This is a genomic window from Glutamicibacter sp. BW77 (assembly GCF_002332285.1).
GTDB lineage: Bacteria > Actinomycetota > Actinomycetes > Actinomycetales > Micrococcaceae > Glutamicibacter > Glutamicibacter bergerei.
Genome location: NZ_NRGT01000060.1, coordinates 1 through 54003 on the forward strand (window position 1 = coordinate 1; position 54003 = coordinate 54003).

General features: G+C 56.3%; 67 protein-coding genes and 1 riboswitch (1 of these 68 only partly in view). Of the genes, 38 read left to right on the forward strand and 29 right to left on the reverse strand.

Annotated features, from left to right (window positions below):
- Positions 1-727: 727 nt before the first annotated feature.
- Entirely contained in the window at positions 728-1519 is a 792-nt protein-coding gene (locus tag CIK74_RS18760) for an alpha/beta hydrolase (RefSeq protein ID WP_205738268.1), read from the forward strand.
- 263 nt (positions 1520-1782) lie between these two features.
- Positions 1783-2175: a VOC family protein gene (locus tag CIK74_RS09440; RefSeq protein ID WP_096255885.1), complete on the forward strand. Its 393-nt coding sequence runs from the start codon at positions 1783-1785 to the stop codon at positions 2173-2175.
- 532 nt (positions 2176-2707) lie between these two features.
- On the opposite strand, the gene CIK74_RS09445 is transcribed toward CIK74_RS09440, so the two are convergent.
- Entirely contained in the window at positions 2708-3403 is a 696-nt protein-coding gene (locus CIK74_RS09445; RefSeq protein ID WP_170947822.1) for an SDR family NAD(P)-dependent oxidoreductase, read from the reverse strand.
- Between the two features lie 447 nt (positions 3404-3850).
- Between CIK74_RS09445 and CIK74_RS09450 the strand changes: the two genes are divergently transcribed.
- Together CIK74_RS09450 and CIK74_RS09455 are read left to right on the forward strand one after the other, a co-directional pair.
- Positions 3851-4210: a hypothetical protein gene (locus CIK74_RS09450; protein ID WP_141392915.1), complete on the forward strand. Its 360-nt coding sequence runs from the start codon at positions 3851-3853 to the stop codon at positions 4208-4210.
- 43 nt (positions 4211-4253) lie between these two features.
- Entirely contained in the window at positions 4254-4781 is a 528-nt protein-coding gene (locus tag CIK74_RS09455) for a peptide-methionine (S)-S-oxide reductase (RefSeq protein ID WP_240520510.1), read from the forward strand.
- 191 nt (positions 4782-4972) lie between these two features.
- Here CIK74_RS09455 and CIK74_RS09460 read toward each other — a convergent pair whose 3' ends face one another.
- The 4 genes from CIK74_RS09460 to CIK74_RS09475 form a co-directional block, all read right to left on the reverse strand.
- Positions 4973-5359: a hypothetical protein gene (locus CIK74_RS09460; RefSeq protein ID WP_096255889.1), complete on the reverse strand. Its 387-nt coding sequence runs from the start codon at positions 5357-5359 to the stop codon at positions 4973-4975.
- Between the two features lie 211 nt (positions 5360-5570).
- Positions 5571-6338: an SCO1664 family protein gene (locus CIK74_RS09465; protein ID WP_096256032.1), complete on the reverse strand. Its 768-nt coding sequence runs from the start codon at positions 6336-6338 to the stop codon at positions 5571-5573.
- Complete coding sequence (locus CIK74_RS09470) at positions 6338-6871, reverse strand: DUF3090 domain-containing protein (RefSeq protein WP_096255891.1); 534 nt, start codon at positions 6869-6871, stop codon at positions 6338-6340. Before CIK74_RS09470 ends, CIK74_RS09465 begins: the two co-directional genes overlap by 1 nt.
- Positions 6872-6880: 9 nt before the next feature.
- Positions 6881-7588 carry a histidine phosphatase family protein gene (locus CIK74_RS09475; RefSeq protein ID WP_096255893.1) on the reverse strand — a complete coding sequence of 236 codons (708 nt, stop codon included), beginning with the start codon at positions 7586-7588 and terminating at the stop codon, positions 6881-6883.
- Positions 7589-7831: 243 nt separating this feature from the next.
- Here CIK74_RS09475 and CIK74_RS09485 point away from each other — a divergent pair, with 243 nt between their 5' ends.
- Positions 7832-8074, forward strand: coding sequence for a HigA family addiction module antitoxin (locus CIK74_RS09485; protein WP_240520517.1), 243 nt, complete (start codon positions 7832-7834; stop codon positions 8072-8074).
- A gap of 25 nt (positions 8075-8099) precedes the next feature.
- Here CIK74_RS09485 and CIK74_RS09490 read toward each other — a convergent pair whose 3' ends face one another.
- Complete coding sequence (locus CIK74_RS09490; protein WP_096255897.1) at positions 8100-9179, reverse strand: hypothetical protein; 1080 nt, start codon at positions 9177-9179, stop codon at positions 8100-8102.
- The gene (locus CIK74_RS09495) at positions 9176-9553 is read right to left on the reverse strand and encodes a PadR family transcriptional regulator (RefSeq protein WP_096255899.1); all 378 of its coding nucleotides are present in this window, start codon (positions 9551-9553) and stop codon (positions 9176-9178) included. Before CIK74_RS09495 ends, CIK74_RS09490 begins: the two co-directional genes overlap by 4 nt.
- Positions 9554-9902: 349 nt before the next feature.
- Between CIK74_RS09495 and CIK74_RS09500 the strand changes: the two genes are divergently transcribed.
- Positions 9903-10421: a GNAT family protein gene (locus tag CIK74_RS09500; protein ID WP_170947823.1), complete on the forward strand. Its 519-nt coding sequence runs from the start codon at positions 9903-9905 to the stop codon at positions 10419-10421.
- A gap of 110 nt (positions 10422-10531) precedes the next feature.
- Positions 10532-10903 (forward strand): DUF6176 family protein, encoded by a 372-nt coding sequence (locus tag CIK74_RS09505; RefSeq protein WP_096255903.1) that lies wholly within the window; start codon positions 10532-10534, stop codon positions 10901-10903.
- 88 nt (positions 10904-10991) lie between these two features.
- Here CIK74_RS09505 and CIK74_RS09510 read toward each other — a convergent pair whose 3' ends face one another.
- The gene (locus CIK74_RS09510; RefSeq protein ID WP_096255905.1) at positions 10992-11273 is read right to left on the reverse strand and encodes an AraC family ligand binding domain-containing protein; all 282 of its coding nucleotides are present in this window, start codon (positions 11271-11273) and stop codon (positions 10992-10994) included.
- 28 nt (positions 11274-11301) lie between these two features.
- Positions 11302-11529, reverse strand: a complete 228-nt coding sequence (locus CIK74_RS18765; RefSeq protein WP_096255907.1) for a hypothetical protein — start codon at positions 11527-11529, stop codon at positions 11302-11304.
- A 106-nt stretch (positions 11530-11635) separates the two neighbouring features.
- On the opposite strand from CIK74_RS18765, the gene CIK74_RS09520 reads away from it, so the two are divergent.
- The 3 genes from CIK74_RS09520 to CIK74_RS09530 are packed head-to-tail and all read left to right on the forward strand — an operon-like array spanning position 11636 to position 13625.
- Positions 11636-12187, forward strand: coding sequence for a DUF6512 family protein (locus CIK74_RS09520; RefSeq protein WP_096256034.1), 552 nt, complete (start codon positions 11636-11638; stop codon positions 12185-12187).
- Between the two features lie 29 nt (positions 12188-12216).
- Positions 12217-12756: a 2'-5' RNA ligase family protein gene (locus CIK74_RS09525; protein ID WP_096255909.1), complete on the forward strand. Its 540-nt coding sequence runs from the start codon at positions 12217-12219 to the stop codon at positions 12754-12756.
- Between the two features lie 23 nt (positions 12757-12779).
- Entirely contained in the window at positions 12780-13625 is an 846-nt protein-coding gene (locus CIK74_RS09530; protein ID WP_096255911.1) for an MBL fold metallo-hydrolase, read from the forward strand.
- A 124-nt stretch (positions 13626-13749) separates the two neighbouring features.
- On the opposite strand, the gene CIK74_RS09535 is transcribed toward CIK74_RS09530, so the two are convergent.
- Positions 13750-14766, reverse strand: coding sequence for a macrolide 2'-phosphotransferase (locus CIK74_RS09535; RefSeq protein ID WP_240520511.1), 1017 nt, complete (start codon positions 14764-14766; stop codon positions 13750-13752).
- Between the two features lie 41 nt (positions 14767-14807).
- Between CIK74_RS09535 and CIK74_RS09540 the strand changes: the two genes are divergently transcribed.
- Positions 14808-15392 (forward strand): DapH/DapD/GlmU-related protein, encoded by a 585-nt coding sequence (locus CIK74_RS09540; protein WP_096255913.1) that lies wholly within the window; start codon positions 14808-14810, stop codon positions 15390-15392.
- Positions 15393-15400: 8 nt separating this feature from the next.
- On the opposite strand, the gene CIK74_RS09545 is transcribed toward CIK74_RS09540, so the two are convergent.
- Positions 15401-15979: a CDP-alcohol phosphatidyltransferase family protein gene (locus tag CIK74_RS09545; protein WP_096255915.1), complete on the reverse strand. Its 579-nt coding sequence runs from the start codon at positions 15977-15979 to the stop codon at positions 15401-15403.
- A gap of 131 nt (positions 15980-16110) precedes the next feature.
- Between CIK74_RS09545 and CIK74_RS09550 the strand changes: the two genes are divergently transcribed.
- Entirely contained in the window at positions 16111-16878 is a 768-nt protein-coding gene (locus CIK74_RS09550) for an isocitrate lyase/phosphoenolpyruvate mutase family protein (protein WP_096255916.1), read from the forward strand.
- Positions 16879-16904: 26 nt separating this feature from the next.
- Here the strand turns inward: CIK74_RS09550 and CIK74_RS09555 are convergent, their stop codons facing one another.
- The 4 genes from CIK74_RS09555 to CIK74_RS09570 form a co-directional block, all read right to left on the reverse strand.
- Positions 16905-17402 (reverse strand): DinB family protein, encoded by a 498-nt coding sequence (locus CIK74_RS09555; protein ID WP_096255918.1) that lies wholly within the window; start codon positions 17400-17402, stop codon positions 16905-16907.
- A gap of 45 nt (positions 17403-17447) precedes the next feature.
- A complete protein-coding gene (locus CIK74_RS09560; RefSeq protein ID WP_096255920.1) occupies positions 17448-18560 on the reverse strand; it encodes a DNA alkylation repair protein in 1113 nt (370 codons plus the stop codon).
- A gap of 105 nt (positions 18561-18665) precedes the next feature.
- Positions 18666-18962: a Fe-S cluster assembly protein HesB gene (locus CIK74_RS09565; RefSeq protein ID WP_096255922.1), complete on the reverse strand. Its 297-nt coding sequence runs from the start codon at positions 18960-18962 to the stop codon at positions 18666-18668.
- A gap of 226 nt (positions 18963-19188) precedes the next feature.
- Positions 19189-19956 carry a hypothetical protein gene (locus CIK74_RS09570; RefSeq protein ID WP_096255924.1) on the reverse strand — a complete coding sequence of 256 codons (768 nt, stop codon included), beginning with the start codon at positions 19954-19956 and terminating at the stop codon, positions 19189-19191.
- A gap of 100 nt (positions 19957-20056) precedes the next feature.
- Between CIK74_RS09570 and CIK74_RS18520 the strand changes: the two genes are divergently transcribed.
- The 6 genes from CIK74_RS18520 to CIK74_RS09595 all read left to right on the forward strand — a co-directional run bounded on the left by CIK74_RS18520 (position 20057) and on the right by CIK74_RS09595 (position 24072).
- On the forward strand, positions 20057-20269 hold the full coding sequence (locus CIK74_RS18520; protein WP_141392917.1) for a hypothetical protein: 213 nt from the start codon (positions 20057-20059) through the stop codon (positions 20267-20269).
- A gap of 46 nt (positions 20270-20315) precedes the next feature.
- Entirely contained in the window at positions 20316-20930 is a 615-nt protein-coding gene (locus tag CIK74_RS09575; RefSeq protein WP_170947824.1) for an NAD(P)-binding oxidoreductase, read from the forward strand.
- Positions 20931-21012: 82 nt separating this feature from the next.
- A complete protein-coding gene (locus tag CIK74_RS09580; RefSeq protein WP_096255927.1) occupies positions 21013-21744 on the forward strand; it encodes a VOC family protein in 732 nt (243 codons plus the stop codon).
- Complete coding sequence (locus CIK74_RS09585) at positions 21734-22483, forward strand: class I SAM-dependent methyltransferase (RefSeq protein ID WP_205738269.1); 750 nt, start codon at positions 21734-21736, stop codon at positions 22481-22483. The genes CIK74_RS09580 and CIK74_RS09585 overlap by 11 nt, the downstream gene beginning before the upstream one ends.
- A gap of 51 nt (positions 22484-22534) precedes the next feature.
- Positions 22535-23233 carry a lysoplasmalogenase gene (locus tag CIK74_RS09590; RefSeq protein WP_096255929.1) on the forward strand — a complete coding sequence of 233 codons (699 nt, stop codon included), beginning with the start codon at positions 22535-22537 and terminating at the stop codon, positions 23231-23233.
- Positions 23230-24072 carry an alpha/beta hydrolase gene (locus CIK74_RS09595; protein WP_096255931.1) on the forward strand — a complete coding sequence of 281 codons (843 nt, stop codon included), beginning with the start codon at positions 23230-23232 and terminating at the stop codon, positions 24070-24072. The genes CIK74_RS09590 and CIK74_RS09595 overlap by 4 nt, the downstream gene beginning before the upstream one ends.
- Before the next feature lie 4 nt (positions 24073-24076).
- Here CIK74_RS09595 and CIK74_RS09600 read toward each other — a convergent pair whose 3' ends face one another.
- The 3 genes from CIK74_RS09600 to CIK74_RS09610 are packed head-to-tail and all read right to left on the reverse strand — an operon-like array spanning position 24077 to position 28034.
- A complete protein-coding gene (locus tag CIK74_RS09600; protein WP_096255933.1) occupies positions 24077-25276 on the reverse strand; it encodes an acyl-CoA dehydrogenase family protein in 1200 nt (399 codons plus the stop codon).
- Positions 25273-26850, reverse strand: coding sequence for a fatty acyl-CoA synthetase (locus CIK74_RS09605; RefSeq protein WP_240520512.1), 1578 nt, complete (start codon positions 26848-26850; stop codon positions 25273-25275). The genes CIK74_RS09600 and CIK74_RS09605 overlap by 4 nt, the downstream gene beginning before the upstream one ends.
- A 35-nt stretch (positions 26851-26885) precedes the next feature.
- Positions 26886-28034, reverse strand: coding sequence for an acetyl-CoA C-acetyltransferase (locus CIK74_RS09610; protein ID WP_096255934.1), 1149 nt, complete (start codon positions 28032-28034; stop codon positions 26886-26888).
- Positions 28035-28585: 551 nt separating this feature from the next.
- On the opposite strand from CIK74_RS09610, the gene CIK74_RS09615 reads away from it, so the two are divergent.
- The 3 genes from CIK74_RS09615 (at position 28586) to CIK74_RS09625 (ending at position 31135) form a co-directional block, all read left to right on the forward strand.
- Positions 28586-29089: a GNAT family N-acetyltransferase gene (locus CIK74_RS09615; protein WP_141392918.1), complete on the forward strand. Its 504-nt coding sequence runs from the start codon at positions 28586-28588 to the stop codon at positions 29087-29089.
- Positions 29090-29093: 4 nt separating this feature from the next.
- Positions 29094-29537, forward strand: coding sequence for an OsmC family protein (locus CIK74_RS09620; protein WP_096255938.1), 444 nt, complete (start codon positions 29094-29096; stop codon positions 29535-29537).
- A gap of 320 nt (positions 29538-29857) precedes the next feature.
- On the forward strand, positions 29858-31135 hold the full coding sequence (locus tag CIK74_RS09625; RefSeq protein WP_096255940.1) for a mechanosensitive ion channel: 1278 nt from the start codon (positions 29858-29860) through the stop codon (positions 31133-31135).
- Positions 31136-31260: 125 nt separating this feature from the next.
- On the opposite strand, the gene CIK74_RS09630 is transcribed toward CIK74_RS09625, so the two are convergent.
- Positions 31261-32211, reverse strand: coding sequence for a GNAT family N-acetyltransferase (locus CIK74_RS09630; RefSeq protein WP_096255942.1), 951 nt, complete (start codon positions 32209-32211; stop codon positions 31261-31263).
- A 79-nt stretch (positions 32212-32290) separates the two neighbouring features.
- Positions 32291-32390, forward strand: a riboswitch (TPP riboswitch).
- On the opposite strand from CIK74_RS09630, the gene thiO reads away from it, so the two are divergent.
- The 7 genes from thiO (at position 32386) to CIK74_RS09665 (ending at position 38732) form a co-directional block, all read left to right on the forward strand.
- A complete protein-coding gene (gene thiO, locus CIK74_RS09635; protein WP_096255944.1) occupies positions 32386-33504 on the forward strand; it encodes a glycine oxidase ThiO in 1119 nt (372 codons plus the stop codon). It overlaps the preceding riboswitch by 5 nt.
- An 11-nt stretch (positions 33505-33515) precedes the next feature.
- Positions 33516-33761: a sulfur carrier protein ThiS gene (gene thiS / locus CIK74_RS09640; protein ID WP_096255946.1), complete on the forward strand. Its 246-nt coding sequence runs from the start codon at positions 33516-33518 to the stop codon at positions 33759-33761.
- A gap of 2 nt (positions 33762-33763) precedes the next feature.
- Entirely contained in the window at positions 33764-34570 is an 807-nt protein-coding gene (locus CIK74_RS09645; RefSeq protein ID WP_096255948.1) for a thiazole synthase, read from the forward strand.
- A complete protein-coding gene (locus CIK74_RS09650) occupies positions 34567-35712 on the forward strand; it encodes a ThiF family adenylyltransferase (RefSeq protein WP_096255950.1) in 1146 nt (381 codons plus the stop codon). Before CIK74_RS09645 ends, CIK74_RS09650 begins: the two co-directional genes overlap by 4 nt.
- A 22-nt stretch (positions 35713-35734) precedes the next feature.
- Positions 35735-36274 carry a GNAT family N-acetyltransferase gene (locus tag CIK74_RS09655; RefSeq protein ID WP_096255952.1) on the forward strand — a complete coding sequence of 180 codons (540 nt, stop codon included), beginning with the start codon at positions 35735-35737 and terminating at the stop codon, positions 36272-36274.
- Positions 36275-36412: 138 nt separating this feature from the next.
- Positions 36413-38323 (forward strand): translational GTPase TypA, encoded by a 1911-nt coding sequence (gene typA / locus CIK74_RS09660; RefSeq protein ID WP_096255953.1) that lies wholly within the window; start codon positions 36413-36415, stop codon positions 38321-38323.
- Positions 38304-38732, forward strand: coding sequence for a hypothetical protein (locus CIK74_RS09665; RefSeq protein WP_096255955.1), 429 nt, complete (start codon positions 38304-38306; stop codon positions 38730-38732). The genes typA and CIK74_RS09665 overlap by 20 nt, the downstream gene beginning before the upstream one ends.
- A 43-nt stretch (positions 38733-38775) precedes the next feature.
- On the opposite strand, the gene CIK74_RS09670 is transcribed toward CIK74_RS09665, so the two are convergent.
- Complete coding sequence (locus CIK74_RS09670; protein ID WP_096256039.1) at positions 38776-39273, reverse strand: helix-turn-helix domain-containing protein; 498 nt, start codon at positions 39271-39273, stop codon at positions 38776-38778.
- Between the two features lie 76 nt (positions 39274-39349).
- A complete protein-coding gene (locus CIK74_RS09675) occupies positions 39350-39598 on the reverse strand; it encodes a ferrous iron transport protein A (protein WP_096256041.1) in 249 nt (82 codons plus the stop codon).
- A gap of 216 nt (positions 39599-39814) precedes the next feature.
- Here CIK74_RS09675 and fdxA point away from each other — a divergent pair, with 216 nt between their 5' ends.
- The 4 genes from fdxA (at position 39815) to CIK74_RS09695 (ending at position 43390) form a co-directional block, all read left to right on the forward strand.
- Positions 39815-40138 carry a ferredoxin gene (gene fdxA, locus CIK74_RS09680; RefSeq protein WP_096255957.1) on the forward strand — a complete coding sequence of 108 codons (324 nt, stop codon included), beginning with the start codon at positions 39815-39817 and terminating at the stop codon, positions 40136-40138.
- 12 nt (positions 40139-40150) lie between these two features.
- The gene (gene dapC, locus CIK74_RS09685; protein ID WP_096255959.1) at positions 40151-41266 is read left to right on the forward strand and encodes a succinyldiaminopimelate transaminase; all 1116 of its coding nucleotides are present in this window, start codon (positions 40151-40153) and stop codon (positions 41264-41266) included.
- Between the two features lie 98 nt (positions 41267-41364).
- Complete coding sequence (locus CIK74_RS09690) at positions 41365-42645, forward strand: citrate synthase (protein WP_096255960.1); 1281 nt, start codon at positions 41365-41367, stop codon at positions 42643-42645.
- Between the two features lie 127 nt (positions 42646-42772).
- Entirely contained in the window at positions 42773-43390 is a 618-nt protein-coding gene (locus CIK74_RS09695) for a hypothetical protein (RefSeq protein ID WP_096255962.1), read from the forward strand.
- 65 nt (positions 43391-43455) lie between these two features.
- On the opposite strand, the gene dapD is transcribed toward CIK74_RS09695, so the two are convergent.
- The gene (gene dapD / locus CIK74_RS09700) at positions 43456-44412 is read right to left on the reverse strand and encodes a 2,3,4,5-tetrahydropyridine-2,6-dicarboxylate N-succinyltransferase (protein ID WP_096255964.1); all 957 of its coding nucleotides are present in this window, start codon (positions 44410-44412) and stop codon (positions 43456-43458) included.
- A gap of 74 nt (positions 44413-44486) precedes the next feature.
- Between dapD and dapE the strand changes: the two genes are divergently transcribed.
- Entirely contained in the window at positions 44487-45581 is a 1095-nt protein-coding gene (gene dapE / locus CIK74_RS09705; RefSeq protein WP_240520518.1) for a succinyl-diaminopimelate desuccinylase, read from the forward strand.
- A gap of 87 nt (positions 45582-45668) precedes the next feature.
- Here dapE and CIK74_RS09710 read toward each other — a convergent pair whose 3' ends face one another.
- The 4 genes from CIK74_RS09710 to CIK74_RS09725 all read right to left on the reverse strand — a co-directional run bounded on the left by CIK74_RS09710 (position 45669) and on the right by CIK74_RS09725 (position 48864).
- Positions 45669-46490 (reverse strand): amino acid ABC transporter permease, encoded by an 822-nt coding sequence (locus CIK74_RS09710; protein ID WP_096255967.1) that lies wholly within the window; start codon positions 46488-46490, stop codon positions 45669-45671.
- Positions 46487-47167: an amino acid ABC transporter permease gene (locus CIK74_RS09715; protein ID WP_096255969.1), complete on the reverse strand. Its 681-nt coding sequence runs from the start codon at positions 47165-47167 to the stop codon at positions 46487-46489. The genes CIK74_RS09710 and CIK74_RS09715 overlap by 4 nt, the downstream gene beginning before the upstream one ends.
- A gap of 100 nt (positions 47168-47267) precedes the next feature.
- Positions 47268-48098, reverse strand: a complete 831-nt coding sequence (locus tag CIK74_RS09720) for a glutamate ABC transporter substrate-binding protein (protein ID WP_096255971.1) — start codon at positions 48096-48098, stop codon at positions 47268-47270.
- Between the two features lie 34 nt (positions 48099-48132).
- Positions 48133-48864, reverse strand: coding sequence for an amino acid ABC transporter ATP-binding protein (locus tag CIK74_RS09725; protein ID WP_205738271.1), 732 nt, complete (start codon positions 48862-48864; stop codon positions 48133-48135).
- A gap of 177 nt (positions 48865-49041) precedes the next feature.
- Here CIK74_RS09725 and CIK74_RS09730 point away from each other — a divergent pair, with 177 nt between their 5' ends.
- The 3 genes from CIK74_RS09730 to CIK74_RS09740 all read left to right on the forward strand — a co-directional run bounded on the left by CIK74_RS09730 (position 49042) and on the right by CIK74_RS09740 (position 50465).
- Positions 49042-49824: a TIGR00730 family Rossman fold protein gene (locus tag CIK74_RS09730; RefSeq protein WP_096255975.1), complete on the forward strand. Its 783-nt coding sequence runs from the start codon at positions 49042-49044 to the stop codon at positions 49822-49824.
- Between the two features lie 2 nt (positions 49825-49826).
- On the forward strand, positions 49827-50171 hold the full coding sequence (locus tag CIK74_RS09735) for a DivIVA domain-containing protein (RefSeq protein ID WP_096255976.1): 345 nt from the start codon (positions 49827-49829) through the stop codon (positions 50169-50171).
- A gap of 126 nt (positions 50172-50297) precedes the next feature.
- A complete protein-coding gene (locus CIK74_RS09740; protein WP_096255978.1) occupies positions 50298-50465 on the forward strand; it encodes a DUF3117 domain-containing protein in 168 nt (55 codons plus the stop codon).
- 73 nt (positions 50466-50538) lie between these two features.
- Here CIK74_RS09740 and CIK74_RS09745 read toward each other — a convergent pair whose 3' ends face one another.
- Positions 50539-51198: a class I SAM-dependent methyltransferase gene (locus CIK74_RS09745; RefSeq protein WP_170947826.1), complete on the reverse strand. Its 660-nt coding sequence runs from the start codon at positions 51196-51198 to the stop codon at positions 50539-50541.
- A 141-nt stretch (positions 51199-51339) separates the two neighbouring features.
- Here CIK74_RS09745 and sigE point away from each other — a divergent pair, with 141 nt between their 5' ends.
- Positions 51340-51963, forward strand: a complete 624-nt coding sequence (gene sigE / locus CIK74_RS09750; RefSeq protein ID WP_096255980.1) for an RNA polymerase sigma factor SigE — start codon at positions 51340-51342, stop codon at positions 51961-51963.
- A 67-nt stretch (positions 51964-52030) separates the two neighbouring features.
- Positions 52031-52423: a sec-independent translocase gene (locus CIK74_RS09755; RefSeq protein ID WP_096255982.1), complete on the forward strand. Its 393-nt coding sequence runs from the start codon at positions 52031-52033 to the stop codon at positions 52421-52423.
- Between the two features lie 7 nt (positions 52424-52430).
- Here the strand turns inward: CIK74_RS09755 and CIK74_RS09760 are convergent, their stop codons facing one another.
- Both CIK74_RS09760 and CIK74_RS09765 read right to left on the reverse strand, forming a co-directional pair.
- Positions 52431-53534, reverse strand: a complete 1104-nt coding sequence (locus CIK74_RS09760) for an Mrp/NBP35 family ATP-binding protein (protein WP_096255983.1) — start codon at positions 53532-53534, stop codon at positions 52431-52433.
- On the reverse strand, positions 53534-54003 hold the 3' portion of the coding sequence (locus CIK74_RS09765; protein WP_096255985.1) for a DUF1003 domain-containing protein. Its footprint extends 136 nt past the window's final position; 470 of the gene's 606 nt are visible here — the last part of the coding sequence; the start codon falls outside the window, past its right edge; it ends in the stop codon at positions 53534-53536. Before CIK74_RS09765 ends, CIK74_RS09760 begins: the two co-directional genes overlap by 1 nt.

Here is a 54003-nt window from a genome sequence, read left to right on the forward strand (position 1 = left end):
GGAAGGCCTCGATGCCTACCAGGGCAGCGCCAAGCCGTTCGATCCTTGACTACGCGCTACACCCTCATCTGTGAAGAGCCACTTAATGGCGCCTGGTGACGTAACGCGGTTGAATTCCGATGCTGTGGCCTCTGCCTACTTGCATCCACTGGCGGACGCTGTCCAGATGGGCCACATCCTGCGGGGCCCGGCGCACTGCGTCATCGCCCAGATGCAGCGGACAGTTGATCCCACCTCGAAGGCGGGTGCTGTAAGGCTCGTTCTCGATCTCGTTACACCACCGGTGATCGAGGTACTGCTGCGCTACCACCCCGGGAAGCCGCAACCGTCATGTACGAACTCGACGCCTCACTGCGTCGGGTCGGCGCATATTGCAGGAGGGACTCTGCGTGCAGGCAGAGGTTGGTATGTGCGGCGACGTCGTGGAATTCAGGTTCAATGTCTAATGCAGGCTTCTGACCCACCTACCTGCGCATCAGTCCCTGACACCGGGCACTCCCGTAACATTGCGGGTATGAATGCGTCGCTTTCGAAGTTTCGAGCGAAGGTGCCACCGGCACGGACTGGCCGACTTGACTCCACGGACCGCCGGTACGAGCCTTTCGTGCGCCTCGTCCCTGCACCAGTGCGGCGGGTGGCCTCGTCGTGGAGGTGGGATGCGCCGGACGGGGGTGGTTCGTGGGACCTGCACATCGAGCACGTGGGTGCCCCGACGGCTTCGGTCCGAATGCTGCTGGTCCATGGAGCGGGAGGGAACGCGGCGGCGATGTGGCCCTACGCTGCACACCTGAGTCGCCTGGGCGCTCGGGTTACGGTGGTCGATCTGCCCGGTTACGGGCGAACGATCCGGGTGCGGCGTGGACGCCGCAGCGTCAGTTATGGCGACTGGCAGCAGCTGCTCGTCGATCTCGTGGGTCGCGAGCATGACGAGCGGCCACTTGTCCTCGTCGGGGCGAGCATGGGTGGTGCCCTCGCGGTCGACACCGCTGCAGTGACCGGACTGGCCAAGCGGGTCATCGCGACCTGCCTGCTCGACCCGACTCGGCCGGGCATCGCTGCCGCCATCGTGCGAGCCCCGTGGATAGCGCGGCTGGGATTGCCACTGCTGCAGTTCGCCCGGGGGCCAGCGGCGAATCCACGGATCCCGGTCCGCATGCTGACCCCTATGTCTGCGATTTCGAACGACCCTGGCCTCAGTCATGCAGTGCTCACCGACCCGTGCGGCGGTGGTGGCGCGATGCCGGTGGGCTGGTACCGCTCGTTCCTCGAGGCAGGTCCGGCTATTCCACCCGAGCAATACCAAGGACCACCGGTCGTGCTGTTGCATCCGGCCGAGGATCGTTGGACTATGCCGGAGCTCAGCCTCGACTACCTTGGTCGGCTTCACGGCAAGACCCGGGTCGTGATGCTTCCTGGCTGCGGCCACTTCCCCCTCGAGGAGCCCGGCTTCCAGGTCCTCCTGGACGAGGTTTCGGATGAGATGGAACAGGTGCTGGATGACCAGCGGAGAGGCAGCTGAGTCGGCCATGCGCGGTGAGGGACCGTAGCCCTGAGACCGGTCTGGCCCGGTGAGGCGTGCATGCGTTCCCAGCCGTGGCGACGCCGTGGAATTTCGTTTTGCCGTATAACCTCTGGTTGCGCGTGGTGTCATGCGCTTCCTCTGCGTTTGGTCACCGCGTTGCTGCCCTTGTCCATGACCTCCCGAGTCCGCTCGTGTCGGTGGACAGCTGGATGACGACCCTGCGAGTCGATCCGGGAGACGCGTTGTCGTACGATTGAGCGGTGACGACTCCTATACGCCGCGAGATCGGCCAAGTCTTCATCCCGGTGCGGGACATCCACCGCTCTGCCGACTGGTACGGCAGGCTGCTCGGTGCGGAGGTGTCCCTGCCTTCGCATGACGACACGATCGTCGACGTCCCGATGGAACCGGGCCCCGGCCTTGCTCTGGACGCGAACGCGCCGTTCACGCCGGACGGTCCGCCACGCTTCTTCTGGTGGGCCGATGACCTCGGCGCAGTCGTGGCGCATTTGCGCGATCTCGGGGCCGAACTCGCCTCGGACGTCGTCGACATCGGGAGCGTGGCCTTCGTCCAGTTCCGGGATCCTGACGGGAACCTGCTCATGGTGTGCGCTCGAACGGAGGGCGACGAGTCCGCTCACACCGTTGTCTGACCGCCGGTGCGCGAAGGCGCGGCTCATCAGTGCTGGCCCGCACAACGACAGTGGCGGAAGAGATTGCTCGGTGTCGGAATGGGTGGAGTTCCGTTTCTCGAACTAAACCTTTGGTGCGCTCGCATTCACGGATCGAAGCCGACGCGCACAGCTTCGCTCGCTGTCAATAATCAGTACCGTGTCGAAGTCGGCGTAAGCCCTCTGTGTCAGCCTTGAGTGAGATCCCCGGTGACCCTCTGTGGATTTGTACCCCGGAGTTGCACCCTTACTGCACAGTGACAGGGTGGTATGTACCGGAACTCGGTGGAGTTTAGGTTTAACGTTTAATTCCGTTTGGCTTGGCTGAGCCAAGCAAGGGCGCCTTCCGGTTATTCTGACTGGAAGGCGCCCTTGTCTGTGGCATGGCCTTAAATATTAGGGCTTCGTTTTCTAGAAGACGTCGTGCAAGATCGTTTAGTACGTGGGTAGTACGTTGAATGACCTATAACCCTAGGTTGAGCTGCCACGTGACGGTGGACAGCTCAGACCCAACCTAGCTGGTATAGGTGTCCTTCAAAACAGCGTCCGAATCCTGTGACTCGTCGACATAAAAGCGTTCTGCGACATCACGTTTCTCATACATATCAACGTATTCGTCCGCTATGTTGTCGGGGGAGAAGTACGTTCCTTCTTCGATGACTCCGGCAATTGAAAGCATCCCCACGTAGACGCACTGTCCAGCCAGCTCCTCGTGGAGGCAATGAGCGTAACTGCGCAGTCCTGACTTGCCAATGCTCAACGTAGTCAGAATTGGCGTCACAGTCAGTTCGGTAGCCCCGCCGCCGGTAAAGAAGATGGTTCCCTGCTGTCTTTCAATCATCTCGGGAATCACCTGCTGCGCGGCTGAGATCCCTCCAATGATATTCACCTGCATATGCTGATTCGCTATTTGGGCCGTTGTCTCCGCGGCAGAAACCGGTGCGATCACACCTGCGTTATAGACGAGCACGTCAATCTGGCCGAACGTTGCTCGCACCTGTGAGAACGCATCCGCAATCTGTTGCTCGTTTGTGACATCGGCAGCAAAGCCCGCACTCTTGATATTCATTTCAGACAACGAGCTCTGGAAGTTGTCGAGACTCTCTTGATTCCGGGCGATCAAAGCTACATTGAAGTTCTTCTTGCCGAACTTCTTAGCAATACTGAGACCGAGCCCTGGCCCCGCTCCTACAATCACTAGCGTGCTCATTTATCAATCTCTCTACGGGTAAAAATATGCGGCATATGCCATTAATTGGCAACAGTCATTCCGTGCAGAATATTCCGCTGGTATCCAGCTTCAAGATTGTGCCCGCACTACGCTCGGGCCGACCGCATTGATCGCTTGGTCGCGTTTTCTCCTGTGCTTTTCTTCAGCAGTACTTCGGACGCCTCATTAGGTGCTTCCGTCGCGTAGCGCAGGGGCGGTGAAGTTGTAGGTCGGCGGAAAGAAGGCCGACCGATGCCTCATAAAGAACTTGCTGGACAGAGCCGCGAACCTTCGCTTCCTCGTTTCGACCGCTCAGTGCGTCAATAGGTAGGCTAAGCGGGGCAAATACTATGCATCTGAGCTGGGCCAGTCTCGTGAGGCCCTGATCAGGGCAATCGCCCGGAGCGAGTTCAACCTATGACCCTGATATTGAAGGACAGGAGGCGCATGCGACACCCCACCCGAGCATTTCTTGCCACCACCACCATCGCTGTCCTCATCTTGCCGCTGACGGCCTGTGACAGGTGGAGTTCCAAATGCGACACGAAGAGCAATTGCTCAATCATGATTCAAGGCGATCAGTTCCACAAATTTCCGCGGCCCTACAACAGCGACCATGGGTTGCGCTCCGCAGACCGCATTCGTTTAGTGTCGGCATCGGAAGGCGGCGAAGCCCATTTCCAAGCCGGAGGGGTGGAACCCACCTGTACTGAAGGCAATAGCTTCGCGATTGCCGATACGACGATCACCTGTGATGCGGTAGGAAATGACCGGGTCGAGCTGACGACAGTTCGTCAGGACCGGTAGTTACTCGAGACAACCCTCTGGCTGAGTACCGCTTCATCCACTGATGGCTCCACGCGTAGCTGGCAGTAAGATCGGCATTATGGATGTGGAGTGTGAGGTTGAGGAGCTTTATTTGGCCGGTGGCTGCCTCTGGGGTGTACAGGCTTTCATCGCGACGCTGAACGGCATGACATTCACGGAGGCTGGAAGAGCCAACGGCACCAGCGGGCACATCGATAGCGACTACGACGGTTATGCAGAATGTGTCCGAACCCGTTTTGATCCGACGGTTGTCAGTGTCGAGCAACTGATGGCGTACCTGTTTGAAATTATCGATCCTTACAGCGTGAACCAACAGGGACCGGATACCGGTCTGAAGTACCGCACTGGAGTGTATTCCACTACGCCGGCCCACCTCGAAGCGGCTCGGGCCTTCATCGCTGCAAGGGATGATGCGGACCGCATCGCGGTCGAGGTACTGCCACTTGCCACCTATGTGCGAAGCGCCGAAGAACATCAGGATCGGCTCGCGCGTTTCCCCGAGGATTCCTGCCACCTTCCCACAGCACTGTTGACTAAGTACCAAGGGTGAAGTCAATTTACGTGCAAGAGCGCTGCGATCATCACCTAGCTGGTCTGTGTCAGAACTCGGTGGGGATCCGCCTCGTGGTCTAGCCAGGGTGATGAATTCAAGGGCATTACCGGATCGTGAGTGAATTTTCGTAGTCGAGCAACCTGAGCACAGAGCGCGGACCAATGAAATCAAGCAGCGGGAATTAGTAGTTACTGCCTGCCGATGAAATCGAAGGTGTACTCAGTAGTCAACGGCATGTAGCCGGGGTCATCTTCGAATGGCATGTAGTCCAGGGAGTGAAGGTAACCGTCGATAACCCAAAGATCTAGGTGTCCCAAAGCTTTTTCATTTTGCAGCACGGTTGCAGAGGAAAACGGTCCGCCGCCATGTCTGATGCGCTTGCACTCGGGCCCCTTGGTGACTGCGATAAGGAAGCATTCGCACTCGTCGAATTGGAACCCGTCCCAGCGGGAGAACTGCAACTGCTGACGTGCCTTTGCTGATTCGGCATCGGTGGCACTGCATAGCAAGGCAAGGATGTCGCGTTCGGCTTGGCTGAGTTCTTCGCCTTTGCTGCGGCTAGTTTCGGGGCGCATACAAGCAGGCTATGGCGTGGTGCGACTACACGGCAAATCCACGGGAGCCTAGATGTGCAACATTGCCGCGACGGACTCGCCCGCCGGCAGGTCATCGGTCAGGGCGGAAAATTTCTAACACCCGGTGTTTGGATGCGCACGATACGAAGCACGGACTTGCGAATCTGGTAACCCGTTGTTCGTTTAGCCCAGTTCGCCTAGCCTTGTTCGCTTAGAACAACGGCCAAGGTACCGCTGGCATCTCCCCGCTCGGGCTGGGGAATTGACCTGAGGAAAGCAACCGCTCACAGCGCTGCGCGAGAGATGCGAGTTCGTCGGCGGTCAGTAGTTCCGCCAGTTTTTGCCCCAGCTCAGCATCTAGTCCTTCGCTGATGCGCGCGACACCCGCATGCTCCTCAGCGGTGAGTGCTTCGCCGATCCAGCCCCACAACACCGTGCGCAGCTTGTGCTCGCGGTGAAAGGTAAGTCCGTGGTCCACGCCGTATCGGTGTCCACCGGTCATCGCCAGGATGTGGTTGCCTTTGCGGTCGGCGTTGTTAACGATGACATCAAATACCGCCATACGTCGCAACGCGGGGGAGTCCTCATGAACGAGGGCGAGCAGTTCACCATTCTCGCCACGCCCCTGAAAAACCTGTTTCCAACCAACCTGTGGAACGCTCTCGGCAGGGACCAGATCGATGGCGTTTTCATCGTGATCTTGCTCTTGCCACAGCTGCACCATGCCTTCACCGAACTGACCATCACGCAGCCAGGTGTGCGGCACGATATTCCAGCCCAAGGCTTCCGAAACCAGATAGGCGGCGACCTCCCGATGAGCCAGCTGGCCCTCGGGAAAATCCCACAGCGGATTCTCTCCGACGATCGGCTTGTAAACGACCACGTTCTCACCGATGTTGCCAAGGAAGGTTGCATTTGACGCCGTGGTGAGTCTGCCGGTGAGGGTGAGCTCGGTGGTCATCAGATCGGCCATGTGTATCAGTTTTCGGGGATGGTGCAGGTGTGTCCGTCTGCGTCCATCGGGTAACCGCAGAGGGTGCACATCGGACGGCCGGCATCCACGATCTCGCGGGTGCGCTTAGCGAAGGCGCGGGCGGTGCCTACCGGCATCCGCACGCGAAGCATTTCAGTCTCTTGCGCGGGCGCCGCGTCGGGATCTTCATCCGGGATGGGGTGAGCCTCGATGACGATCTGCGAGGTGGATGGGTCCCAACCCAGGCTCATCGCGCCAGTACGAAACTGCTCCTGATCGTCTTCGAGCGGGTCATTGTCCACTAGCTCGATGGGAGTTCCGGTGGGAATGCTGAAGGGGTTTCCATCCACGGTGAGCAGCTGATCAAGAATGTCATCGATATTTTCCGCGAGCTGCGCGGCCTGCTGTTTCTCAAGCACAACACTGACAATCTCTTTGCCCGTGCGGACCTGGAGGTAGAACGTACGGTCACCGGGAAGGCCGATGACGCCAACGACGACCCTATCGGGCCAAGAAAATTCGTGAATACGTGTAGGCATATAAATATCTTATGCTCCGGTAGTGGGTGTAGTTTGTGTTCCGGCGCCGCCGCCGACGGGCGCATCGGCTGCGTGGCTAGCGTTTGATAGCCAGGATAGGTCTCCGGCATCGGTGTTGATCGCGTGGACGGTAGGGCGGTTGGCGCCATAGTGCACGATCGAAATTGATGCAGGGCCCACATTCAGACGCTGGAACATGTCCAGATGCATGCCCAGTGCGTCGGCGAGGATCGACTTGATGATATCTCCATGAGCGACCGCCGCCCAGACTGCACCTGGACCGTGCTCCGCCTCAAAGGCTGCATCGTGACGTCGAATGGCGGCCACCGAGCGGGACTGCATGGTGGCCATAGATTCACCACCGGGAAAGGTGACCGCCGATGGTTGGGACTGAACAACCGGCCACAATTTTTCGGTAGCCAGCTCGCTGAGCATGCGTCCTTGCCATTGGCCGTAGTCGCACTCGGTGAGGTCGTCCTCGGTGGGAGCATAAGGGGTGCCGGGTTGCCGATCGAGGATGTACTGCGCGGTTTGCTGACAGCGTTGAAGTGGGCTGGAAACCACCCCGACCAGTGGCACACGCGCGAGGCGCTCGCCGGCTGAAGTTGCCTGTTGCTGTCCCAGCTCATCGAGGCTCACGCTTGGAGTTCGTCCGGCTAAAAGCCCGGTTGCATTGGCTGTGGTGCGGCCGTGCCGCACGAGGATAACTGTCGCCATCTACTCAGCCTAGTCATCGGTCGTCGCTGAACCTAGTTCAGAAACTGATTGGCGCTAACAGGCTGCTCAAAAACAGCGAGCTGTTGCCGGATTATAGGCTTAACTCGTCGTGCATTCGTGTGAATGATCGATGGCGGATTTGTTTCACCTGGAAAGTTGGAGGTGCACAAGATGTCGAACTCGTCGACTACCACTGAGAAAAGGGCCCCGATTCACCCCGGCGAAGTGCTGATGTAGGACTTCATCAACGGCTTCGGGATCACCCAGAACAAGCTTGCGGTCTCGATTGGAGTTCCACCACGCCGTATTAACGAAATAGTGCACGGTAAGCGCGCGATTACCGCTGACACCGCACTTCGACTCGGGCGTTATTTCGGGATCGACCCACAATCTTGGCTGAATTTGCAGGCACACTATGAATTGGTACTTGCGGAGGATCGTATTGCTGAAAAACTCGCGGCGATTACTCCGTTGAAGGTCGACTGAGGGTTCAACGCTGTGGGCCGCACTGCTAATTCTTGAAAGATTTCCGCCAGCCTTGGACTGCGTAGCAGATCGTTCCGACGAGCAATGCCGCGAAGACCACGGACTGCCAGGAGTAGAGCGACTGCGCGTTGTCTATTGAGACCACAAGCAGCAACGCTACAAGTGCGCTACCGACAGTCCAGCCCAATGCTTCGCGGCGTGAGCGGAACGAGGTATTGGGCGCGAAGCTGGCTGCGTAGCTCTCCGGCGTGCCGAATTCCGTAGGTAGTGATGAGTCGGCTTCAACGGCGAATGCGCGGGTTTCGTCGACGATGACACGAATCCGTCGGTCGCTAAGGTCATCACGAAGTCGGAGGTTTTCCTGAAGTTGGCGGATCCATTCCTCGTGTGTTGCTACTCCAAGCTTCGGTGTGGTCGACCGAGATGCCGGAGAATTGCGCTTTGAAAACTTCTCGATGAGGTAGTAAAAGAGCGCATACATCGGTACCGGAGCCAGATACCAAAGAACGGATGCTGTGCCCGGGGACCCCTGAAGGGCAATGGCGAGCCCGCCGAGGGCAATCCCGGCGACGGCGAAGATCGTCGCAGTCCAGGCCATTGCCTTAAGGCGAGTAAATTTCCGCACTGCAAGATTCCAGAACTGCACTATGCCTACGGAAATAGTCGTGAAGAAGAACGGAAGTCCAAGCATTGCCCAGCTCAGTTTTGTTGTCCATCCATCATCGATAAGGACCACGATGGTCACGACTACGCTGAGCAGGGCTGCGCTAAAGCAGATTGTTTGGGTGAGCTGCTTGAAGGAATACAGCGGGTACCGGTCCTGAGTAGGAGTTCCGGATTGTTGCCAATGTTCCTGCTGTTCTTTGGCCCAAAGCTTTGGGTCCCCAAACAGATCTTCTGCCGGTTCCTGCGCTCCGTTGAGTACTGGAAGCAGGTCGACGAAGGCTTGTTTCGCAGCTGAAATTTTGACGCCATCGAGCATCAGTCGACCTGCAGCGGTTCGAACCCAGTTAACGTCGTCTTCCTGGCCGCGGGCGGCATGAAACTCTTTGATGAGTTTGGTGAGATCAATGTCGGTGTCCGATTCTGCGGAGTTCTGAGTCATGGCTTCATTCCTTGTGGGTCCGAGTCGTTATCAGTATCTGGTTTCTGCGCGCCGAGAGAGTTGGCTAGAGCATGCCAGGCGCGACGTTCTTCGTGGAGCCTTGAATGTCCGTGCGGTGTCAACGCATAGTTGCGTTTTCCGGGACCATTTTGTCCTTGCTCCCATTGCGCGATGACGGCGCCGTCGTTTTCCAGACCGGTCAGTAGCGGATAGAGGGATCCTCCCTTGGGTCGCCCAAATCCAAGCTCATTGACGGCTTGCGCAATCCCGTAACCGTGCAGTGCCCCGTTTTCAAGACTGGCGAGAACTGCCGTTCCCAATGCGGCACGGGTCCAGGTTGCGGGCCATACCGATTTCACCTCATCGTCGCTCATGTATCTAAGTATAAGTTGTATCTAGATATCTAATCAAGACCTTTTGTCCGGCTGGGCGCAAGAACGATCTTGAACCCAAGTTGCCTCATCGTTGACTGTGCAGAACTGCATTTATCGGAAGTGAAGGAGAAACTGAGATGAACTGTCATTTTCAGTTGGGGGCCGTATGAATGTCAGCATTTACTACTGAGGCAGGGCTCCGCGCAGGTAGCGGGAACCACCATCGGGACAACGACTAACTCGAAATTCCCCCGTACCCCGGAAGGACTGTAGATGGATCACCCGTGACTGCCCTCGCTGCATGCACGTTTCTCTCGTGCCTCCGGCGTCGATTGATAGGATTCTGAGCATGTCCAGCTCACGAACCATCACACTTCGTTCCCGTTCCGAAGATGACTTCGACGTCTTGTTCCAAATCGCCGACGATTTGACCACGTGGGAGGAACGCAGCGAGGCAACTCCTGCTCCGCTAAATCGAGACACCTACAAGGCCCGGCTGGCGCAGCTTGATGCCGATAATTCAGACAAAAGTGTGCGTTTCATGATTGATGTGGACGGTGCCGCAGTCGGAAGTGTTTCACTCTTCGAATTCGACGATCTAGCCCGCCACGCCGAGGTTGGTATCGCCCTGGTGCCCGAAGCCCGTGGAAAGGGCATCGGGACCGCAGCCATCTCGCAGATCGTCGAGTTCGCCTTCATACGCTGCAACTTGCGCCGCGTCCATCTGCAGGTGATCGAATCCAACACGGGCGCCATTCGTGCGTATGAGAAGGCAGGTTTCGTGATCGAGGGTCGTCAGCGCCAACATGCCTGGGTACGTGGAAAATACGAGGATATCGTTATCATGGGAATCCTCCGCTCGAAGTAAGACTTCGCGGAGTTGCAGAAGAACGTACTCTTTTGAACCGAACGTCCGCGAGGGGAACCTGCACGGGAGTTGTTTTGAGTTCCTTGACGCGAACCCGGCACTATAGACGAATGAAGATTGAATTAACTCGTTTCCGAGTCCGCGAGAACGCGCAAAGCATCGTCGATGAGTGGATGCAATTCCTGAACTCAAATGCTGCCGCAGTTCGCGAAACGCTTGAGCCTGAGCAGATGTACGTTGAGACGATCTTTTCGGAGACGATCGATGGAGTCGACTACTTGTATTGGTACAGCGTCCAAGGCGAAGACGGTGCTGGTGTTGCGCAATCGGATCATTGGCTTGATGAAAAGCACATACAGTTCTGGCGCGCTTGTATTGACGACACTTTTCCAGCGGAAGATCTCACGCCTCGTATCACGATGATTCCAGAACGCGTTGAAGCAGCCATGAAGCCGCTCACGACCAGTGCGGAGAAGAATTAAGGAGTTCTAGCGTCAGCGCTCAAAGCCTGCTCCCTGTCTCGTGCCCACACCCGTTGAGGGGCAGTGCTAAGGAACGAGAAGCTAGAGCCTAGACATCGAAGTTGAACCGAATGTCTTTGGGCATAATGTGAACCGCACTAAAGTTCGGGGTCCCCACAATTTGATGCACCACATCGGCGGGAACAATGAACGTATCACCGGTGTTGAGGATGTGAACTGCGTCTGGGAAGCTCAGCTCGCAGCTGCCCTCGGTCATTACAAGCGCTGATTCGTGTGAAGCGCTGTGCGTCGGGAACGCGGTGCCGTCGGTACCGATCATCTGCTTGGTGATCAGTACCGAGCCTTCTTTGAGCGGAATACTTTTCTTCATGGATTCATCCTTTGGGGTATGCGCAGTTCTAATTTTGGTGGTGTGCGGTATCGGCGGACTTGAGTGATGCATAAGCAGCGCTATAGGCCTCACAACCATCGGCTGGCACCGCATAGTTCTTAGTGATCGAGCGTAGCTGGTCGAAGCGCTGTGTGCTCGATTCGGTATTGGGTGATTGTGCTAGTTGCGCGGTCAGATTATGGACTCGGGCCAGAATTGGGGTGAGTTGCACGGCGGTGGCGAGTTGATTTTTCATGGTGTTTTCTCCTTTACCGGTTGATCTTGAGATCAGCATACGGAGCAGGCCCGGACAAGTCCTTGACGGGGGTCAACCAGCGTCTGAGTGGCATATGGTTGAGCTCATGGGGATAGATACTCTGATTTGGTTGAACGCAGTCGCGATCCTGCCGTTATCGATCATTGGATCGTTGCTGCATTTCGCTTACGACTGGTCCGGGCATCACCGGGTGGTTGCCGTGTTCGCTGCGGTCAACGAAAGTTATTGGGAACATATCAAGATTGCGTTCTGGCCGGTGTTGTTATGGTTTGTCGCGCTTTTTGCCATGGGTGGATGGCAGATGCCAGGTTTTGTTCCGGCCGCGACCATCGCACTCTATTCGGTGCCGGTCAGCATGATCTCGATCGTTTTTGGGTACAAGGCGATCGCACGGAAAAACATTCTATGGATCGATATCCTCTCGTTTTTCGTAACCGTCGCAGTCGCGCTGCTGATTTTCGCGCTGACCGCCACCGAACTCGCCGCTGGTAGGTGGAGTATCGCCTTGAGCATGGTCTTCCTGATGATCCTTGGTATTGCCTTTGCACGGTTTACGCACCGCCCGCCAGCGGAGCCGGACTTTTTTATCGACCCACTTAATAAGCGATATGGTTTGGAAGCCCACCCGGATAACTAGCGCAGTGCGTGCAGAAAAAGGAGTCGTGAATGAGGACCTCGCCCGATAACATCTTGTTGCGCTTGCCAGAGGCCCAAGAACAACAAATTCGCGAGGTGTTTGTAGCATTGGAAGCGCGTGGGTTTCCTGCACAACAACAGACTCCGCATATCACCATCACCTCTTCCCCGGCCATGGCTGAAGAGGCGGTGCACTGTGCTGCACGGTTACTTCCCAGCCTGATTCCGGCACGCCTAGAGCGTGTAGGCACGGTAATTTTTGGGACGAAGCGCAAACAAACCGTCGCTTGGTTACTCGAAACCTCCGCTGAATTGGAAGCTGCGGCGCGCGAGATTAGTGCGCTGAACCCGGATGGTCGAGGGCACAGATGGACTCCACACCTGACCATGGGCCTGCGCTTGCCACGCGAGATCCTGCCCGAGTATATTCGCGCATTAGATGAGCTGACCCCAGCGTCGCTCAAGGAGCTCACCGCTATTCGCGCCGCATTGTGGAAGCCGCGAAGTCAAGAACTCACCGTGCTCGCCGACGCGAGTAGCTACCAAGAGGCGAAATTACCCAAGGATTAATAGTTGTTGACCTAAGGAAGCAGATGACCGATAGAACGTGGACACAGGTTGGCGACGGGGTATACCAGCGTAGGTATGATCCACTGGATGTTTCGGTGGGTCTGGTCATTGGGCCGTGCGGGGCGACGGTGATTGATACGCGCAATAACCCTGCCGAGGCACAAGAGATCATGAACGACGTGGCACAGCAGTTTGCGGTGCCGATTGTCGCGGTAATCAATACTCACGCGCACTATGATCACAGCTTCGGCAACCAGCTGTTCGCTCACGCGGGTATCCCCATTTACGGTCACCATCTGATTGCACAGCATTTTGAAAACTTTGAGCGGCCCCGCTTGCTAAGGGTCCAGCAGGATCCTGAATCAGAACCGGATAAAAGCTGGGCCGAGGTGGTACTGACACCGCCAAGTGTGCCAATTGCTAAACCAGCCACGGTTGACCTCGGAGGCCGGGAGCTGAAGCTGATTCCATTGGACCCCGGGCATACGCAGAGCGACTTAGCGATTTACATTCCTGACGCGGGAATCTGGTTCCTTGGCGACATTATCGAGGAGTCAGGCCCGCCGATGTTCGGGTCTGGATCTTTTCCGTTGGGCTGGCCTAAGGTCTTACGCTCCCTACTGAAATTGATCGACCCACAGCACGTGCTGATTCCCGGGCACGGGCAAGCGGTGGACCGCGCGTTTGTGAGCGGGCAGTTGGCTAGGTTCGAAGAGTTGGCGCAAACTTTGCGAACTGCGCATGCCGCTTCGGTAGCCGTGGATAAGATCCAATATTCTGCGCAGTTGCTTGCGTTGTGGCCAGTTGAATTCCTCCGCGAAGCCGCGGTGGATGGATATGCGCAGCTTCCGGAGCACGGCGCATCGTAAAGTACCGCGCGGTGCTTCTGGGGCGTAAATGGTGGCTTATCGTGCGGAAGCCTGGTGAAGCCGACCGGAACTTTGAGCCCTGCTGCCCCGGTGTGACAACGCGACGTTCTAGGCCCGAAGCGGCCTAGGGATTGAGTTGAGCAGCTGCAGCTTTGAGATGCTCCGCATTTCCGGTCTGCAACGCGAAAAGGCCATAATCAACGGCGGCGGTACTGAAAAGCTCGACACAGTGCTCGGCTATGAGCGGGCCGACCACACCGCCTTGAGCGACGTATCGGTCCACGGTGGCATTAAACGCTGTTGCAGAAACACTGGCGTGGTGGAAGACAAAATCTCGGGCCGGGTCGCCGATGGCCGCGGTGGTCCAATCAAGGATGCTGTCGATGCGCTCGCCGGTCATCAGCTGGTGCGCGGGATAAATTTCTCCATGCGTCAGTGTGGTGTGCTCGGGCCAATACCGGTCATCGGCTAACCATCGGCTCCAACGCTCCTGTAGCTCTGCGGACACCTCAAATTCCTTCACGACCCGGGCGATGTCCTCGCGTTTTTGTTGGCGCACGGAACTGGGAGTGAAAACTTCAATGCCGCTGTCGATGACCTCCGTTGGATCCACCGCATGTAATTGGGCAAGAAAATCTGCCAGTGAATGCGCATACTCGCGGGATTCGAGCGCAAAATGCCACTGCGGTTGGCCCTCCTCGGTAAGCGTGAGACCTGGTTCTCCCGGCAAAAGCGGGTAGGCGATCAACGTGTCGCTATGGATTTTCCAGTCGGGAATTGCCACGTCCAGGTGCGGGGCAAGCCGCCGAAGCAATCTGCCTTCTATGGCGGCACGTTCGGTCACGTCGGGCCGACGTGGAATTCGCAGCACCCAAGAATCGCCGGTATTTGTGGTGCCGATGGCGACTTGGAAATCCAAGCCAAGCTCGTTGATGGTGAGACTGTGCGGATCCAGTTCTAGCCCATGCTTTTCAGCCAGTGCGCAGATCTCATCAATCGCAGAATCTTCCATGATTCTAGCTTTGCCGGTTGCACCCGAAAAGTACAGAGCCAAGCCAGATGAGCCGAGCATACCGCCGGTGCCTGATCGGGGGTGGCCTACCGCAGCGCCGTCCGAGACTCCTCCGATGGAAGTCGACACGTTCCAAGAGTTTCATTCGGCAGTGGGTTTAAGGTGAAGATATGACACATATTGCTGGACTGACAGAACTACTAGCCACGCTCAATGCAGGTGAAGTGATTCCCGGCGGGTCCGCGCACCACGAGGCAATGCACGCGACGAGTCAGGAAGCCTTGCGGATCACCGCACAGCTCAACGGCAGCTACCAGAGCCCCGAACAGGTCCGTGCGTTATTGAGCGAACTGACCGGAACAAAGGTGCCCGATTCGATGCAACTCTTCCCACCCTTTAGCGCGGACTTCGGCAAAAACATCAGCTTTGGTCCAGAAGTCTTCATCAACAGCGGGTGCCGTTTCCAAGACCAGGGCGGCATCAGCATCGGTGCGGGCTCAATGATCGGACACAACGCGGTGATCACCACCTTGAACCATGACATGGTGCCTAGCCGCCGCGCCGACATGCACCCGGCCAAGGTAGTGATTGGCAAAGGTGTCTGGTTCGGTGCGAACGTGACAGTGCTTCCGGGGATCAGCATCGGTGATGGGGCCGTGGTGGGTGCCGGCGCCGTAGTCACCAAGGACGTTGCCCCACATACGGTGGTGGTCGGCGTGCCCGCAAAACAGGTCGCGACGGTTCCACTGGACTAATCCGGTAGCTAGCCGGCAGGTTGGCGAAGTATTTTTGCCGTATGAGCCATGAGGCGCAGGTATCCGGCGCCCACAAAAAGGTGCAGTATCGCGCCTATGCCAAGGATGTAGAGACCCGGGGTGAATAGCCAGGACAGTTCCTCGATGCGCCCAAAAGCCACAGCGGCTAAACCCAACATCATAATTGCGGTGCGAATCTTACCCAGCTTGCTCGACTCAGGTGGGGCGGAGAGCCGCAAGGCGAAGTAGGTGCACAACAAGAACAGATCGGTGACGAAGATGGCCAAGCCGATCCACAAAGGAACTAAGCCGCCAAAGACTAAACACACGGCAATTGCGACGATCCCGAGCCTGTCGGCAATCGGGTCAAGCAGGACACCGACGTGGGAAACCTGGTTAAACTTTCGTGCGATGAACCCATCGATCCAGTCGCTGAGCCCAAAGGCGAGCAATAAGAAAGCGGTGGCTAACGGCGCGGAATCGGTCAGGAGGTAGTAGCAGATCGGCACGACCAACAGGAATCTGAGCACCGTGATGGCGTTGGGTATGGTGGCCCAATCGTGCTTGTCTGCGGCCGGGCTAGTCATCACGCTCTCCTTATCTCCTATGTTGAACGATGTCGCACCTTTGCTTCGATATCAAGAGGCAAAGACAGATCCGACAAAAATAACCCGCTGGTAGGCTGAGCGTGTTCCCTAAAAAGTCCGAGGAGGACTCCGTGGTTGATGTTAAAGCCGTAGCTCAGAAGCTCGCCGATTTGCACGAATCAAACAGCACCTTGGTGCTCCCGACCGTCTGGGATACCTGGAGTGCGAAGATTGCCGCCGAGGCAGGATTTGCGGCGCTCACCATCGGCAGCCACCCCGTGGCCGACGCTACCGGTAGCAGCGACGGCGAGCAGATGGATTTTAAAGAGTATTTGCGCACCTGCCAACGAGTTATCGATTCCGTCACGCTGCCGGTCAGCGTCGACGTGGAGTCGGGTTATGGGTTGGCTCCTGGAGAATTGATCGGGCGTTTGCTGGATGCCGGAGCCGCCGGCGCAAATATCGAAGACGTGGTGCACTCCGAAGGCAAACGCGTTCGTGATCGCCAAGAACACGCCGACTACATCGCCGCGGCCAGAGCCGAAGCCGATGCGGCAGGCGTGGCATTTGTGATCAACGGCCGTACCGACGCGGTGAAGCTTGGCACCGAGGTATTTGCCGACCCGCTGGCTGAGGCCGTAGCCCGCGTCAAACTCATGGAGCAGGCCGGCGCACGGTCGGTCTACCCGGTGGGGCTCAGCTCCGCCGAACAGATCCGCGAGCTGGTGGCCGCCGTGCAGATCCCGGTTAATGTCACCGCGCACCCGGTGAAGGGTCATGCCGCCGGAGACCTGGCGCAACTGCGTTCACTGGGCGTGCGTCGGGTGAGCTTTGGCCCGCTATGGCAAATGTGGTTGGCCGAAACTTCAGCCACACAACTGGCGCAGTGGAGCAAATAACTCTTTGAACGCACGCGCCAGGTCGTTTACGCCGTGAGTATGCCGGCGGCGTAGGCGGCCTGCGCGACGTGCGCGATGGCGTCGTCGATAATCGAGATCAGACGGACCCCACGAGTGACCGCAGGATCCCAGCTGCGGTCGATCACCTCGTCTAGTTGCGTGGGCGTTAAGGTGCTCGCATAGTCGCCGAGCGCGGTGAGCGTGGCTTCCAAGTATTCCAGCAGTAGCGCCTGATCGTTGACCTTGATGCGCGCTGCTTCTGCGGAGCTATGACCATAACCAACGCTGGCACCTAGCTCGCCGAGATCAAACCTTTCGGCATATTCGTCCCAGAGCTGCGCCTGGCCGGTGAGCGGAGCCAACTGCGCGTCAACTTCCCGCGAGCTGTGCCAGAGTAACCACGCAATTGAATTGGGGTGCCCGGCCGGGTGGGCATTGAGCTGTTCGGCGGTGAGCTGTGGCAGATTTTGGGCCGAGCTGATCGGCAGGCGGGCGAGTGTGCTGAAAATTTCTGGTGTATCCATACTTCTTATTGTGCTCTGAGATTCTCGCGCTGTCAGTTTTCGGTATTACAGCTCGGTGGCTGGCAACAGATCAAAACCGGCAGCTTCGGTAGGAACTCCGTTGATCTGCAGGGCTATTGAATGAGCTCCGGGGTAATAACGGCGTGTGGTAATCGGCCGGAAAGAATGTGTTCGCGCAATGTCGAGTTGTTCGCCCGGTGCCAGCGTGCGGGTGGTGAGTTTAAAAACCTTGGGTTTTGTCGCCCCGTTGGCCTTTTGATGGTTGACGATGTAGTCGATGGCCAGCTGCGCCGACTCTCTCCCGGTATTTTTTATGCTGGCTACAAATTCGATAGATGAACTCCACGCAATTTGTTCTCTGGCTACGGACGGACCGGTGATATCTAGCGTGGCGGGCACAAAACCTAGTACTGCCAACGCCTCGGGATTTCCGCGCTTAAGCAACGTGCGAAGCCCGTGCTTGACTACCCCGAGCGTGGTATCGGACGGATTTTCTAACCAGCGCTGCGCCGTGTGGATGACCAACGAGGCTGATTCACGGCTCAGATCATTCAGGTGGTTAGCTACCGAACGACGCACATATTCACTTTCGTCCCGGTACAGCGCATCAAGAATGGGAATTGTCATTGCTGGTGTCGCGGTCAGCTGCGGTACGCGGACAGCCCACGGTAAATATGGACGGGTGCCTTCGCTAGCCAAACGGCGTACGTGCTCGTCAGGGGACTGCGTCCACCGGTGGGCGAAGGACAGCGCGCGTTCCAGATCGTGGTTTAGCAACAGTCGAATCGCGAATTCTGCGGTGAGTTTTGGGGTGAGCATGGCGAGCATTGTCATCGCGTCATCAAATGCTTCCGCGGTATTTTCTTGTACCGCTCTGCTTGCCAGCGCGCTAGTCACCGGCCAAATCATCCAGCCGGTGAACGTTTCACTGTGCTCACTGGCCCGGCGAATGGCCGCCGCCAGTTGTGCGTAGTCATCAGGAAAATCTGCCAAGAGCGAGTCACGCAACGCATCGGAGCGTTCGCGCAGGCTCAGCGGTACAAATGTCGTGGAGACTGCTGGGAGGTGCTGCAGGGAGCGGTCCGAAACGACTGCTTGCATCTGGATGGAGAGTTGTTCGGCAACATCGGGGCCGATGAGTTGATCAGCGAAAGGCATAAGGCCATTCTGGTCCTTAGTCGCTGAAAATCCGAATGCTTAAAATCGTCGAGGGCCACCAAAAATGGTGGCCCTCGACGGAAGCCTAAAGGTGTCTACCCGCTACTAAGCGCGAGGCAGAATCTGGAAGCTGACAGCTCCCTCTTCGTTGACAGCTGCGTCTAGCACCTTGTCGTCGAGCTCATCGGTGACCAGCTCATCGAGGTATACCGGGCTGCCTTCGCCACGGACTACCAGGTCGGCTGCTTCTGGTTCTGCAACAATCTGCACCGCAAATGCGGCGTCATCCGGTGCGCCTGCACCCTCGGCCTGGTGGATGCGTAGTCCAGCATTTTCTGCCTCGGACTGGTTGGTGACAATCGCGGTAACGATCGTATCTGCCTGATCGGTCAGTGTGAGCACGGTGGCTCTCCTTCCGGTTGCGAACATGCCAAGGTCAGGGCATGTGGTTGCCACGATTCCAAAAAAAATAAATGATCGCAACCTCGCTTAACATGCACGAAATACGCTTCCGGTTAGTTTTCCCTCTCAGGTACGCTCCTCCCTCAATACCCAGCGCAAGGTCTTTCGAGCTGGGAAAAATCATCGAGAAGTCGCAGAATATCGGGCAGAAGCGGGGCAGTTGTCCTCAGGCTGTTCGCTTGACTATGCCCCGAGCGACGAAGAAGAGAATGCATAGTTGGACGACGAAGATCAGGGCACCGGAAAGCACATCGTCCCAGCCCATGGCCAAACCAGACTGCAGGGTGCCGATGCCACTTGCGACCGGGTAGAACAGTGGCCAAAGAATGGCCAGATTTCTGACGAAGGCAAAAATGATCGAAAAAACCAGCGCAAACATGCCAAAGCTCAAAGCGACCGGAAGCGGGACAGATCCCACATGCTGTAGCGCAAAACCGACACTGGTGAGGAAAATTGCAGGAAGCCACCCAAAAGCTCGTTCCCACCGAAGGTAGAGCCAACCAAAAACGAAGAGCGGCTCCCAGAAAACCAAGAAATTTGCTAACAGGTGGGGGAGTAACTGGACCTGAAGCTCAGAGGCGGTCACGATGAGCTGGTACGCGGAACCAGCACCTAGCACCGCCGCGATGATCAGTGAAGTCACTAAGAACCTGCGAGTGAACCCAAGTCCTTCCCAGCCTTCCCCACGAAGACGCAACACGGTCAGGGCAGGAATCAGCGTGCCAACCAAGAGGATCCCCAGCACCAAAAACCAACTGCCCAACGCGCTGCCGGCAAAATAGCATCCCCAAAACGCGAGGAGAGTGCCCAAAGCGATAAGAGTGTCTCGGCCTGGATCCCATGCGATGATTCGTCGTCGTGTGCGGTGGGTTGCGCGAGGTGCTTTTGCGCCGGGTGCTTTTGCGCCGGGTGCTGGGGATATAGAACTCGACATGCTCGTTTCCTCAGGAAAGGGTGAGCTGGCGTTTCGGATACCAAGCCCAGCTCGGTGGTTCCACCCTAAATCTCTTCCTGCCCCTTGGCTAGGTCAACGCGTGATGCTTCTAGCGCCCGCCCTGGATGACACAGCGCGATCCGCGGATCGTGCCGGCCAGCGGAGTCGCTTCCAATCCCGCGGTAAAGACTTCCCTGAAATCGACGAGGCAGGACATGAGGGACTGCCAGAAGGTATTGCTGTTCTGGACGACGTTGCTGACCTGAACTTATCGGACTGCCTGCGGGCACCGAGCTCGAGGCACCGACGATAAACTGTGTACGTAGCAAGTTCACGTTCAGCTGGGGAAAGAGATTTTTGTGAAGATTACCGTGGTGGGTGGTTCCAAGGGGGCCGGGGCGCAGTTCGCGAAGCTGGCACATCAGGCTGGGCATGCGGTGACTGTGCTTTCACGCAGTGGTCAAGCCCCATCCGGAGTGCGTGCGCTCGCCGGTGATGCAACAGATGCGCAGGTGGTGCGCGATGCCGTGGCCGGCGCCGACGCGGTGGTTCTCACCGTCGGTGCCGCGAAAAAGGTACCCCATCAGCGGGCATTGGTCACGCAAACGGTCATTGCTGCGATGCACGATACGGGGGTGAGGCGACTGGTGGTGCAGTCCTCGCTGGGAGCTGGGAATTCCGGTTCACAGATGCCAGGTTTTTTGCGCTTTGCCATGCTGTTGATGCTCGCTAAGCCGCTGGCCGATCATAATGCGCAGGAAAACTACGTCAGCTCCTCGGGTCTGGACTGGACGATTGTTCGCCCGACCGGACTGACGAATAAGGAAGCTACTGGCAGCTGGAAGGCGCTGACGGTGTCGGACGCAGGGATGCTTGGCGGTACCATCACGCGCTCGGATCTGGCTGCGTTTCTGCTGCACACGCTGGATGATAAGTCGAGTATTGGGCAGGCCATCGGAATCAGCAACGGCTAGGCCGCGGGGAAGACGAGACTACACCTCTGGCTGAGCCTGGTTCTGCCCGAGCCGTATTTCAGCTTGCCGGTAGGCTGGGCACATGTATCTGGAAAACATTGTTTTCGATTCTGTAGACCCGCACACTCAGGGGCGATTCTGGCAAGAGCTATTAGGCTGCAAATTCTTGGGCGAAGAGGCTCAAGGGTTTGAAACTCGTCTGGAAATCCCCGGCGGACCCACACTGGATCTGTGCTTTCAACGTGTTGCCGAAGCACCCGGCGAACCGGTCCGGTTGCATTTGGATCTACTTGGTGGGCCCGAGCAATCGCAAAGAGCCGCTCAGGCAGTAAAGCTCGGGGCGCGGCGCGGGGGCATTAGGCAGCACGACGTTTCAGGGACCGTATGGGCAGATCCCGGGGGAAATGCGTTTTGCGTGCTGGAAAACCGCCCGTATTCTTCGACGGGTCCCATCGCCGCGCTGCCGCTGGATTCGGCCGATGTCTCCCGCGATGCGCAGTTCTGGGCTTGGCTCACCGGGTGGAACCAAAGCTTTGCCGGGCAGCCCGGTTCCTTACGGCACCGGAGCGGGCATGGACCGCTGCTGGAATTGCACCCGGAATCAGAACCAAAAGGACCGGCCAAAAACCGGATGCACTTGGATATGCGTTTGGAATCAGGTGATGACGCGCAGGTCATTGCCGAAGAAATCGTGGCTCGCGGCGGTCGGGAGCTGCACCCAAACTGGGGAGAGCTAGCATGGCGGGTCTATCAAGACCCCTCTGGAAACGAATTTTGTGTGCTCCCAGTGGCTGGTGGCGGTAATGATGACTAATGAACCGGTAGTGGACGCAAACTTCAATGACGAGCTACTTGCTCGACTCTATGACCCGCTTGATCCAGACCGTAGTGATCTGGAGATCTATACACAACTGATCACAGCAATAGACGCCCACAAAATTTTGGATCTCGGGTGTGGAACTGGAACCTTCGCTTGCATCCTGGCCGGGGCAGGATTCGAAGTGACCGGGGTTGACCCTGCCGGTGCTTCCTTAGTCGTGGCACGGGAAAAACCTGAGGCAGCGCGCGTCCACTGGGTGCACGGTACGGTGCACGATCTGCCAACCGGGGATTTTGATGCGGCGGTAATGACCGCAAACGTTGCTATGGTCTTCACCGATGATGCGCAATGGCAAAATACTCTGCAGCGCATTGCACTGGCGCTGAAACCCGGAGGAACGCTGATCTTTGAAACACGGCGACCAGAAGTGCGGGCGTGGGAACAATGGACCGAGCAACTAACTCGTGAAACGACCGTCGTTGCCGGGCAAGGAGCGGTGACCACCTGGGTTCAGGTGCTTGGTTACGACAACGAACTTCTGCGCTTTCGCGAAACCTTCCGCTTCGAAGACGAAACCGAAATGATCTCCGAATCCACGCTTCGTTATCGAAACCGTGAGCATATTGAAGCGACGCTGGATGCGGCCGGATTCGAAGTGCGCGAGGTCCTCGACGCCCCGGACAGGCCCGGACGGCAGTTGATCTTCGTTGCCCAACGTCGCATGAACGGATAGTCTCGAACCCATCGACGGCCACGGTAGATGCCTGTCGACGGGATAGGACATATGAAAACCCATCTGGCAGGTGACACCCGCGTTGTTGGTAGCGCGCTCGTGCTCGGCGCCGTCAGCATCATTCATTTGACTGCGCAGCTGATTGCCACGGACGGCCCGCTTGCGGATGCCACGCAAATCTTGTTGATGCCGGCACTGGCCGCGGTTTTGCTTCTTGCCACACGGCGTCCGCGAAGCATCTTGGTGCGCTGGGTGCTGCTGGCGTTGGGATGTTCCTGGCTGGGCGATACGATCCCGAGGTTCATGACCGGCGACCCGGCTTTTCTGACGATGGTTGGCTGCTTTTTGCTCGCGCAGCTGTGCTATTTGCTGGCGCTGCGAACCTATTGGCGCCACTCGGTGCTCTATCGGCCCTGGTGGGTGATCCCGTATCTGTTCGCCTTCGCATGGCTGGTGATCGTTTGTGCTCCGCATGCGGGGTCGTTGCTAATCCCCGTGGTGATTTACGGTGCGGCCTTAACGCTGATGGCTGTGCTATCAACCGGTCTGGGCACGCTCGCCGGAGCCGGTGGCGCGATCTTCTTCATCTCCGATGCGCTCATTGCGCTGCGTTCCTTTGCCGGCATCGAGATGCCGGCTCATTCATTTTGGATCATGCTCAGCTACGTGGTGGGCCAGTCCATGATTGTGGCTGCCGTAGCCCGCCAAGTACGTTTCACAGCACTGGAACCCGACAAAGGACGAGTATGAAACCCGCACAACCCGACGAACAATCGCTTCCCGAAGGCATCGCCGCAGTTCACGGCAGCGGCCTGCCGGTGGTCATGGTGCACGGCAATGGCGTGGATCATCGAATTCTTTTGGCGCTTGATGATCAATTGGCGCGGCCCGGAAACCTGCAACGCATCTATGTTGACCTGCCCGGCTTTGGCGGCACGCCGGCGTTGCCCGGGCGCGCGGGGCTACCAGAATATGCAAACTGGCTGCAAGCATTGCTCAAAGACCAGCTCGGAACAGAGCCTTTTGCGCTGATTGGCAATTCGCTCGGCGGTTTGCTGGCCCAGGAGATGGCCGATCGCTTTGGAAAACAAATTCTCGGCATGGTCCTGCTCGCTCCGGTCATCCGGCCTGCACCCGAAGAGCGCAACCTTCCGGCGCGCAGCATCGTCCACGAGGACGAAGTGCTGCTTGAAGAGCTGGGCAACATCAATGCCGGCCACTATGCGCAGACCTCGGTGATTCAAACACGAGCCAACTGGGAACAATTTGAAAGACACGTGCTGCCCGGAGTGCTCAGCGCAGATCTGCGGGCGATGGCGCACCTCTCGCAACGCTATTATTTGGACACCTTGCCGGTGGACCGCAAGCACGTGTGGACGATGCCGGTACTCATCGCCTGCGGAATGCAAGACCATATCGTGGGGTTTAAGGATGCTAAGGCGCTGCTTGAACGGTACCCGAACGCTTCATTTCTTGAATTAGAGCACGCAGGACATAACGTGCACATTGACCAGCCGGAGATTTTGGCGCAGGCGCTGGACCGTTGGCTGGATTCAGTGCGACTCGCTACCGGGTCAGCGACAAACTAACGCTCTAGCTGAAGGCGCTAAACCCGGTGAGATCACGGCCAAGAATGAGAGCCTGGATGGATTCGGTGCCCTCATAGGTGTGCAGCGCCTCGACATCACCCAGATGACGAATCACATGGTTTTCCAAGAGGATCCCATTGCCACCGAGCAGGTCCCGGGCTGTCGCGGCGATGCGCCTGGCGGCACGGGTGTTGTGGTACTTCAGCAGCGACGCCTGGGTGGGACTCAAGCTGTTGGCCGCCTGTGCGTGGGCCACGGCCCGGCATTGGAGCTGCATATTTGTCAGTTCCGCCAACATTTGTGCCAGCCGTTCCTGAACCATTTGATGTGCGCCCAAGGGTTTGCCAAATTGGGTGCGGCTTTTTGCGTAATGCAGGCAGGCCTCGAACATGCTCAGCGCGTGACCTAAAGCGGACCAGCCAACATTCACCCGCGTGTCCACCAAGGCACGGGAAACGTCCTTGAACGACTTCACCCCTGGCAGCAAGGCCTCGGGTCCTACCGTCACGTTCTGCAGCGATATTTCGGCTTGGTCGATGGCACGCAGCACCCCTTTGCCGCCGATGACTTCTGCAGAATATCCTGATGTTTGCTGATCAACGATGAAACCTTTGACCTGTGAATCTGCCTCGTCGCGCGCCCAGACAATGGTGATCCCGCCGGATGCGCCGTTGCCGATCCATTTTTTATGCCCGTTCAGAACCCATCGCCCACCTTCACAGCGTGCCGAGGTGGCTAAGCCCACCGAATCGGAGCCATGCCCGGGCTCGGAGAGTGCAAAACCGCCCAGTAATTCGCCGGTAGCCAGCGGGTGGAGGTACCGCTCCTGTTGTTCGGCGCTGCCAAAGAGCACCAGACTACGCAGGACCAGTCCACCTTGCACCGCGGCTGCAGCCGCCATCGAACCATCGGCCCTGGAAATTTCCATAGCTACCAACCCGGCAGCCAACGGAGACATCACCCGGTGCCCTGGGATGTTTAGTCCGTCGGTGAGTAGATCCAATTCACCCATCCGGCGTACCAACTGGACCGGGTAGTGCGCTTGCTCCCAGTAGTTGTTGATCTGCGGCAATATTTCTGCCCCATAGGTTTTCGCGGTATTCCAAAATTCCTGGTCTTGCGCGGTAACGTCGGCGAAGGTTGAGAAATAATCGGTATCGAGACTTTCACTTAGTTCATACCGCACCGATGGTTCTGAACTCATCCTTGTTCTCCCTGACCGGTACGCTGTGCACGTAGGTCGCGTTTAAGTAATTTGCCCGATTGATTGCGTGGCAGCTGCGCGACGAAGTCCACACGCTTGGGAACTTTGTAGTCTGCGATGCGACTTTTGACATGGCTGCGCACCGATTCGGCCGTCAACTGCGCGCCTTCTTTGAGAACCACCACGGCGGTGATCGCTTCAATCCACCGCTCATCGGCTACCCCGAGCACAGCCACCTCGGCGACCTGATCAAGTTCGTAGATGCAATCTTCCACCTCACGTGGCGCCACGAGCACGCCACCGGTATTGATGACGTCTTTGATCCGGTCTACCACCTGAATGTAGCCGCGGCTGTCCACTGTCACCTGATCTCCGGAGCGGAACCAACCGTCAATGAACGCCTCGGCGGTAGCTTCTGGTTTGTTCCAATACCCGAGCATCACTTGCGGGGAACGGTATTGAATCTCGCCTGGCTCGCCAGCTTGTGTGATGTCGCCGGCGGAGTTGATGACCCGCGCTTCGACGTAGAACACCGGGCGGCCACAGGAGGCAGGGCGTGCCTCGTGCTCTTCGGGTCTCAGTACCGAACACAGCGGGCCGAGCTCGGATTGGCCGAAGCAATTGTAGAAGCCGATCTTTGGGTATCGCGCACGTAGCCGTTGCAAAACGGTCACCGGCATGATTGAGGCACCATATTGTGCCTTCGCCAACGAGGAAAGGTCGCGGGTGGCTAAATCCGGGTGGTTGCTCAGCGGAACCCACACCGTGGGAGCTAAAAATAGCGACCCGATTCGTTCGGACTCAACCAGGGCAAGCATTTGCGGAATATCCGGTTTTGCCAGAAGCCTGACGCTGGCTCCCAGGGAAAGATAAGGCAGCAAGAAAACGTGCATGGCCGCCGAGTGATACAACGGCATCGCGATGAGAGGGCGATCCTCGGCGGTGAGATCTAAGGCGATAATCGCTGAAACGTATTGGGCCATCAATGACGCGTGGGTCATCATCGCTCCCTTGGGAGCCGAGGTAGTGCCGGAAGTATAGAGCAATTGCGCCAGATCTGAACTAGCCACGTGGTCATTTTGCATAATCGCTACCGGAGCGTTTGGATCCATAGCGGTATCCAGAATGGAATCGTTATGCTCTGCTGTGGGAAGGAGCGCCCAAAGATGCTTCACGGTCGGTACTTGGCCCTGCTCCCTGACCTGGTTCACCAGCGAGGCGCGCTGTTCGTCGGCGATCACCAGCACCGCGCCGGAATCTTCGAGCAGGTAGCTCAGTTCATCGCCCTTCAGCGCAAAATTCACCGGCACATGCACTAGTCCGGTGAGGGCACAGGCAAAGAAAAGGATTGCGTAAGCGTCGGAGTTTGCGCCGTAGACGGCAACCCGGGAGCCTGCCGGCAAATCGGTGTCCATGAGCCGGCGCGCCACCCGGTGCACGGCTGTCTCAAACTCCCGGTACGTCCAGCACCGGTCCTCGAAGAGCAGCGCTATCGCCTCGGGGTTGCGTGCGGTGCTCCGTCGTAATAGGGCTCCGATGGTGTTGCTGGTGGACGGCGGCATGACATGGTTCATAAGCTGTACTCCTGAAAAATTGCAGGCATGGGGTTTTAGAGCCGTTCGATGATGGTGACGTTTGCTTGCCCGCCACCCTCACACATGGTTTGCAGCCCCCATCTGGTGTCACTGCGTTCAAGCTCATGCAGCAATGACGTCAACAAGCGGGCTCCGGTGGCGCCGATCGGGTGTCCGAGGGCGATAGCTCCACCATTGACGTTGACCTTGTCCATATTTGCTTGGGTCTCGTGTTGCCACGCGAGGACGACCCCGGCAAAAGCCTCATTAATTTCGATGCGATCCATATCTTGCAAACTCATCCCGGTGCGCGCCAAAGCATGCTCGGTGGCTCGAATGGGGGCCGAAAGCATCATGACCGGATCGTCGGCTCGCGCCGAAACGTGATGGATCCGCGCTCGGGGCTTGAGCCCATAACGTTTTACCGCCGCTTCGGAGGCGATCAGCGACATGGCCGCACCATCAGACATTTGCGAAGCTGTTGCAGCTGTGTGCTGGCCACCAGTAACGATTGGGGCAAGCGAAGCCATTTTTGCGCGGTCCACTTCTCGGGGCCCCTCATCGATTCCTAAGCCCGCCACCGGCAGGATTTCTCGGTCGAAATATCCTTTACGCTGGGCATGAAGAGCGCGTTGATGTGAGGTTTCGGCGAAGTCTTCGAGGCTTTCCCGGGACAGTCCCCAACGGTCAACCATCATCTCCACACCGCGAAATTGCGAAATCTCTTGGCTTCCATAACGCTGTGACCACAGCTTTGACCCGGTGAACGGGTCCGGGAAACCGAAGTCTTTCGCGGCCACGTTGGAGTAAGACAACGGAATGCTCGACATCGATTGCACACCGCCGGCGATAACTAGGTCGCTGGTGCCACTCATGACAGCTTGAGCGGCGTAGGACACTGCTTGCTGACCCGAACCACATTGACGCTCTACGGTGGTACCAGGGACCTGCTCGGATAACCCCGCAGCTAACCAAGCACTCCGGGCAATGTCCATTGCTTGCGGACCAACTTGATCGATGCATCCTAGGATGATCTCGTCATACTGCTCCGAATCGATATTGTTCCGGCGTACCAGTTCGGCTAGTGGGGTGGCAGCGAGATCCAAGGGATGAACCTGCGAAAGCGCTTTGCCACGGCGTCCTACTGGGGTACGGAGTGCGTCAATAATGTAAGCCTCGGACATGGGTGATCCTCCAAAATAGTGCACCGGCGCACGGCATTGTTCGTGTTTTCAGTTGTGAAAACGTCAGTTTACAAAAACACTGGGTATGAAATAAGAATGCCCAAGACCGCCAATGTTGTCTAGCTCACAGCGTGTGTTTGGTGTGCGCTGGGGGCGAAAGCTACGCATGGTCTAGGTGAGTGACTAATACCGCCATGGACCTAACGGGTCCTACGTAGCGCGTGTAAGCCTGATCGTGGGCATTATTAATCGGTTCTTTTCGAGGCAGACGGCCTCAGGTCAGAAAACTGAGCAGGTCAATTGCGAACCAATCATTCGTGACCCGGAAGTGGAAATGTTTGCGGAACCCGCTTCGCCTGCGTTGGCGCCGGAGACTGCGGATGATGTAACGCGTGGATGGCTTATTCCAGCGACTAGGGTAGTGCGGCAAATACTGCGGTGGGTCACCTATTAGCGTGGAGCCTATTTTTATAGTTGATGTGAGAGTAGTCAAAGCACTAGGTTACGATGCAGTAGGAAGTGCCTTGGAACTGTTGAAGGAGGAAAATTCAGTGAGTTCTAAGCCTGGCGAACAATCGCCGAGTTCGGCGGATGGATTGTTGATGATCCGTCCCTGGTCCGGGGTTGAAGAAGTGCCGGAACTATTAGATGTCTGGCGCTCCTCGGTTGAGGGGCGGCGAGATTTTCTCTCAGTTAATGATCTGAATTCGGTGGCCTCCACACTCGAAACCGTTTATGCACAACGTGCTCTGGTGTATGTTGCTCAGCTCGGGACACAAATCGTCGGATTTATGGCCATGGGAGATGAGCGGGTCGAATTATTGTGGGTTCACCACGAACACCGCCACATTGGCGTAGGCAGAGCCTTGGCGGCATTCGCCCATTCGAAACAAACGAATGTACAGATGGTAGTCAGTGCGCAGAATGCCGCAGGAATCGATTTCTTCCGCAGCTGTGGATTTGAACTATCTGCAGAGGAAGAGTTGAGCACCGAACCCGCGGCGAATATTTTACTGCGTCATGCCAGTGTCGGCGCCAAGGCCATGCGACGATAACACTATGAGTGAAAATAGTCGCGAAGTCCGTGAAGTCCGTGAAGTCAGTGTAGTGCGGACCGCATCACGTACGTATAAGGCCACGAGTGCCGAAACCGGTTCGAGTATTGAGTTCGGACAGGCCGAGGGGCTGCTGACCCCGGTTGAACTTCTCTTGGCGGCCATCGCCGGATGTTCGAGTATCGATGTTGACGTTGCCACGACTCGGAGAAGCGAGCCAGAGAAATTTGAGGTGACAGCATCGGGTGACAAGCTCACTGAGGATGGCGCCAGCCGGATGGAGGACATCCGTCTCGGGTTTGATCTCAAATTCCCGGACACCGAAGAGGGGCGTAAGGCTGCAGGTATGGTCGAACGTATCGTCAAGCTGTCACATGATAAATATTGCACCGTTTCCCGCACGGTCGAACTGGGCGCCAAGGTCACCAGTGAGATAGCCAAAAGTTAGTTTTACCTGCACTAAATGAATTTTTTGACCCGCCATAGCTCAGCATTGCTCATGGCGGGTTTTTACTTTTATCTATACAGGGAACTCACATATTGGTCACTTGTTTTAGGATCTGGAAATAATTTTAAGTATCACTGGATTCGTAGGTTATAAGCGAAGAAGGTTATCGAAAGCGTAGAATCTTACTGCTTTTACTTCTGAATCCGAAGGTGGAATACGTGAAATTCTTCGAGTTACCCACCCCTTGTCGCTAGTTTGCCCTAGTCAGCAAAAAATCCTCGTCGTAGGGTCTAAAACATCCCCACGTTGAAGGAGCAGTAATGCAATCTCAGAACGTATTAGGAAACATTGACTGGGCGTCGATGCTACAAAAAATAGCCATCGCGCTAGTAATTCTCATCATTACTTGGTTGATAGCAAAAGTTGTTAAATGGGCTGTCTCCAAACTCGTCACCAAGATCAAGTTCCTCCAAAAACAAGGCACCGATGGAAAGCAAATCGGCGACTCCCTGGGTAAAGTTGCTGGTCTGATTGTCTGGCTCTTTGGCCTGGTTGCAATTCTCCAGGTCTTCGCGCTGACCGAGGTGCTCTCTCCGGTTCAAGATTTGCTCGGCGGAGTCATGGGCTTCTTGCCGAACCTCATCGGTGCAGCATTCATCTTCATCATCGGCTACGTGATCGCTAACGTCATCAAGCAGCTGATCCAGACCGGTCTGGGCACTGTTGATTTCAGCGCTTTGGTCCGAAAGGTTACCCCCGGAGATGCCGAAGAGGTTGATCCGGAAACTTCAATTCGCACCCAGCGGACCATCGTTGATGTCATCGCCAACATCGTGTTTGCACTGATCCTGTTGGTTGTCTCGATTTCTGCACTTCAGGTTCTTGGTATCGCCGCTATTTCGGTACCTGCGCAGGAAATGCTGCAGATCGTCCTGACTGCCATTCCACAGGTCATCATGGCGCTGATTCTTCTGGCAGTGGGCTTCCTAATTGCTAAGTTCGTAGGCAAACTGATCGAATCCACGCTTCGTGGTGTCGGTACTGACCGCGTTGTGGCCGGTTGGGGAGTCGTCCCTGAAAGCCAGAGCGCATCAGGCATCCTCGCTACCATCGTGAAGATCGCAATTATCCTGTTCTTCGCTGTGATGGCAGCAAGCATGCTGAATTTCCCGGCAATCACCAATATCCTCAACGAGGTGCTGGAGCTGGGCGGCAAGGTCGTCTTCGGCGCAGTGATCATCGCGATTGGCTTCGTCTTGGCTAACGTCATCCGTCGACTGATGGGTGATACTACGGCTTCGAAGATTGTCCGCTACACCGCCATCGCACTGTTCGTGGCGATGGGCCTGAAGTACATGGGCCTGGCCGACTCGATCATCAACATGGCCTTCGGTGCCATCGTGATTGGTGCGGCACTAGCAGCAGCCCTAGCCTTCGGACTGGGTGGACGCGATGCGGCGGCACGTACCTTGGAGAAGATCGATCTGAACAAGTTGGACGAACCGGCTAGCACCGGTACCGTGCCAACTCGTCCGGCACCGACGACTCCAACTCGTCCGTCACCAACCACGCCTCCGACAACACCAGACGAGTTCTAATACTTAGGGCTTGACGCATCAAAAAGGTGGGACCGATTGCTCGGTTCCACCTTTTTACTGCCCAAAAATGGGCCGCGACGTCCAGCATTTTCGAGTCTGATTTGGACTATTGATCCTTCCGTACCTCAGTGCAAAGCCAGCGCGGTGATGGGTGGTGCTTGGTCGGTGATCAACCGAGCATAATTTAGAACATCGATACGCTCGCCGTTGATTAAGAACTTGTCCCGTTCCCGGCCTTCGAGCACAAAACCACAACGCTCGGCGACCTTTTTAGATGCAGGATTATTCACCCGCAGGCCCAACTCCAAACGGTGTATCTGATGGGCGGTAAAAAGCTCGTCAGCCAAAGCAGCCAGTGCGCGGCTAGCTAATCCGCTACCGCGATGCGCCGCATGCATCCAATACCAGACCCAGGCGTTGCGATTTCCGGAGTCAATACTCGCAGAGACTAGACCGACTAATCCGGTACCTTGAACTATCGCTAGTGGTACTTGTTGGTCAGGATTTTTTAGTAGCTGCTGAATGTAGTTCTCTGCCTCGACAAGGTTTTTAACCTCACCTTGCCGCGCCATGTCGGGGTGGGAACAAAAAGCCTCAAGAACTTGGGGTGCATCGCTAGGACGCAACGGACGAACAAAAGCTTGAGCCTCTGACGCGACATAAGGTGAGGTCGCGACATCGGCGGGGAACTTGGGCAGCTTGGTTCCTTGGTGGAAGAGCAACTGCCAACCATGGGCCGAATGGATCCACAGCGAGGTGCGCTGGCTCGGGGTGTCCGCGCCGGTTTTCCAGCGTAGTAACACCAGAGTCTCACTGAGCTGTTGGATACGCGGCTCGAGCAATTGGAACGTAGGTGATTGGTCTACTGGTTCAGCCATGAGCAGTTTGATGATTTGGCTGCGATCGTAGTTTCTGCCGGAGGCTCCAACTTCCTCGAAGTCTTCATGAAGTAGCCGTTTGAGCTCCTGCTGATTGTGGCGAATGCGCTGAGTTAGCAATTGCTTTTCACCGTCAATGATCTTTGCGGCTACCAAGTGATCAGGAGATAAATCTCCCGGGACAGAAAATTCGGGCATGGCAACGAGTAAAACACAGGACAGCTATGGCTGTGAAGTCATGAAGTTAGTAATTGTGAGCCCTGACATGCTTATAATCCAAGTACTCCGCGGGAGCCCTTAAGGGCTGAGAGGGCTTTGTGCCGACCGCTACACCTGATGCGGGTCATGCCGCCGTAGGAAGGAATTGCCTTCGTGCACACTGTCATTGTCGGCGCCGGAATTATCGGTCTCGCCACAGCTTTCGAACTTCGCGCTCGCGGTGTTGAAGTCACGATCATTGATCCGGCTCCCGGTTTAGGTGCAAGCCATGCGGCCGCCGGGATGCTCGCGCCAACTGCCGAAACCACCTGGGGCCAGGACCAACTTCACAGGCTGATGTCCTGTTCGGCCAAGGCCTACCCCGAATTTATTGATCGAATTTTTCAGGCCACCGGCCAGCGCGCTGCTTACGTTGAAAATTCGACTTTGGTGATCGCCGCCGAACTGGCGGATATGGATGCGCTGTTGGAATTAAAGCGGCTACAAGATTCTTTAGGGTTCAGCGCTGAAAGACTTATGCCGAGCGCCGCACGCAAACTTGAACCTGCGCTGGCGACAAACATTGCTGGCGCCATATACTGCGCCGCAGATCAACAATTGGACCCACGGTCTTTGCTGAAGATTCTGATCAGCTACTTTGAATCCTCCATCGTGCACGAGACCGTGGTGGGGCTCCTGAGTCACGGGTCAAAAACCTGCGGTGTGATCACCTCCAGCGGGCTGCGAATCCCTGCAGACCAAGTGCTTCTGGCCGCCGGTCTGGGGCAAATTCCGGGCGTATCAAACCTCGCGCTACGCCCGGTCTATGGCGATATCTTACGGTTGCAAGGCTCAACACGATTCCCCTTGATCAAGCGAACTGTTCGCGGGATTGTGCACCGTGAACCGGTCTATCTGGTCCCACGCGCCGACGGAAGTTTGGTCCTGGGTGCGTCAAGCAGGGAAGACGGACAAGAGCAGGTCAACGTGGGACAACTACATGCGTTGTTGGACAATGCGCGCAGGCTTGTGCCGGGCATCGTGGATACCACGCTGAATGAAGCAATCGTCCGTGCGCGTCCCACCACCCCGGACGACAGGCCGCTGATTGGCCGGCTGGATGCCGGGCTCGTCCTGTCAACCGGCTACTCGCGACACGGGGTGCTGCTAGCCCCATTCGGAGCACGGGTCGGCGCCGGGTTGCTGCTCGATGACCCACAAGACGCGCATCTACTCGCCGCAGTCTCGCCGGAAAGATTTGGCGAAGTCCACCTGCAAACCAGCACCTTCTAGGAGACAAAAACATGCAACAAATAGAACTTTTCCTCAACTCCACACCCACCACCATGCCCGCCAACAGCACAGTGCGTGAACTGATCGCCACACATACCGGAAAACGAATCACCGACGAAGGCAGAGCCAGCGATGGATCACGTCTGGGCATTGCGGTCGCGGTGGACTCTGCGGTGGTGCCACGCAGTGGGTGGAATGATTTTTCGTTGCAGCCTGGCCAGCGAGTAGAACTAGTCACCGCAGCGCAGGGAGGCTGAAGATGGAAAAACTTACGATGGACAACGATGGATTTGAAGTTGCCGGGGTAGGGTTCGCTTCTCGACTCATTCTTGGCACCGGGGGAGCGACCTCGCTGGATATTTTAGAACAAGCGCTCCGTGTCTCAGGTACGGAGCTGACTACGGTTTCGATCAGGCACTTCGCCGCTGCTGGCTGTGGTTCGGTGTACGAACTTTTAGCTCGCAATTCTGTGCGCCCACTGCCGAACACCGCCGGTTGTTTCACCGCGCGGGATGCGATACTCACCGCCCAGCTGGCGCGTGAAGCTCTGGAAACAAACTGGATCAAACTTGAAGTCATCGCCGACGAACATACGCTGCTTCCGGACCCAATTGAACTATTTACCGCTGCCGAGGAACTAGTTAATGACGGATTCCAGGTTTTCGCCTACACCAATGACGATCCGGTCATGGCTATGAGATTAGAGCAGTTGGGTGTAGCGGCGGTGATGCCAGCTGGTGCCCCGATCGGTTCGGGCTTAGGGATCCTTAATCCACATAATATTTCCACTATTACCGCCCGAGCCTCGGTGCCGGTCATCTTAGATGCCGGGGTAGGTACCGCCTCGGATGCGGCCAAAGCCATGGAGCTGGGTTGTGACGCCGTACTGTTGGCCAGCGCGGTCACGCGAGCCAATAACGCACCCTTGATGGCCGCCGCCATGCGTGATGCCGTCCGTGCAGGTCGCGCGGCACGGCTGGCCGGATGCATCGTGCAACGCGACCTTGCGCTGGCTTCCTCGCCAGATTCCGGGATGATGCAGGCGCTCATTGGTGACTTCTCGTGAGCGCCGAACCGAGCCTTGCCCGGGAGCTAACCGCGACGCAACTAGCTAGATATTCTCGACACCTGACTCTGCCAGGAGTCGGAATCACCGGGCAAAACCGTATCGCCAACGCCAAGGTATTGATTATCGGCGCTGGGGGATTGGGTAGTCCTATTGCCAGCTATCTGATCGCCGCTGGGGTTAAACAACTCAGCGTCATCGACCCGGATAGTGTGGAACTCTCAAATTTGCAACGCCAGATCTTGCACCGTGAAAAGGATCAGGGTGCACTGAAAGTTGCGTCGGTGCAACGCCTTGCCGTTGAGCTCAACAGTGAGGTTGCGGTGCACTGTCATGCCACATATTTGGCACCAGAGAATGCGGTGGAACTTTTTGCCGAACACGATGTGGTGATCGATGGCAGCGATAATTTTGCGACGCGCTACCTTTCCAGCGATGCCGCGGAAATTACCGGTACATCTTTGGTGTGGGGAACAATTTTCCAATTTGCGGGTCAGGTCTCGGTATTTGATCCGCAATCCGGTCCGATGCTGCGCGATATCTTCCCTGAGATGCCAGAGGCTGATTCGGTACCGTCCTGTGCCGAAGGTGGGGTATTTGGTGCGCTGTGCGGGGTGGTCGGATCGTTAATGGCCACCGAAGCGCTAAAAATAATCACCAAAGTGGGACAACCCCTAACCGGGAAACTATGGCTTTACGATGCGCTGACCGCCGGCGTGCAGATTTTGAGTTTTGACCGCGACCCACAGCGTGCGTCGGTCCGAGAACTTGGCGATTATGAACCTCAGTCTTGTTCGGTGGTTGTGTCGGGCGAAGAAATCGACGTGACAGAAGTAGAAAAGTTGCGAGCCCAAGGCCAACTGGTATTGCTCGACGTGCGAGAACCATGGGAACGTGCGCTGGCAACTATTGAGGGCAGTATTCATCTGCCCCTAGACCAATTGTCCGGTGACTTCTGGACGCAGTTTCACTGGGAGCCAGGAACCCAGGTGGTGACCGTCTGTAAAACCGGGGCACGCTCGGTTCGCGCCGCGCTCACACTCAACGCGGCGAGGCCAGCAACGCTTGCCCCGGTGCTTAGCCTGCGCGGCGGAACACTGCGTTGGTTAGCCGAGATTCGTGGTCAGGTCGTGAACTACTAGGTAGTACTGACATACTGAAGGCATGGAGTCAACCAAAAAATTACTGATCAGAGAGCTATCCCAAGCCGATGAGCAGCAAGCAATTGCCGCTCATCACGCATTGCTCGACGATGATTTTGATTTTCTCCCGACATGGTCAGCCCGGCAAAGCTGGAGCGGCTACGTGCAACGCATGAGCGAAGGGAGCAGCGGCGAATTCATCCCCGAAGGGTGGGTGCGCAGCGGTTTATTCGTCGGAGTGCACGAAGGAAAGCTCGTAGGACGTATCTCGGTGCGTTACGAGCTCAACGATTTTCTGAGCGAGGTCGGCGGACACCTTGGTTATGGTGTGGTCCCGGAATTCCGCGGCCAAGGCTTTGCTACACAATTGTGCGAATTTGCGTTAACAGAGCTCAGATTCCACGGTGTGCGCTCGGCTTTGGTAACCTGTGATGAGCAGAACGTTGCTTCACAGGCAACGATCATCGCCTGCGGCGGACAAGCCGATGAAAATCGCCCCACGGTGCATGAAACCGGGGGAAACACCAAACTGCGTTATTGGATTTCAACGGCGCGCTATTAGGCGTTAATGAAGCTATTTCTGTATGTTCCACCACAGATAAACGATGTACTTGTCCGAAGCGCGTAAAATAGTATGTTGGGTCGACTGTGGCCCCGCCTCCGAGACCCTAAATTCTCTACACGAAGTGAGCCTTCCCGTATGTCAGATACAACTCTCATCCGTCGCGACGACCTGCGCAACGTAGCTATCGTTGCGCACGTTGACCACGGCAAGACCACCATGGTCAACGCAATGCTCCAGCAGACTGGTGCATTCGAAAGCCACGGTGAAACCGAAGATCGCGTGATGGACTCCGGCGAGTTGGAACGCGAGAAGGGCATCACCATTCTTGCTAAGAACACCACCGTGTTCTACAGCGGCCCAGCTGCCGAGGGCAAGAAGATGACCATGAACATCATCGATACCCCGGGTCACGCCGACTTCGGTGGCGAGGTCGAGCGCGGCCTGTCCATGGTTGATGGTGTGGTTCTGCTTGTCGACGCCTCCGAAGGCCCGCTGCCACAGACCCGCTTCGTGCTGCGTAAGGCACTCAGCGCTGACCTGCCGGTCATCATCGTGGTCAACAAGACCGACCGTCCCGACTCCCGCATCGATGGCGTCATCTCCGACTCCATGGACCTGCTGCTCGGACTGGCCTCGGACTTGGCCGACGAAGCTCCAGATCTGGATCTGGACAAGGTTTTGAACGTCCCAATCGTCTTCGCTTCGGGCAAGGCTGGCTTCGCTTCGATGAATCAGCCAGCCGATGGCACCCTGCCAGACAATGAAGATCTTGAGCCACTGTTCGAGACCATCATCAAGCACGTGCCAGCCCCGACTTACACCGAGGGTGAAGTTCTCCAGGCACACGTCACCAACCTTGACGCCTCGCCATTCCTTGGCCGTCTGGCACTGCTGCGTATTTTCAACGGCACGCTGCGCAAGGGCCAGCAGGTTAACTGGGCCCGCCAGGATGGCACCATGAAGCAGGTCAAGATCACCGAGCTGCTGGCCACCAAGGGTCTAACCCGTGTTCCAGCCGAAGAGGCCGGACCGGGCGAGATCGTCGCAGTTGCAGGTATCGAAGACATCATGATCGGTGAGACCCTCACCGACCTTGAAAACCCGAAGCCACTGCCACTGATCACCGTTGATCCACCAGCGATCTCGATGACCATTGGTATCAACACATCGCCGCTGGCCGGCAAGGTCAAGGGTGCCAAGGTGACCGCGCGTCAGGTGAAGGATCGCCTGGACAAGGAACTGATCGGTAACGTTTCGCTGAGCATCTTGCCAACCGAGCGTCCCGACGCTTGGGAAGTTCAGGGCCGTGGCGAATTGGCTCTGGCCATCCTCGTGGAGCAGATGCGACGCGAAGGCTTCGAGCTGACCGTTGGTAAGCCACAGGTTGTCACCAAGATTGTTGACGGCAAGGTTCATGAGCCAATGGAGCACATGACCATCGACGTGCCAGAAGAATACCTGGGCGCAATCACCCAGCTGATGGCTTCGCGCAAGGGCCGGATGACCAACATGGCCAACCACGGTACCGGCTGGGTTCGTATGGAATTCATCGTTCCTGCTCGTGGCCTGATCGGCTTCCGTACCCGCTTCATGACCGAAACCCGCGGCGCTGGTATCGCAGCATCGCTGGCCGAAGGTTACGAGCCATGGGCCGGTCCAATCGAATACCGTATCAACGGTTCGATCGTGGCTGACCGCTCCGGTGTTGTCACCCCGTTCGCGATGATCAAGCTTCAGGAACGCATGAACTTCTTCGTGCAGCCGACCTCCGAGGTTTACGAGGGCATGATCGTCGGCGAGAACTCGCGCGCCGATGACATGGACGTGAACATCACCAAGGAAAAGCAGCTCACCAACATGCGTGCAGCTTCCTCGGATAGCTTCGAGAACATGACCCCACCACGCAACCTGACTCTTGAAGAGTCCCTCGAATTCGCTCGCGAAGACGAGTGCGTTGAGGTCACCCCGGATGCCGTGCGTATCCGTAAGGTTCTGTTGAACGCTAGCGATCGTGCCAAGGCAACTCGTGCGCGAGCAAAGAGCTAACCAGTCGCTGACCGCCGGCAGTAACCTGAGCGCGCTAGTGCGCGGTCTAGTTACTGCCGTGGTTTCCGGTTTACTGGGCACCGCTATCCATGCCTCGTTGAGCTATGCGGGGGATATCCCGCTAGTTTGGGGAGTGCTGGTGGCTTGGCTGTTATTGGGCTTGCTGGTGTACTGGTCGGTGGTTGCCTCGGGCAAACTCTGGGCCGGCGCGGTGGGCTTTATCGGCTGCTACCTGGTTGTCGGGTCGATTTCCTACTTTGGAAATGACACGATGATTTTGCCGTTGCAGTACCTGCAATATCTACCAGGTCCGACCATCGCCTCGCTGTTATGGATGTATGGCATGATCGTGCCCGCGGTGATCTCGCTATTTATGGCATTGCGCGTACTTCGCAAACGTCAGCGTTAACCTAGAAAAACCCCAGNNCTGGGGTTTTTCTAGGTTAAAACGCTTATTTGTTGCCGGTGACGTCTAAGTGGTGGGCGAGGAACAAAGAGGTGGCTACGCCTTCAGGTTCGGCTTCGCGCATCGCGTAGTCTTCGATAATTTCCCGAATACGGCCGAGCATTTCTTTTTGCGTATCTTCGGTAAGTTTTAGACCCACGCGGATGACCTGAATTTCTTGTGGCTCAAGCCCATCGATTTCCTGCAGGAAGGTATCTACCAGCAGGGGAGCAGCGTCGGGAATTCGGGTACCCCAGGACTGCCGCGTGCTACGGTAAGGCACTTCCTTAGCCCCGCGGTTACCGCGCCGGGGCTCTTCCGCGGCGAGGAAACCGCTGCCCACTAGGGTGCGCACATGGTGCAAGGAAGTCGCCGGATTTAGCTCGAGAATGTCGGCTATTTCCTTATTGGTGCGGGACTCATGCAGGCATAAGCGCAGAATTCTAAGCCGCAATGGTGAGCTTAGAGCTCGTGCGCGGGCTTGGACTAGATCGTCTGTCGGCATATTGCCAGCATACGCGAAAATCACCTAGTGATTGGTATCTTCAAATCGCAAGTCGTTTTCCGTGCCGTTCAGCGAACTACTTCAGCGTTGGTGGTCGCGAACGTCGTACCGGTGGCGGTGGGACCCGTTTGGCGTGCGTAATAGCCTGGCGGTCAACGTCCAGCGCACCACGTTTGGTATTGATGGATACGGTGTCAGAGGTGACCGCTAGAACCTCTCCGAGGGCATCGCTGCTGATCACGTTTCCGGTCTCCGGGGATGTCTGTGTGAGGCGATAACGCACCACGATGCGGTCACCAGGGCTAAGATCTTCAAATTTGAGCATATTTTCCGTCATCTAAGTGCACAAGAATTCATCTTCGGTAACGTTGAACGAAATGTGAATCGTCGATTACGTCACAGGGTGGGTGTGCGAGATCGCTTGTTTGGGTATCAGGACTAGACTGTAGCTAGAGCTTATTGCGGATTCAACGACCAGAGGTTAAATCCGTGAAACTGAAGTGAAATCTTAGAATTTGCGCTAGGAAAGGTCTCAGTACCCGTGACTTACATCATCGCCCAACCGTGCGTCGACCTTAAAGATAAGGCCTGCGTCGAAGAGTGCCCGGTGGATTGCATTTATGAAGGCGAACGCTCCTTATATATTCACCCCGACGAGTGCGTCGATTGTGGTGCGTGTGAACCGGTCTGCCCTGTCGAAGCGATCTATTACGAAGACGATGTGCCTGATCAGTGGGCCGACTATTACAAGGCAAACGTCGACTTTTTCGACGAACTTGGTTCCCCGGGCGGTGCCGCTAAAATTGGAAATACAGGAACCGATCACCCGTTGATCAGTGCTCTGCCGCCCCAGAATCAAGGCTAGGTTTCCGCATATATGCTTGAGCTCCCCGATTACCCTTGGAACCAGTTAGCGCCATACCGTGAACTGGCGGCCAAGCACCATGATGGTGTGGTCGACCTTTCCATCGGTACTCCAGTTGACGACACACCACAGGTTATCCAAGAAGCTCTCGCCCAGGCTGCAAACTCTCATGGCTACCCGACCACCCATGGGACACCAGAAGTACGTCAAGCCATTGTCGACTGGTATGCACGCCGTCGTCAGGTCACGGGGCTGAGCATCGATGATGTCATGCCAACCGTTGGTTCTAAAGAGATGGTTGCCTGGCTTCCGTTACTTCTTGGCATGGGTCCACAGGACATCCTGGTTCGACCTTCGATCGCTTACCCGACCTATGACATCGGTGCGAAATTAGTCGGAGCAACAGCTATCGCTACCGATGATCTCAATGAGCTCAGCGATGAACAACGTGCGCGGGTCAAACTGGTGTGGGTGAATTCCCCGGGTAACCCCACAGGCAAGGTGCGTGACCTCGAATCTCTTCGCCAACTCGTACACCAAGCACGTGAACTTGGCGCGGTAGTTGCCTCCGATGAGTGTTACGCAGAACTAGGCTGGGACGAATTTGAAGGCGCTGTACCTAGCGTTTTAGATCCGCGTGTCAACGACGGAAATTTGGATAATCTCCTTTCGCTCTACTCGTTGTCTAAGCAGTCAAACCTTGCAGGGTACCGCGCCGCATTTGTTGCCGGTGCGCCCAACCTGATGCCGACTTTGGTTAACAGTCGCAAGCACGCGGGCATGATTGTCCCGGGACCAATTCAGCATGCAATGGTTGTTGCCTTAGGCGATGATGAGCATGTCGTAGCTCAGCGGGAAATTTACCGGGCGCGCCGTGAAATGCTGCGGCCGGCACTTGAAAACTTTGGCTTGACCATCGAAGACTCGGTGGCAGGCTTATACCTGTGGTGCACGGAAGGGCAGTCCAGTTGGCAGACGCTACAGCGTTTGGCTGAACTTGGAATTGTTGCCGGCCCAGGTGCTTTCTACGGAACTGCCGGAGATCTACACGTACGTGTTGCCCTCACCGGTTCCGATGAACGGATAGCCGCAGCAGTTGAGCGGTTAAACTCTTCCGCCAATCGGTGAAGATGACAGTTGAATTAGCGTGAACGGGTCAATTAGCGGTATGTTCTACCGTGACGACTGACCTTTCGGAACTAAAGCCTTTCCGGTTAGGAGATGCAATGACAGATATTAAATCTGCACAGCTACAATTTGGTGATTCCAGCCTAGAGCTACCGGTTATCCCGGCTGCCGAGGGCAATGATGGTTTTAACGTAGCGCCACTTTTGAAGACCACCGGTAACGTAACCTACGACCCGGGCTTCATGAATACCGCGGCCACGAAGTCCGCGATTACCTACATCGACGGCGACGCGGGCATCCTGCGTTACCGCGGTTACCCTATCGAACAGCTTGCCGCGCACTCGAGCTTCACCGAAGTCAGCTACCTGCTGATCAACGGCGAACTGCCTACCGCAGACCAGCTAGAAACCTTCGACGGATCCCTGCGCCGCCACACGCTGCTGCACGAGGAACTCAAGGGCTTCTTCGGCGGATTCCCGCGCGATGCACACCCAATGCCAGTACTTTCTTCGGCCGTTTCGGCCCTGTCGACCTGGTACCAGGATTCCTTGGATCCAAAGGATGACGCACAGGTTGAGCGTTCAACTCTGCGTCTTCTAGCGAAGCTGCCAGTTCTTGCCGCGTACGCGCACAAGAAGTCCATCGGACAGGCACTGCTATACCCAGATAACTCGATGAACATGGTCGAGAACTTCCTGCGCCTGTGCTTCGGTACCGCAGCGGAGCCATACGTTCCGGATCCAGACGTGGTCAAGGCACTTGATCTGCTGCTGATCTTGCACGCAGACCACGAGCAGAACTGCTCGACCTCTACCGTGCGCCTGGTCGGCTCTTCGGAAGCTAACATGTTCGCTTCCGTTTCGGCCGGTATCCACGCACTGTCTGGTCCTGCCCACGGCGGTGCCAACGAGGCAGTGCTGAAGATGCTGCGCGAGATCCAGTCCTCGGGTATTTCTCCAGAAGACTTCATGGAGAAGGTCAAGAACAAGGAAGATGGCGTACGCCTGATGGGCTTCGGCCACCGCGTGTACAAGAACTACGATCCACGCGCAAAGATCATCAAGCAGACCGCTCACGACTTGCTGGCTAAGCAGGGCAAGAATGAGTTGCTTGATATCGCTATGAAGCTAGAAGAGACTGCGCTGAACGATGAGTACTTCATCTCGCGCAAGCTCTACCCGAACGTAGACTTCTACACCGGCCTGATCTACACCGCGATGGGCTTCCCGGAGAAGATGTTCACCGTCCTCTTCGCCATCGGTCGCCTGCCAGGCTGGATTGCCCAGTGGCGCGAAATGATCAAGGATCCAGAACTCAAGATTGGCCGCCCTCGTCAGTTGTACATGGGCGAGACCGAGCGTAACTACCCGGGCGTCTAAGCCCAAAAATAGTTCGCACAACTGGTTCAAAAACGGCCGGGCAAGCACTAAGGTGTTTGCCCGGCCGTTTCTAGTTTTAACACCGATTATCGGCGTATCCTAGGGAACAGAGCACATTGTTGCTTGGATGAGTCAGGTGGTGCGCGTGTATTATCGTCGTGGCAATAATTGGTCTTTGTCCATAAATACCAATCCAAATATGCTGTTGGCCCTCTACCTTCGCGACTTGGGTGGAATAGATCCTTCGGAAGTGGGGCCAAACTCCGCTCTGGCCCCAGCAGTGAAAGCCCGTGGGCAACGCCAGGTGGCTCCGGGGCAAATTAAACAAGAATGGTCCTCGTGGTGGGATTCGCTGATTACCCGCGAACCAACCACTGACACCGATCCAATGGATTTGCTCGCTGCCCTAGGCGACGGCTGTTATCCGGAGCTAGCTAAGTTGGCCCATGCTCACTATGGTCAAGCAACGATGTTCGCCCATCAGCATCGTGAGAATTTTAGTGAACAGTCGAAGGATTATATTCCTGCGCGCATGGATGAGGTTGAAAGAATCCTTATCGATCACGGGGTAGAGCACGCCCAAGATGTGAAAGAAACTCAAATTCATGTCATAGACATTCCACTGACTGAGCCGCGTGCATGGCTCATTGGGGGAGCGACGATCGTTGCCAGCACGTCATTATTGCGTGACGGGCGGGCTTTCCATGGATATATTCAGCCGATGGTGACCATCATCTTTCCCTGAAGCCTCTATATAAACGGCGAGGGGCACACCGTGGTGTGCCCCTCGCCGTTGAGTACCGCTAAAAATTAGTTAGCGTGCAATGCACTGTTTAGTTCCACACGCTGACCGGCACGTGGCAAAACTTCGACCGCTCCGCTGATCGAGTTACGACGGAAGAGCAGATTAGGAACTCCGGACAGTTCCAGTGCCTTCACGCTCTTGCCCTCAAGCTGCACTCGCGTTCCAGCGGTGACATAAAGCCCGGCTTCAACCACACAATCATCACCAATGGAAATACCTACGCCGGCATTGGCACCAAGCAGAACTCGCTCGCCAATAGTGATGCGTTCTTTGCCGCCACCGGAGAGCGTGCCCATGATGGAAGCGCCGCCACCGACATCCGAACCGTTACCGACAACAACCGATGCGGAAATACGTCCTTCGACCATTGAGGTGCCTAAGGTACCAGCATTAAAGTTGACGAAACCCTCGTGCATCACGGTGGTGCCTTCGGCCAGATGCGCTCCTAGTCGCACACGATCCGCGTCGGCGATGCGTACACCCGAAGGCAGGACGTAATCGACCATGCGCGGGAACTTATCTACGCCGTACACGTCCACGTTGCCACGTGTGCGCATTTTTAGACGCGTCATTTCGAATCCAGCTACCTGGCATGGTCCGAAGTTTGTCCACACCACATTTGCTAGGTGGCCGAAGATCCCGTCAAGATTGATGGTATTCGGGGCCACCAAACGGTGGGAGAGAAGGTGCAAACGTAGCCATACATCTGCGGTATCTGCCGGTGCCACATCTAGATCGATGGTTAGCGATATGACCTTCTGAGTGGTTCCACGTTGTGCGTCGTCGATTGCTGCTGCAGCTAATTCACCGGACAGCTCGGGGGCTTCAGAAAGCACTCCGAGTACGGGAGCTGGGTACCAGACGTCTAAAACCGTGCCGTCAGTTGCGATAGTTGCTAGCCCGTGGGCGGAAGCCAAACGTACCGATGTGTCAAAAGGTGCTGCTGCGGGTTCAAAAGTCATTCTCTGATCGTAGCGTTTACACTGCGAGTAATGTTGATAAATGACAGCGGAACGAAATCAAAAAGTAACGAATGATGGGTATTGTGAGCGAACTTAATCTTCGAGAAGACGTTGCCAAGCTAACCGAACGAATCATGAACATTGAATCGGTTTCAGGGAATGAAAAAGCCCTCGCAGATCAGGTTTATGAGACGCTACGCGGTCTTAGCCATCTGGAGGTGCACCGGGATGGGGATTCCATCGTGGCACGTACCAATTTGGGCCGTGCACAACGTGTGGTCTTAGCCGGGCATTTGGACACCGTTCCATTACCGCACGTGGCCGGGGCACGCGGGACAGTGCCGGCCACGGTCACCGACGGAGTTCTTTACGGGCGTGGGGCGACCGATATGAAAGGTGGCGTCGCGGTGCAGTTAGCGCTGGCGGCCGAACTGACTGGCCCTCGTTTTGATGTCACGTACATTTTTTATGACCATGAAGAAGTTGCCGCAGAAAAATCCGGGCTGGGAAGGTTGGCACGCAATTCCCCGCAGCTATTGCAAGCAGACTTTGCGATCCTCCTTGAACCAACCAACGGAACGGTTGAAGGTGGCTGCAATGGAACGAGCCGCTTCTTGGTGCGAACTACTGGCACTGCAGCTCACTCGGCACGCGCGTGGATGGGGGAGAACGCGATCCATAAAGCAGCGCCGATTCTTGTTCGATTGGCTTCTTATGAGCCCGCCACCGTGGACGTGGAGGGGCTTGCCTACCGAGAGTCGATGAACGCGGTACGGATTAGTGGGGGAGTAGCGGGCAACGTGATTCCTGATTATTGTGAAGTTGAGGTCAACTACCGGTTCGCCCCCGATAAGAACCTGTCGGATGCGGAAGCCGCTGTGCGGTCCCTCTTTGAGGGCTTTGACGTAGAACGCACCGATGGGGCCGAGGGAGCCCGTCCGGGCCTTGACCAGCCCATTGCGGCCTCCCTGGTCCAGATTCTTGGGCAAGAGCCCAAGCCAAAATACGGTTGGACCGACGTCTCGCGATTCTCCGCCTTAGGGATCTCGGCGGTGAACTTCGGTCCAGGGGACGCATTATTGGCGCACACCGATGACGAGCATGTTAGCCAGCAAGCTATCCGTGATTGCCTGAACACTTTGCGACTCTGGCTGACCGAAGCCAACTAAACCCTAAGCAAACGAGATTAAACTAAAATCGGCTGGTGACTGCCCCAAGGGGCGGCCACCAGCCGATTTGTTGTTACCTGCAGTTCCCTAGGCAATGCCTCGGGAGCTAAGTCGACCTGAAACATAAGAGGCCAGCTTAGACAGTGCAAAGTTGAGAATAATGAAGATTGCCGCAGCAATCACCAACGACTGGAAGGTGTTCGAGTTACCGGTACCCACCAGCTTGCTCATGAAGAGCAGCTCGTTGAAGTTGATGATGTAACCCAACGCTGAGTCCTTCAAGATCACAATGAACTGGCTGATCAATGCCGGAAGCATTGCAGTCAGAGCCTGTGGAATCTCAATGAAGCTCAGCGACTGCGTACGAGTCAGGCCGATAGCAATACCTGCTTCGCGCTGCCCCTTAGGCAAACCATGAACACCCGAACGAATCAGCTCAGCCACAACCGAACCGTTATACAGGGTCAAACCAATAACCACCGCGAAGAACGGCGAATCCGCCGGCTGAACCCAGCCAGAATTGGCGAGCATGATCCACAAGAACAGCATCATCAGCAAGACCGGGACCGCACGGAAGAACTCAACGACGATCGTACTGATCCAGTTGAGGAACTTGTTATGTGAGAGCCGTCCCATGCCGAAAATAAAACCGAAAATCAGCGAGGTAACGATCGAAATCGCTGCCGACTGAAGTGTCTTGATCAACCCAGGCAGGATGAAATTAGTCCATACCGATCCAGTGGCAAAAACATTCCACTTTTCTGGGGTCAATTGACCAGCACCATACAACCCGTAGATCAGGTAGGCGATGAGGCCTAAGAAGATCAACGCGCCGACAATGTTCAGAAGTAAGATGCGACGTTTGGCTTTAGGCCCTGGCGCATCGAAGAGAACTGACTGAGTGCTCATCGCGCGACCGCCAACTTCTTAGAGAGCCAGGTAACTAGCAAACCGATGGGAACCACGATGATCACGAACATCAAAGCCACCGTGAGGAAGATCAGGAAGCCCTGATCCGCACGGTACTCGATCATCGTTTTCATCAGACCCGAGATTTCGGCGACGGATCCAGCCAATGCCACGGTGGTGTTCTTGATCAATGCGATCAGCACGTTGCCCATCGGGACGATGGCACCGCGGAACGCCTGTGGCAGGATCACCAGCTGAGCTGCCGGAAGGAAGCTCAGACCGATAGCGCGGGCGGCTTCGGCTTGGCCTAATGGCACGGTGTTAACGCCCGAGCGAATTGCTTCGCAGAAGAACGCGGCGTGATAAATGCTCAACCCGATGATGGCAATCTGGAAGAAGTTCAGATTGAAGTCGCTGCTGATTTGCAGTTTGAATACGCCGAAGAGCACCAAGACACCGAATGCCATGATGATCGTCAGCGGGGTATTACGGAAGATATTGACATAGGCGGTACCAAAGGCACGCAGGCTGGGGATCGGGCTGATGCGCATAATGGCAAGCAGCGTACCCAGTACTAGCGAGATCAGGAACGCCCAAAAGGTGAGCTGCAGGTTAGCCCAGAAGGACTCCATAATGCGCGCACCATATTCATCCCAAAGACTTAAGTAGCCTTCCACGGCTTGTTCTCCTTGGTAGAAGGTATGGGTCTAAACCATTGGTGCCGCGCCTGGCCTTGGCCAGCACGCGGCACCTGGTCATGAAATGACTGCCTTAGCTTTATGCGCAGGCTTCAAATTCCTTAGGTGGGTTCAGATCCGATGGAACGTATCCGGTACCCTCGGTGTTCATGTCCAACGACTTCTTCCAATCACCGGAATCGATCATCTTCTGGATAGCGGTGTTGATGTCAGCACACTTCTCGCTGGTCTTGTTCAGACCCACACCGTAAGGCTCCTCGGAGAATGGCTTGCCAACAACCTTGAACTTGCCCTTGTTGGCCTCGGTAGCTGCCAGACCAGCAAGGATGATGTCATCGGTGGTGATCGCGTCAACGCCGCCGGTCTCCAACAGACCCAAGCAGTCTGCGTAACCCTGCTGCTCGACCAGATTCACGCCAGTGATGTCTTTCTTGACGTTCTCAGCCGAAGTTGAGCCGGTGACCGAGCACAGGTTCTTTCCGTCAAGTGAATCCTTGCCGGTGATCGAGCTTTCATCGGCGCGAACCAACAGGTCCTGGCCAGCGATGAAGTATGGTCCTACGAAGCCGACACGTTTCTTGCGGGAATCGTTGATGGTGTAGGTCGCGAAGATCATGTCAACCTGGTTGGTTTCCAACAGGGTCTCGCGGTTTGCCGAAGGAGCCGAAACGAATTCGATCTTGTCTTCGGAGTAACCCAATTCATTGGCGACGTACTTGGCGACATCAACGTCGAAACCGGTGTACTTGTCGCCATCCTTGAAGCCCAGACCTGGCTGGTCAAATTTAATGCCAATGCGGACCTTGTCGCCAGCCTCGTCACTACCGGCGTCAGAGCCGCCACATGAGGTGAGAGCCAACGCAGCGACGGCTGCCATTGCGGCGATTGCGCCTAAACGATTCTTACGCATGATTCCTCCTGAATACAGAATGCGGTGATGGAATTTAGTGGTTGGTAATGAGCTTGCCCAAGAAATCCTTGGCGCGCGCACTTTTCGGGTTGGTGAAGAACTCATCTGGAGTGGCCTGCTCGACGATCTGGCCGTCGGCCATGAAGATCACGCGGTCGGCAGCCTTGCGAGCGAAGCCCATCTCGTGGGTCACCACCAGCATGGTCATGCCTTCCTTGGCTAGGCCAACCATGGTGTCGAGCACCTCGTTGATCATTTCCGGGTCCAGCGCACTGGTCGGCTCGTCAAAAAGCATGACCTTCGGACGCATTGCCAGCGCACGAGCAATAGCCACACGCTGCTGCTGACCGCCGGACAGCTGAGCAGGAAGTTTGCCAGCCTGGTTGGCGACGCCAACACGTTCCAGCAGCTTCATCGCAACCTTGTCAGCCTCAGATTTTTTCATTCCCTTGACCTTGATTGGGCCAAGAGTGACGTTCTCCATAATGGTCTTGTGTGCGAAGAGGTTGAAGGATTGGAAGACCATTCCTACATCGGCGCGCAACATTGCTAGCGCCTTACCTTCTTCGGGCAACACCTTGCCATCAATGGTGATGGTTCCATCATCGATTGTTTCCAGCCGATTAATGGCTCGACATAGCGTCGACTTACCCGAACCGGATGGTCCGAGGATGACGACGACTTCGCCCTTGGTGACCTGAAGGTTGATGTCGTTCAGAACATGTAGTGCCCCATAATGCTTGTTGACCCCACGCAGTTCTACGATAGGGCCGTCAGAAGAAGCTTGAGCCTGATGATCGCTTTTCATAATCTAGACATTACTTCATGTGACACACAAAATGCGAGGTCACGACTACGTCACAAAAAGTTGTTATCAAACTGTTCTTTAAACGTGCGTCTGCAGATGGGCCAGATGTCGGGTCGTTACAGATAGAGTGAGGTCATGGACCATAAGCGGAAGAGTGAAGAAAATGCACAGGCGGGGCGCAAGGTCCACGTTGAAGCAAGTTGGCCGAATAAACAGCCTGACGAGCAACTGGACCGCTACCTGTTGGAGAGCCCGCAAGAAGATGTGACGCATAGTGATGTCTGGCGCGTTCTACGTATCCAATCCGAATTTGTTTCAGGTTTTGGCTCGCTGGCCGGGCTTGGGCCGGCGGTGTCCGTCTTCGGATCGGCACGCACCGAGCCCGAAAGCATCTACTACAAGCAGGCTTACCATGTCGGACAACGACTGGCACAAGCAGGTGCCATCACCATCACCGGCGGTGGACCCGGGACGATGGAAGCTGCCAATAAAGGTGCCAGCGAAGCTGGTGGAACTTCCGTAGGGCTGGGCATTGAATTGCCTTTTGAGACCGGCCTGAACTCTTGGGTCAATCGAGGCATCAACTTCCGGTACTTCTTTGTGCGCAAAACAATGTTCGTTAAGTACTCGCAGGGCTTTATTGTCCTGCCCGGTGGTTTCGGAACTTTGGATGAACTTTTCGAAGCATTGACACTGGTTCAAACGCAGAAAATTACTGGGTTCCCCATCGTTCTAGTTGGCACCGAATACTGGGGTGGCCTCGTGGGGTGGCTTACCGACGTAGTCGCTAAAGAGCGCACCATTTCGCCCAAAGATTTAGATCTATTCCACCTCACCGACGATCCTGATGAGGCAGTAGACATTGTGTTGCGTAACATGGTTAAGGACAAAGAAAAGAAGTCAGCGAGCCGGAGTTAGTTATGCCATTTTTTCTCATTGCACTAGCGATCTTGTGCGTTGGCGGCGTGGCCTTGCTGATTTCTAGTCAGCGAAAGTCCACTCCGGCAGGTCGTCACTTTGAATCAATCGATGAACCTATCGTTGGGCTAGTAGAGCATGAGGCATCTTTGCCTCCGGTGTTGTTACCGGAGCATCCGCGAGCCAACGATATAAACGCGGTGAAGTTTTCTCTCGGGTTTCGGGGCTATCGCTGTGATCAGGTCGATGACACCTTGGATGTCCTCTCAGCCGAGATTTCCCGGCTCGAAAATACAATTCGTGACATGGAGTCACGGCGTGTGATTAGCGACACGACGCAAAATTAGCAATAATAGAAGATAAGTGTCCCTTATCAGCGACGAATCATCGCAGAAGGTGGACTTAGACATTGGGTTGTGCGCAAAGCAAATACATGTTGCGCGCGTTAGCCACGGACGAAGGGAACAGCTCATATGGCTGCGATGAAGCCACGTACCGGTGACGGGCCGATGGAAGTAACTAAAGAGGGCCGAAGCCTCATCTTACGGTTGCCAATCGATGGCGGCGGGCGTCTAGTAGTGGAGCTGAATAGTGCAGAAGCTGCAGAACTGCGTAACTGTCTAGTTGGGGTCACTGAATAAAACTTAAATAGCTAAGGACCGGTTCGAGGACCGGTCCTTAGCTATTTCCCGTTAACGGGTTTTGGTATTTTGCCTACCGCGCTTTTTGCCCGGCAATCACCGTAGCGACGAATAAGCCTTGTTCGCTCGGGAAAAGATGAGTTTGGAGCTTCGGATCTTCGCGAAGCAAACGAAGTGCGTCGCGGGTAGCGACGGTCGAGGCGCGCCTTACCGCTGGGCGAGCCAATCGGTGCTCGTCAAAAGCATTGTTCAAGATAATAACGCCACCAGCACCCACCAGGCGCTTAGCTTCGGCCACATAGTCCAAGAGGTTTTCGGCACTAGCGTCGATGAGCACCAAATCGTATGCGTGGTCAGCGAGTCTGGAGAGCACGTTCTCAGCGCGTTCGTTGATGATGCGTACGCGTGCTGAGAGGATGCCTGCATCGCGCAAGCCCTGGCGCATCGCATTAGCATGTTCCAAGTCAGATTCGATGGCTGTCAGCGTCCCGGTGGCGCCCATGGCTTCAAGCATGGCCATCGAGGCTACACCGACACCCGAACCGATCTCCACGATGCTGTGTGGGGCGCGCAGCGTGCATAACAATGTGAGCATGGACCGACCTGCCGGGTCGATGCAGCCAACTCCAAGATCCGCAGCACGTTCGCGGGCCGCGAGCACATGATCGCGCTCAAGAAGCTGGTTCTGGCTGTAGCCCCAGCTAGCGAGGAGTTCGGGATTCATCGATGGCATGAGTGTGTGGTCCTTGTAGGTTGAGTGTAGATTGCTCCGGGAACCATCGTACCCACCTTGGGGGTGCATGTTGGCCGAATTGCTGGCCTGCGCGCAGGGGATTCTTAGCTTCAGCTCAGCTTCCCGGGTGACACTAGAAGAGTGAATACGCTTAGAAGTCAGCTCAGCGCCTCCGCCGATGGTCCCGAAACCGAAACCCCTTCATGGGATGCGATGGTCTTAGACCATGGTCAGCAGGTCTTTCGTTTGGCCTACCGTTTGACCGGTAATCGTCAGGACGCCGAAGACCTTTCACAAGAAGCATTTGTTCGCGCGTTTAATGCGCTTGAAAAATACACTCCCGGCACCATGGGTGGATGGTTGCATCGCATCACCACCAATTTGTTTTTAGATCAGGCACGCCGCAAGTCTAAAATTCGTTTTGACCGTTTTGCCGAAGGCGCCGAAGACCGTTTCCCTAGTAGCGCGGTCACCCCCGAGCGGGACTTTGAATTTAATAACTTAGACGTGGACGTAGCCAGAGCGCTCAAGGCACTCGCCCCAGATTTCCGCGCAGCGATCGTGTTGTGCGATATGGAGGGCTTCTCCTACGAAGAAGTCTCCCAAATTCTCAACGTTAAATTAGGCACCGTACGCTCACGAATTCACCGAGGCCGAGCAATGTTGCGTGACGCTCTAGCGCACCGTAACCCGGCAAACCCTGTCCCGCTGACGGTGAGCCTGCCGCGCATCCCACTAGGTTTGCGCACCGCACAGCAGGGCTAAACCATAAGTCACCAGCCATGGCGCGGTGATTTCGACCATTTGAAGCCGACAAGGTAATCTTTCATACGTGGAGTTATTTGGAATTAATGGCGGAGAATTCATCATTCTCGCCGTACTCGCAGTAGTCATCTTGGGTCCCGAGAAGCTTCCCGAGTATGCCAAAAAACTGGCCAATCTTGTCAAGGAACTTCGTAGGATGGCCAACGGTGCCAAAGAGCAGCTGCGTGAAGAAGTCGGCGATGAGGTTGCCGATATAGATTGGCGCAAACTGGACCCGCGGCAATACGACCCACGACGCATTATCAAAGAAGCGCTTATCGATGAATTTGATGACGCAGTCAGCGCAGCCAAGGGATCCCCGGCGGTGCAAGCAGCTCCGGTACGCACGGCAATAGCTACACAAAAACAGCAGCCGTTGGCTAACAATGAGCCAGCTCCCTTTGATACCGAAGCAACCTAGAGATTTATTAGAACGACATTGGCAGCGATCGCCCGGCAAGTCCGCGTGGTCGCTGTCCTAGTTTAATTGCCAGCTCGCGTAAAGATTGAGCCACCGGAGATTCAGGGGTGCTTAGTACCACCGGGACACCTTGATCGGAACCTACTCGGACCGCCTCTTCCAGTGGCAACTGCGCCAGCAGTGGAACCGAATACTGCAGTTGGCTGCTCAACGACTCGCTGAGTCGTTGACCGCCGCCGGTACCAAAAATTTCCATCTTGCTTCCATCGGGCAGGCTGAGATAGCTCATATTCTCCACCACGCCAATGACCTTTTGTTTGGTCTGCAAGGCGATAGTCCCGGCGCGCTCGGCCACCTGGGTGGCAGTGGATTGCGGGGTGGTGATGACCAGCAATTCACTATTGGGTAAGAGCTGGGATACGGAGATCGCCATGTCTCCGGTGCCCGGGGGCAAATCCAAAAGTAGTACGTCCAGATCACCAAAGTACACATCGGTGAGGAACTGCTCTAACGCGCGGTGCAGCATCGGGCCGCGCCAAATCACCGGCTGGTTTGAATCTAAGAACATGCCGATAGAAATGACCTTCACCCCGTGCGCCACCGGAGGCAAGATCATCTCATCAACACGAGTTGGTGGCTGGGTGATGCCCATCAGCGATGGAATCGAAAAGCCGTGCACGTCCGCGTCGATCAATCCTACATTGAGCCCATTCGCCGCCATGGCTGCGGCCAGGTTCGCGGTGACAGAGGACTTGCCTACCCCGCCTTTGCCACTGGCCACTGCGATGATTCGGGTCAGCGAGTCTGGATCGGAGAAGACCGTGCGTTTGGCCTTGAGTCGATCGCGCAGCTCGGCACGCTGGTGCGGATCCATCACACCTAAAGTGACTTCGACCTGTTGCACCCCGGCTACCGCTGCGACCGCCGTAGTGACGTCGGATTCGATGGTTGAGCGCATCGGGCACCCGGCAATCGTCAGCAAAACTTTGACCTGGGCGGTGCCATCATTCAACTGCGCAGATTCAACCATGCCCAGTTCTGTGATGGGCCGACGCAGCTCGGGGTCGATGACGGTATCAAGTGCACGGCGTAAAGCCGCCGAATCAGTCACTAGTTATTGCCCTTCCGATGCTGGGAACGGCTTGAATCAACGGTGTCGATCAGACCGGTATTAGGTGAGCTGTGCTTATTTTTCCGTTTGGCACGCAGATGCAGCTCTTCGCCGTCCGCGGTTTCCAAGAGTTCTTCGAGCACATTACGCAGCTCCGAACGTACGTAGTCACGGGTGGCAACATCACGCATGGCCAAACGCAGCGACGCCAGTTCCCGGGTCAGGTACTCGGTGTCGTAGAGGTTTCGTTCCGCGCGGTTGCGGTCTTCACTGACCGAGACCCGGTCACGGTCATCCTGACGGTTTTGTGCAAGCAACAGCAGCGGGGCCGCGTAAGAGGCCTGCAAGGAGAGCATCAAGGTCAACGCGGTAAACCCTATCGCCGCGTCGTCAAAGCGCCATGCCTCGGGGGCCGCGGTATTCCAGACCAGCCAGAAGGCACAAAAGATCGTCATATAGAACAGGAATT

What these genes read in the sequence shown, in the direction of transcription:
- CIK74_RS09595 (WP_096255931.1), top strand. Translation starts at nt 23,230, where the DNA reads ATGAAACCCGCACAACCCGACGAACAATCGCTTCCCGAAGGCATCGCC.
- CIK74_RS09730 (WP_096255975.1), top strand. Translation starts at nt 49,042, where the DNA reads ATGGACCATAAGCGGAAGAGTGAAGAAAATGCACAGGCGGGGCGCAAG.
- dapD (WP_096255964.1), bottom strand. Translation starts at nt 44,412, where the DNA reads ATGACTTTTGAACCCGCAGCAGCACCTTTTGACACATCGGTACGTTTG.
- CIK74_RS09490 (WP_096255897.1), bottom strand. Translation starts at nt 9,179, where the DNA reads ATGACTCAGAACTCCGCAGAATCGGACACCGACATTGATCTCACCAAA.
- CIK74_RS09655 (WP_096255952.1), top strand. Translation starts at nt 35,735, where the DNA reads ATGGAGTCAACCAAAAAATTACTGATCAGAGAGCTATCCCAAGCCGAT.
- CIK74_RS09620 (WP_096255938.1), top strand. Translation starts at nt 29,094, where the DNA reads ATGAGTGAAAATAGTCGCGAAGTCCGTGAAGTCCGTGAAGTCAGTGTA.
- CIK74_RS09645 (WP_096255948.1), top strand. Translation starts at nt 33,764, where the DNA reads ATGGAAAAACTTACGATGGACAACGATGGATTTGAAGTTGCCGGGGTA.
- CIK74_RS09475 (WP_096255893.1), bottom strand. Translation starts at nt 7,588, where the DNA reads ATGGCGACAGTTATCCTCGTGCGGCACGGCCGCACCACAGCCAATGCA.
- CIK74_RS09610 (WP_096255934.1), bottom strand. Translation starts at nt 28,034, where the DNA reads ATGTCCGAGGCTTACATTATTGACGCACTCCGTACCCCAGTAGGACGC.
- typA (WP_096255953.1), top strand. Translation starts at nt 36,413, where the DNA reads ATGTCAGATACAACTCTCATCCGTCGCGACGACCTGCGCAACGTAGCT.
- CIK74_RS18760 (WP_205738268.1), top strand. Translation starts at nt 728, where the DNA reads ATGCTGCTGGTCCATGGAGCGGGAGGGAACGCGGCGGCGATGTGGCCC.
- CIK74_RS09585 (WP_205738269.1), top strand. Translation starts at nt 21,734, where the DNA reads ATGATGACTAATGAACCGGTAGTGGACGCAAACTTCAATGACGAGCTA.
- CIK74_RS09500 (WP_170947823.1), top strand. Translation starts at nt 9,903, where the DNA reads ATGTCCAGCTCACGAACCATCACACTTCGTTCCCGTTCCGAAGATGAC.
- CIK74_RS09505 (WP_096255903.1), top strand. Translation starts at nt 10,532, where the DNA reads ATGAAGATTGAATTAACTCGTTTCCGAGTCCGCGAGAACGCGCAAAGC.
- thiS (WP_096255946.1), top strand. Translation starts at nt 33,516, where the DNA reads ATGCAACAAATAGAACTTTTCCTCAACTCCACACCCACCACCATGCCC.
- CIK74_RS09745 (WP_170947826.1), bottom strand. Translation starts at nt 51,198, where the DNA reads ATGCCATCGATGAATCCCGAACTCCTCGCTAGCTGGGGCTACAGCCAG.
- CIK74_RS09720 (WP_096255971.1), bottom strand. Translation starts at nt 48,098, where the DNA reads ATGCGTAAGAATCGTTTAGGCGCAATCGCCGCAATGGCAGCCGTCGCT.
- CIK74_RS09470 (WP_096255891.1), bottom strand. Translation starts at nt 6,871, where the DNA reads ATGCCTACACGTATTCACGAATTTTCTTGGCCCGATAGGGTCGTCGTT.
- CIK74_RS09510 (WP_096255905.1), bottom strand. Translation starts at nt 11,273, where the DNA reads ATGAAGAAAAGTATTCCGCTCAAAGAAGGCTCGGTACTGATCACCAAG.
- CIK74_RS09555 (WP_096255918.1), bottom strand. Translation starts at nt 17,402, where the DNA reads ATGGATACACCAGAAATTTTCAGCACACTCGCCCGCCTGCCGATCAGC.
- CIK74_RS09625 (WP_096255940.1), top strand. Translation starts at nt 29,858, where the DNA reads ATGCAATCTCAGAACGTATTAGGAAACATTGACTGGGCGTCGATGCTA.
- dapC (WP_096255959.1), top strand. Translation starts at nt 40,151, where the DNA reads ATGCTTGAGCTCCCCGATTACCCTTGGAACCAGTTAGCGCCATACCGT.
- CIK74_RS09525 (WP_096255909.1), top strand. Translation starts at nt 12,217, where the DNA reads ATGAGGACCTCGCCCGATAACATCTTGTTGCGCTTGCCAGAGGCCCAA.
- CIK74_RS09545 (WP_096255915.1), bottom strand. Translation starts at nt 15,979, where the DNA reads ATGACTAGCCCGGCCGCAGACAAGCACGATTGGGCCACCATACCCAAC.
- CIK74_RS09570 (WP_096255924.1), bottom strand. Translation starts at nt 19,956, where the DNA reads ATGTCGAGTTCTATATCCCCAGCACCCGGCGCAAAAGCACCCGGCGCA.
- CIK74_RS09520 (WP_096256034.1), top strand. Translation starts at nt 11,636, where the DNA reads ATGGGGATAGATACTCTGATTTGGTTGAACGCAGTCGCGATCCTGCCG.
- CIK74_RS09600 (WP_096255933.1), bottom strand. Translation starts at nt 25,276, where the DNA reads ATGAGTTCAGAACCATCGGTGCGGTATGAACTAAGTGAAAGTCTCGAT.
- CIK74_RS09495 (WP_096255899.1), bottom strand. Translation starts at nt 9,553, where the DNA reads ATGAGCGACGATGAGGTGAAATCGGTATGGCCCGCAACCTGGACCCGT.
- CIK74_RS09530 (WP_096255911.1), top strand. Translation starts at nt 12,780, where the DNA reads ATGACCGATAGAACGTGGACACAGGTTGGCGACGGGGTATACCAGCGT.
- CIK74_RS09695 (WP_096255962.1), top strand. Translation starts at nt 42,773, where the DNA reads ATGAGTCAGGTGGTGCGCGTGTATTATCGTCGTGGCAATAATTGGTCT.
- CIK74_RS09450 (WP_141392915.1), top strand. Translation starts at nt 3,851, where the DNA reads ATGCGACACCCCACCCGAGCATTTCTTGCCACCACCACCATCGCTGTC.
- CIK74_RS09540 (WP_096255913.1), top strand. Translation starts at nt 14,808, where the DNA reads ATGACACATATTGCTGGACTGACAGAACTACTAGCCACGCTCAATGCA.
- CIK74_RS09460 (WP_096255889.1), bottom strand. Translation starts at nt 5,359, where the DNA reads ATGCGCCCCGAAACTAGCCGCAGCAAAGGCGAAGAACTCAGCCAAGCC.
- CIK74_RS09590 (WP_096255929.1), top strand. Translation starts at nt 22,535, where the DNA reads ATGAAAACCCATCTGGCAGGTGACACCCGCGTTGTTGGTAGCGCGCTC.
- dapE (WP_240520518.1), top strand. Translation starts at nt 44,487, where the DNA reads ATGGGTATTGTGAGCGAACTTAATCTTCGAGAAGACGTTGCCAAGCTA.
- CIK74_RS09605 (WP_240520512.1), bottom strand. Translation starts at nt 26,850, where the DNA reads ATGAACCATGTCATGCCGCCGTCCACCAGCAACACCATCGGAGCCCTA.
- CIK74_RS18765 (WP_096255907.1), bottom strand. Translation starts at nt 11,529, where the DNA reads ATGAAAAATCAACTCGCCACCGCCGTGCAACTCACCCCAATTCTGGCC.
- CIK74_RS09735 (WP_096255976.1), top strand. Translation starts at nt 49,827, where the DNA reads ATGCCATTTTTTCTCATTGCACTAGCGATCTTGTGCGTTGGCGGCGTG.
- CIK74_RS09560 (WP_096255920.1), bottom strand. Translation starts at nt 18,560, where the DNA reads ATGCCTTTCGCTGATCAACTCATCGGCCCCGATGTTGCCGAACAACTC.
- CIK74_RS09740 (WP_096255978.1), top strand. Translation starts at nt 50,298, where the DNA reads ATGGCTGCGATGAAGCCACGTACCGGTGACGGGCCGATGGAAGTAACT.
- CIK74_RS09445 (WP_170947822.1), bottom strand. Translation starts at nt 3,403, where the DNA reads ATGAGCACGCTAGTGATTGTAGGAGCGGGGCCAGGGCTCGGTCTCAGT.
- CIK74_RS09710 (WP_096255967.1), bottom strand. Translation starts at nt 46,490, where the DNA reads ATGAGCACTCAGTCAGTTCTCTTCGATGCGCCAGGGCCTAAAGCCAAA.
- CIK74_RS09455 (WP_240520510.1), top strand. Translation starts at nt 4,254, where the DNA reads ATGGCTCCACGCGTAGCTGGCAGTAAGATCGGCATTATGGATGTGGAG.
- CIK74_RS09675 (WP_096256041.1), bottom strand. Translation starts at nt 39,598, where the DNA reads ATGCTCAAATTTGAAGATCTTAGCCCTGGTGACCGCATCGTGGTGCGT.
- CIK74_RS09580 (WP_096255927.1), top strand. Translation starts at nt 21,013, where the DNA reads ATGTATCTGGAAAACATTGTTTTCGATTCTGTAGACCCGCACACTCAG.
- CIK74_RS09630 (WP_096255942.1), bottom strand. Translation starts at nt 32,211, where the DNA reads ATGCCCGAATTTTCTGTCCCGGGAGATTTATCTCCTGATCACTTGGTA.
- CIK74_RS09670 (WP_096256039.1), bottom strand. Translation starts at nt 39,273, where the DNA reads ATGCCGACAGACGATCTAGTCCAAGCCCGCGCACGAGCTCTAAGCTCA.
- CIK74_RS09690 (WP_096255960.1), top strand. Translation starts at nt 41,365, where the DNA reads ATGACAGATATTAAATCTGCACAGCTACAATTTGGTGATTCCAGCCTA.